53 protein-coding genes, 1 tRNA gene, 1 rRNA gene, 2 pseudogenes and 1 other annotated feature (1 of these 58 running past the window's edge) are annotated in these 57671 nt (G+C 73.1%); of the genes and pseudogenes, 41 read left to right on the plus strand and 16 right to left on the minus strand.

Annotated features, from left to right (window positions below; all coding sequences use genetic code 11):
• Positions 1-9: 9 nt before the first annotated feature.
• Together rrf and M3673_RS07505 are read left to right on the plus strand one after the other, a co-directional pair.
• Positions 10-126 (plus strand): 5S ribosomal RNA (rrf, locus tag M3673_RS07500).
• A 201-nt stretch (positions 127-327) separates the two neighbouring features.
• A complete protein-coding gene (locus M3673_RS07505) occupies positions 328-699 on the plus strand; it encodes a single-stranded DNA-binding protein (RefSeq protein ID WP_251532803.1) in 372 nt (123 codons plus the stop codon).
• Here M3673_RS07505 and M3673_RS07510 read toward each other — a convergent pair.
• Positions 674-1798, minus strand: coding sequence for a DUF1015 family protein (locus M3673_RS07510; RefSeq protein ID WP_251532804.1), 1125 nt, complete (start codon positions 1796-1798; stop codon positions 674-676). The genes M3673_RS07505 and M3673_RS07510 overlap by 26 nt on opposite strands.
• 120 nt (positions 1799-1918) lie before the next feature.
• Between M3673_RS07510 and M3673_RS07515 the strand changes: the two genes are divergently transcribed.
• From M3673_RS07515 to M3673_RS19605, 30 genes are all read left to right on the plus strand, one after another.
• Positions 1919-2929 carry an HAD-IIA family hydrolase gene (locus M3673_RS07515; protein WP_251532805.1) on the plus strand — a complete coding sequence of 337 codons (1011 nt, stop codon included), beginning with the start codon at positions 1919-1921 and terminating at the stop codon, positions 2927-2929.
• A gap of 9 nt (positions 2930-2938) precedes the next feature.
• Positions 2939-3301, plus strand: coding sequence for a hypothetical protein (locus M3673_RS07520; RefSeq protein ID WP_251532806.1), 363 nt, complete (start codon positions 2939-2941; stop codon positions 3299-3301).
• A 4-nt stretch (positions 3302-3305) separates the two neighbouring features.
• Positions 3306-4148: a TlyA family RNA methyltransferase gene (locus tag M3673_RS07525; RefSeq protein ID WP_251532807.1), complete on the plus strand. Its 843-nt coding sequence runs from the start codon at positions 3306-3308 to the stop codon at positions 4146-4148.
• Positions 4145-5116 (plus strand): NAD kinase, encoded by a 972-nt coding sequence (locus tag M3673_RS07530; RefSeq protein WP_056864525.1) that lies wholly within the window; start codon positions 4145-4147, stop codon positions 5114-5116. The genes M3673_RS07525 and M3673_RS07530 overlap by 4 nt, the downstream gene beginning before the upstream one ends.
• Positions 5109-6881 (plus strand): DNA repair protein RecN, encoded by a 1773-nt coding sequence (recN, locus tag M3673_RS07535; protein WP_251532808.1) that lies wholly within the window; start codon positions 5109-5111, stop codon positions 6879-6881. The genes M3673_RS07530 and recN overlap by 8 nt, the downstream gene beginning before the upstream one ends.
• 196 nt (positions 6882-7077) lie before the next feature.
• A complete protein-coding gene (steA, locus tag M3673_RS07540; RefSeq protein WP_251532809.1) occupies positions 7078-8280 on the plus strand; it encodes a putative cytokinetic ring protein SteA in 1203 nt (400 codons plus the stop codon).
• On the plus strand, positions 8277-9176 hold the full coding sequence (locus M3673_RS07545; RefSeq protein WP_251532810.1) for a copper transporter: 900 nt from the start codon (positions 8277-8279) through the stop codon (positions 9174-9176). The genes steA and M3673_RS07545 overlap by 4 nt, the downstream gene beginning before the upstream one ends.
• 427 nt (positions 9177-9603) lie before the next feature.
• Positions 9604-11292, plus strand: coding sequence for a CTP synthase (locus M3673_RS07550; protein ID WP_056864521.1), 1689 nt, complete (start codon positions 9604-9606; stop codon positions 11290-11292).
• 10 nt (positions 11293-11302) lie between these two features.
• Positions 11303-11926: an NUDIX domain-containing protein gene (locus M3673_RS07555; protein ID WP_193660756.1), complete on the plus strand. Its 624-nt coding sequence runs from the start codon at positions 11303-11305 to the stop codon at positions 11924-11926.
• 52 nt (positions 11927-11978) lie between these two features.
• On the plus strand, positions 11979-13094 hold the full coding sequence (ald, locus tag M3673_RS07560; protein WP_251532811.1) for an alanine dehydrogenase: 1116 nt from the start codon (positions 11979-11981) through the stop codon (positions 13092-13094).
• Positions 13095-13177: 83 nt separating this feature from the next.
• Entirely contained in the window at positions 13178-14119 is a 942-nt protein-coding gene (locus M3673_RS07565; protein ID WP_193661507.1) for a site-specific tyrosine recombinase XerD, read from the plus strand.
• Positions 14116-16758, plus strand: a complete 2643-nt coding sequence (locus tag M3673_RS07570) for an RNA helicase (protein ID WP_251532812.1) — start codon at positions 14116-14118, stop codon at positions 16756-16758. The genes M3673_RS07565 and M3673_RS07570 overlap by 4 nt, the downstream gene beginning before the upstream one ends.
• A 381-nt stretch (positions 16759-17139) precedes the next feature.
• Positions 17140-17757 carry a dihydrofolate reductase family protein gene (locus M3673_RS07575; protein WP_251532813.1) on the plus strand — a complete coding sequence of 206 codons (618 nt, stop codon included), beginning with the start codon at positions 17140-17142 and terminating at the stop codon, positions 17755-17757.
• Between the two features lie 26 nt (positions 17758-17783).
• Entirely contained in the window at positions 17784-18092 is a 309-nt protein-coding gene (locus M3673_RS07580) for a GNAT family N-acetyltransferase (RefSeq protein ID WP_251532814.1), read from the plus strand.
• A 314-nt stretch (positions 18093-18406) separates the two neighbouring features.
• The gene (locus M3673_RS07585) at positions 18407-19381 is read left to right on the plus strand and encodes a ParA family protein (protein ID WP_156697927.1); all 975 of its coding nucleotides are present in this window, start codon (positions 18407-18409) and stop codon (positions 19379-19381) included.
• Positions 19378-19818, plus strand: a complete 441-nt coding sequence (locus tag M3673_RS07590; protein WP_374108191.1) for a hypothetical protein — start codon at positions 19378-19380, stop codon at positions 19816-19818. The genes M3673_RS07585 and M3673_RS07590 overlap by 4 nt, the downstream gene beginning before the upstream one ends.
• A gap of 26 nt (positions 19819-19844) precedes the next feature.
• Positions 19845-20795, plus strand: a complete 951-nt coding sequence (locus M3673_RS07595; protein ID WP_374108192.1) for a ScpA family protein — start codon at positions 19845-19847, stop codon at positions 20793-20795.
• Complete coding sequence (gene scpB, locus M3673_RS07600) at positions 20792-21472, plus strand: SMC-Scp complex subunit ScpB (RefSeq protein WP_374108193.1); 681 nt, start codon at positions 20792-20794, stop codon at positions 21470-21472. The genes M3673_RS07595 and scpB overlap by 4 nt, the downstream gene beginning before the upstream one ends.
• 77 nt (positions 21473-21549) lie before the next feature.
• Complete coding sequence (locus M3673_RS07605; protein WP_056904326.1) at positions 21550-22305, plus strand: pseudouridine synthase; 756 nt, start codon at positions 21550-21552, stop codon at positions 22303-22305.
• A gap of 171 nt (positions 22306-22476) precedes the next feature.
• A complete protein-coding gene (aroH, locus tag M3673_RS07610) occupies positions 22477-22872 on the plus strand; it encodes a chorismate mutase (RefSeq protein ID WP_056904124.1) in 396 nt (131 codons plus the stop codon).
• Complete coding sequence (locus tag M3673_RS07615) at positions 22865-23965, plus strand: prephenate dehydrogenase (protein WP_251532816.1); 1101 nt, start codon at positions 22865-22867, stop codon at positions 23963-23965. The genes aroH and M3673_RS07615 overlap by 8 nt, the downstream gene beginning before the upstream one ends.
• Before the next feature lie 89 nt (positions 23966-24054).
• Positions 24055-24804: a (d)CMP kinase gene (gene cmk / locus M3673_RS07620; protein WP_308196113.1), complete on the plus strand. Its 750-nt coding sequence runs from the start codon at positions 24055-24057 to the stop codon at positions 24802-24804.
• A complete protein-coding gene (locus tag M3673_RS07625) occupies positions 24801-25664 on the plus strand; it encodes a lysophospholipid acyltransferase family protein (protein WP_251532817.1) in 864 nt (287 codons plus the stop codon). Before cmk ends, M3673_RS07625 begins: the two co-directional genes overlap by 4 nt.
• Entirely contained in the window at positions 25661-27040 is a 1380-nt protein-coding gene (gene der / locus M3673_RS07630) for a ribosome biogenesis GTPase Der (RefSeq protein WP_193660765.1), read from the plus strand. The genes M3673_RS07625 and der overlap by 4 nt, the downstream gene beginning before the upstream one ends.
• A 236-nt stretch (positions 27041-27276) precedes the next feature.
• On the plus strand, positions 27277-28647 hold the full coding sequence (gene larA, locus M3673_RS07635; protein ID WP_251532818.1) for a nickel-dependent lactate racemase: 1371 nt from the start codon (positions 27277-27279) through the stop codon (positions 28645-28647).
• A 102-nt stretch (positions 28648-28749) separates the two neighbouring features.
• The gene (locus M3673_RS07640; protein ID WP_374108201.1) at positions 28750-29514 is read left to right on the plus strand and encodes a hypothetical protein; all 765 of its coding nucleotides are present in this window, start codon (positions 28750-28752) and stop codon (positions 29512-29514) included.
• Positions 29514-31262: a DNA polymerase Y family protein gene (locus tag M3673_RS07645; RefSeq protein WP_251534304.1), complete on the plus strand. Its 1749-nt coding sequence runs from the start codon at positions 29514-29516 to the stop codon at positions 31260-31262. The genes M3673_RS07640 and M3673_RS07645 overlap by 1 nt, the downstream gene beginning before the upstream one ends.
• Positions 31262-34690, plus strand: a complete 3429-nt coding sequence (locus M3673_RS07650) for an error-prone DNA polymerase (protein ID WP_251534305.1) — start codon at positions 31262-31264, stop codon at positions 34688-34690. The genes M3673_RS07645 and M3673_RS07650 overlap by 1 nt, the downstream gene beginning before the upstream one ends.
• A gap of 120 nt (positions 34691-34810) precedes the next feature.
• Positions 34811-34884 (plus strand) — tRNA-Pro (locus tag M3673_RS07655).
• A gap of 238 nt (positions 34885-35122) precedes the next feature.
• Positions 35123-36154, plus strand: a complete 1032-nt coding sequence (locus M3673_RS19605; protein ID WP_251532820.1) for a site-specific integrase — start codon at positions 35123-35125, stop codon at positions 36152-36154.
• A gap of 54 nt (positions 36155-36208) precedes the next feature.
• Here M3673_RS19605 and M3673_RS07665 read toward each other — a convergent pair.
• From M3673_RS07665 to M3673_RS07680, 4 genes and pseudogenes are all read right to left on the minus strand, one after another.
• Positions 36209-37105, minus strand: a pseudogene (locus M3673_RS07665) (IS3 family transposase); the annotation flags it as partial.
• Positions 37019-37147 (minus strand) — a sequence feature (AL1L pseudoknot). (Overlaps the previous pseudogene by 87 nt.)
• The gene (locus tag M3673_RS07670) at positions 37108-37425 is read right to left on the minus strand and encodes a transposase (protein WP_251532821.1); all 318 of its coding nucleotides are present in this window, start codon (positions 37423-37425) and stop codon (positions 37108-37110) included. (Overlaps the previous feature by 40 nt.)
• Before the next feature lie 106 nt (positions 37426-37531).
• Positions 37532-38161: a hypothetical protein gene (locus M3673_RS07675; RefSeq protein WP_251532822.1), complete on the minus strand. Its 630-nt coding sequence runs from the start codon at positions 38159-38161 to the stop codon at positions 37532-37534.
• A complete protein-coding gene (locus M3673_RS07680; RefSeq protein WP_251532823.1) occupies positions 38137-38751 on the minus strand; it encodes a hypothetical protein in 615 nt (204 codons plus the stop codon). Before M3673_RS07680 ends, M3673_RS07675 begins: the two co-directional genes overlap by 25 nt.
• Positions 38752-38901: 150 nt before the next feature.
• On the opposite strand from M3673_RS07680, the gene M3673_RS07685 reads away from it, so the two are divergent.
• Positions 38902-39198 (plus strand): transposase, encoded by a 297-nt coding sequence (locus tag M3673_RS07685; protein ID WP_285839302.1) that lies wholly within the window; start codon positions 38902-38904, stop codon positions 39196-39198.
• Complete coding sequence (locus M3673_RS07690; protein ID WP_251532826.1) at positions 39195-40061, plus strand: IS3 family transposase; 867 nt, start codon at positions 39195-39197, stop codon at positions 40059-40061. The genes M3673_RS07685 and M3673_RS07690 overlap by 4 nt, the downstream gene beginning before the upstream one ends.
• A 61-nt stretch (positions 40062-40122) precedes the next feature.
• Here the strand turns inward: M3673_RS07690 and M3673_RS07695 are convergent, their stop codons facing one another.
• Positions 40123-40578, minus strand: coding sequence for a hypothetical protein (locus M3673_RS07695; protein WP_251532828.1), 456 nt, complete (start codon positions 40576-40578; stop codon positions 40123-40125).
• Positions 40579-40697: 119 nt separating this feature from the next.
• On the opposite strand from M3673_RS07695, the gene M3673_RS07700 reads away from it, so the two are divergent.
• From M3673_RS07700 to M3673_RS07720, 5 genes are all read left to right on the plus strand, one after another.
• Entirely contained in the window at positions 40698-41360 is a 663-nt protein-coding gene (locus tag M3673_RS07700) for a thioredoxin domain-containing protein (RefSeq protein WP_251532829.1), read from the plus strand.
• Positions 41357-42001 carry a vitamin K epoxide reductase family protein gene (locus M3673_RS07705; protein ID WP_251532830.1) on the plus strand — a complete coding sequence of 215 codons (645 nt, stop codon included), beginning with the start codon at positions 41357-41359 and terminating at the stop codon, positions 41999-42001. Before M3673_RS07700 ends, M3673_RS07705 begins: the two co-directional genes overlap by 4 nt.
• Complete coding sequence (locus tag M3673_RS07710; RefSeq protein ID WP_251532832.1) at positions 42001-42768, plus strand: cytochrome c biogenesis CcdA family protein; 768 nt, start codon at positions 42001-42003, stop codon at positions 42766-42768. The genes M3673_RS07705 and M3673_RS07710 overlap by 1 nt, the downstream gene beginning before the upstream one ends.
• A complete protein-coding gene (locus M3673_RS19610) occupies positions 42765-43409 on the plus strand; it encodes a TlpA disulfide reductase family protein (RefSeq protein WP_251532833.1) in 645 nt (214 codons plus the stop codon). Before M3673_RS07710 ends, M3673_RS19610 begins: the two co-directional genes overlap by 4 nt.
• Before the next feature lie 89 nt (positions 43410-43498).
• Positions 43499-44200, plus strand: a complete 702-nt coding sequence (locus M3673_RS07720) for a DUF3152 domain-containing protein (RefSeq protein ID WP_251534308.1) — start codon at positions 43499-43501, stop codon at positions 44198-44200.
• 28 nt (positions 44201-44228) lie between these two features.
• On the opposite strand, the gene M3673_RS07725 is transcribed toward M3673_RS07720, so the two are convergent.
• Positions 44229-45224, minus strand: coding sequence for a M56 family metallopeptidase (locus M3673_RS07725; protein WP_251532834.1), 996 nt, complete (start codon positions 45222-45224; stop codon positions 44229-44231).
• Entirely contained in the window at positions 45221-45589 is a 369-nt protein-coding gene (locus tag M3673_RS07730) for a BlaI/MecI/CopY family transcriptional regulator (protein ID WP_251532835.1), read from the minus strand. The genes M3673_RS07725 and M3673_RS07730 overlap by 4 nt, the downstream gene beginning before the upstream one ends.
• Positions 45590-45660: 71 nt before the next feature.
• Between M3673_RS07730 and lnt the strand changes: the two genes are divergently transcribed.
• A complete protein-coding gene (gene lnt, locus M3673_RS07735) occupies positions 45661-47220 on the plus strand; it encodes an apolipoprotein N-acyltransferase (protein ID WP_251532836.1) in 1560 nt (519 codons plus the stop codon).
• Positions 47221-47296: 76 nt separating this feature from the next.
• On the opposite strand, the pseudogene M3673_RS07740 reads toward lnt, so the two are convergent.
• Positions 47297-49228: pseudogene (locus tag M3673_RS07740) on the minus strand (cytochrome c oxidase assembly protein); the annotation flags it as partial.
• Positions 49225-49989 (minus strand): copper resistance CopC family protein, encoded by a 765-nt coding sequence (locus M3673_RS07745; RefSeq protein WP_251532837.1) that lies wholly within the window; start codon positions 49987-49989, stop codon positions 49225-49227. The gene M3673_RS07745 and the pseudogene M3673_RS07740, both read right to left, overlap by 4 nt.
• Here M3673_RS07745 and M3673_RS07750 point away from each other — a divergent pair.
• Positions 49963-50886: a cation diffusion facilitator family transporter gene (locus M3673_RS07750; RefSeq protein WP_251532838.1), complete on the plus strand. Its 924-nt coding sequence runs from the start codon at positions 49963-49965 to the stop codon at positions 50884-50886. The two genes, M3673_RS07745 and M3673_RS07750, sit on opposite strands and share 27 nt — an antisense overlap.
• A 777-nt stretch (positions 50887-51663) precedes the next feature.
• Here M3673_RS07750 and M3673_RS07755 read toward each other — a convergent pair.
• The 6 genes from M3673_RS07755 to M3673_RS07780 form a co-directional block, all read right to left on the minus strand.
• The gene (locus tag M3673_RS07755) at positions 51664-52254 is read right to left on the minus strand and encodes a cadmium resistance transporter (RefSeq protein ID WP_251532839.1); all 591 of its coding nucleotides are present in this window, start codon (positions 52252-52254) and stop codon (positions 51664-51666) included.
• Positions 52255-52415: 161 nt separating this feature from the next.
• Positions 52416-52877, minus strand: coding sequence for a signal peptidase II (gene lspA, locus M3673_RS07760; RefSeq protein ID WP_285839303.1), 462 nt, complete (start codon positions 52875-52877; stop codon positions 52416-52418).
• Positions 52878-52912: 35 nt separating this feature from the next.
• The gene (locus M3673_RS07765) at positions 52913-54883 is read right to left on the minus strand and encodes a cation-translocating P-type ATPase (RefSeq protein ID WP_251532844.1); all 1971 of its coding nucleotides are present in this window, start codon (positions 54881-54883) and stop codon (positions 52913-52915) included.
• Complete coding sequence (locus M3673_RS07770) at positions 54880-55284, minus strand: helix-turn-helix transcriptional regulator (protein WP_214058796.1); 405 nt, start codon at positions 55282-55284, stop codon at positions 54880-54882. Before M3673_RS07770 ends, M3673_RS07765 begins: the two co-directional genes overlap by 4 nt.
• Before the next feature lie 849 nt (positions 55285-56133).
• Entirely contained in the window at positions 56134-57102 is a 969-nt protein-coding gene (gene ccsB, locus M3673_RS07775; protein WP_251532845.1) for a c-type cytochrome biogenesis protein CcsB, read from the minus strand.
• Positions 57099-57671, minus strand: partial view of a cytochrome c biogenesis protein ResB gene (locus M3673_RS07780; RefSeq protein ID WP_251532846.1) — the 3' portion only. It continues 942 nt past the right edge of the window; 573 of the gene's 1515 nt are visible here — the last part of the coding sequence; its start codon lies beyond the right edge, outside the window; its stop codon occupies positions 57099-57101. The genes ccsB and M3673_RS07780 overlap by 4 nt, the downstream gene beginning before the upstream one ends.

The raw sequence follows: 57671 nt of genomic DNA on the forward strand, positions 1-57671 counted from the left end.
CGCAAGAGTTACGGCGGCCATAGCGAAAGGGAAACACCCGGTCCCATCCCGAACCCGGAAGTTAAGCCTTTCAGCGCCGATGGTACTGCAACCGAGAGGTTGTGGGAGAGTAGGACGCCGCCGGACAATTCTTAGTGCTTGTGGGGTCACCTGTTACCGGGTGGCCCCACAAGCCATTTCAGGACCTCACAGTCGTTGCGCCGCACCGCCGGCACGGCCCACTGATCGTCCCCAGGCGCGACAGGACGCTCGTCCATCCACACCTGCGTGGCACGGCGCGGTGCGCGTGCCTCGAACGCGCCACAGTGGTGCTGGAGGTGATGCGTGATGGCACGCACGAAGGAAGCGGTTCTTGCGGGGGACGACGTGGCGCCGGTCAACGAGGTCCGTCTCGTGGGCCGTGTGTCGGGCGAGGCGGTGGTGCGCGAGCTCCCGAGTGGCGATCCCGTCTGCTCGGTGCGCCTGGTGGTGGACCGTGCGGGCAGCGTGCCGGGCTCGAGGCAGAAGGTCGACACGTTCGACTGCAGCGCCTGGTCGGCGCGGATGCGCCGGACGGTGTCGCGCTGGTCGCCGGGCGACGTCGTGGAGGTCCGCGGCGCTGTGCGCCGCCGGTTCTTCCGTCAGGGGGCGGCCGCCTCGTCGCGGGTGGAGATCGAGGTCGCCGAGGCCCGACTCATCCGTCGAGCAGCGAGTGCATGAGCACCCCGGGGCTCGGCTTGGGCTGGAAGGACGTGGCCTTCTCGGGGAGCAGCCGGTCGTCGGCGGCGACAGCGACCACGTGGTCCACGTCGGGCGCGGGCAGGAGCACGGCCACGGCCTTGCCGGGCCGAGCGGCCGCGGCCGCCTTCTCGGCCGTGTGGTGGTAGTCCACGGAGCGCGGACTGCGAGGCAGCGACGGCAGGATGGCCTCGTGCAGGAGCTCGACCGCCGAGCGGCCGGAGCCGGTCGGGAGGGTCAGCGCGCTCCAGTGCTCCCCGTCGGTGGCCACGAGGTGGTCGGGACCGAGGTGGTCGAGGGCGGCGGAGCGGCGTACGCGCTCGCCGGAGCCACCGATGCTGGTGACCGCGCGGGTCAGCTCCGGCAGGGAGACGCCCTGGACGACACGGTGGATGGCACCGAGATGGAGCGGGGTGTCGGTCTGGTCGACGAGCATGACGAGACCGTGGTCGGCGGCGCCGCCGGGGTCGCGCGCCTGGAGGCGGAGGTAGGCGGCATAGCGGTGGTGCCCGTCGGCGATGAGGACGCGACTGGGAGCGACCTCGCCCTGGACCGCCGCGATCTCGTCGGGGTCGGTCACGGCCCACAGCCGGTGCTCCTGCCCGATGCGGTCCCGGAAGGCGTGGGTGGGGCGCCGGGCCACCTGGCCCCGCGTCAAGGATCGCAGGGTCTCGGAGGCGCGGTGGACCAGGAGGATGGGGGCCGGGTGGAGGCGGATCTCGGCCAGCTTGTCGGCGAGGTCGTCGGCCTGGGCGGGGCGCACGCCCTCGTGGGGCAGCACGGCGCGCTCGGCGGGGAGGACGGCGCGACGCGAGAGGTCGAGCACGCCCACGACGCCGCGGACGGTGAGGCCTGCGGCGGTGTACTCGTGGACGTAGAGCGCAGGCACCCGGTCGCGCGCGACCTGTCCGTGCTCCTCCCAGCGCGCCAGCCGGTCCAGCACCTTGCGCTGGGACCGGCCGAAGGTGCGCGCGGTCGCGGGATCGCCCACCCGCAGGGGCGCCATTCGCAGGGCCCGAAAGGGCCCCAGGTGGAGGGGTCCGGCGACGTACGGCGGGGTGACCGTGCCGGAGCGCTCCATCTGCGCATCGTAGGGGGCGGGCCCGCCGACCCAGGGACCACCGGGCAGGCTGGGCCCACCGGCCCGCGTGGGGCCGGTGACGACCGCCGGCCGGCGCCGGCCACGACCGAGGGGTGCACCATGCTGCGTGGGACCGACCGAGCTCTCTGCGACCAGCACGACCTGGCCATGCTCGATCTCGACGGCGTGGTCTACATCGGTGGGGAGGCGGTGCCCGGGGCGGCCGAGGCGATCGCGGCCGCCCGCGAGCGGGACCAGCGCATCGCCTTCATCACCAACAACGCCTCACGGACACCCGAGACCGTGGCCGCGCACCTGACCGAGCTCGGTGTGGACGCCGCGCGCGAGGACGTGGTCACGTCGGCCCAGGCCGCCGCGCGGGTGCTCGTGGACCGGCTGGGCGCGGGAGCGCGGGTCGCGGCCCTGGGAGCCGACGGGCTGCTGGAGGCGCTGCGCGAGGAGGGCCTGGAGCCCGTCGGCATCGAGGACGAGGCCGACGCGCTCGCCACGGGCTACGGCCCCGACGTGCTCTGGCGCGACATCATGCGGGCCGCGGTGCGGGTGCGCGACGGTTTGTGGTGGGTGGCCAGCAACACCGACATGAGCATCCCGACGGCCTACGGCACGGCGCCCGGGCACGGGGTGCTGGTCGAGACGCTCAGCCGGTTCGCCGGGGTCGACCCGGTGGTCGCGGGCAAGCCCGCCCGCCCGCTGCTCGACGAGACCGTCCGCCGGGTGGGGGGCGCCACGCCGCTGATGGTGGGGGACCGGCTCGACACCGACATCGAGGGCGCGGTCGGCGTCGACATGCCCGCACTGCTCGTGATGACCGGTGTGACCGGCCTCCCCGAGCTCGTGGCGGCACGGCCCCGGGAGCGACCGACGTACCTTGCGGCGGACCTCTCCGGGTTGCTGCAGGCCCATCCGGAGCCCACCCGGAACGACGCGACGGTGGAGTGCGGCGGGTGGACGGCGGAGGTCGACGGCGCCGCCGAGCTGGTGGTGGAGGGCGACGGCTCGCCGGACGACTGGTGGCGCGTGGTCGCCACCGCTGCGTGGGAACACCTCGACGCGGGCGGACGGCCCGTGGGCGTCGACCGGCTGCGGGCCCCGGGCACGCAGCGACGGTAGCCTCGCGCCATGAGCCACACCCCCGGGGCCGGCGCCCCCTTGAGCGAGGAGCACGCCCCGACCGGGGTGGCCGAGGTCGACGAGGTCGTCGAGGTCGTCACCCGGCTCGACGGGCGACCCGTCGCCGAGCACGTCGCGGTGTTCGAGGACGCCCACGACCGCCTGCGCCGAGCACTGGACGACGTGGACGGGCTGCTCGGCCCGGCCGCGGACGCGGACGGCGCCCCGCGCGACGTGCCGGTCACGGTGGAGCGACCGGGGCCCGGGGTGCCGTCGCCGGGTCGGGCAGGTGCGCCCGGTCCGCGGCCCGGCGCGACCGGCGTACCCCGTCCGGGGCCGGGATCCTCGTCCCGCTCCGACGGCGGGGCGTGACGCCGTGCCCCCTCGTCGACTGCGCCTCGACGCGGAGCTCGTGCGTCGCGGCCACGCCCGCTCGCGCGAGCACGCCAGCGAGCTCATCGCCGCCGGTCGTGTGAAGGTCTCGGGCGCGCTCGCCCGCAAACCGGCCACCGGCGTCACCACCGACGTGGCCATCGTGGTCGCGGAGGCCTCCGACGACCGACCGGACTACGTCTCGCGCGGCGGCCACAAGCTGGCGGGCGCCCTGGACGACCTCGCGCCGCTCGGCCTCGACGTGGCGGGCCGGCGCTGCCTGGACGCGGGGGCCTCCACCGGGGGCTTCACCGACGTGCTGCTGCGCCGCGGCGCGGCCCAGGTGCTCGCCGTCGACGTCGGCTACGGCCAGCTCGCCTGGCCCCTGCGCCAGGACGAGAGGGTCGTCGTGCACGACCGCACCAACATCCGCGAGCTCGACCTGCCGCTGGTCGGGGACCCGGTGGACGTCGTGGTGGGCGACCTGTCGTTCATCTCCCTCGAGCTGGTGCTCGGCGCGCTGCTGCGGGTGACCCGGCCCGACGGCGACCTGGCCCTGATGGTCAAGCCGCAGTTCGAGGTGGGCAAGGAGCGGGTGGGCAAGGGCGGGGTCGTGCGCGACCCGGAGCTCCGTGCCGAGGCTGTGCAGTCGGTCGCCGCCGCGGCGGCCTCGCGCGGCTGGGGGGCCCGGGCCGTGACGACCAGCCAGCTGCCGGGACCCTCGGGCAACGTGGAGTTCTTCCTCTGGCTGCGCCACGGCCCGGCCACGGTCGACGAGGACGCGATCCACACCGTCGTCACCACCGCGGCGCCGCTGGGGGTGGCGGGTGAGAGGGTGGAGCCATGAGTGACTCCCCGAGCGCCGACCCGGCGGTGCGCCGTGTGCTCATGCTGACCCACACCGGGCGCGAGGAGGCCCGCGAGGTCGCCCTGGAGTTCTGCAAGGCCCTCACCAGCAACGGGATCGTCGTGCGCCTGCTCGCCGGCGAGGCCGACGACCTGGGCCTCACCGCCGACGAGCACCCGGGCCACCCGGGCCACCTCGAGATCACCGACCTGCACCGCGACCCCAGCGCCGGGTGCGAGCTGGCCCTCGTGATCGGGGGCGACGGCACGATCCTGCGGGCCGCCGAGATCACCCACGCCAGCCAGACCCCCGTGCTGGGGGTCAACCTGGGCCACGTGGGCTTCCTCGCCGAGGCCGAGCACGACGACGTCGAGTCGACGATCGCGGCCATCGTCGACCGGCGCTACTCCTCCGAGGACCGGATGACCCTCGACGTCGTGGTCTACGTCGACGGCGAGGTCGTCACCCGCACCTACGCCGTCAACGAGGCCAGCGTCGAGAAGGCCTCGCGCGAGCGGATGCTCGAGGTGGTCGCGGAGGTCGACGGTCGCCCGCTGTCGCGGTGGGGGTGCGACGGCGTCGTCTGCGCGACCCCGACCGGGTCCACGGCCTACAACTTCAGCGCCGGCGGACCGATCGTCTGGCCGGGCGTCGAGGCCCTGCTCATGGTGCCCATCAGCGCTCACGCCCTCTTCGCCCGCCCGATGGTCGTGGCCCCCACGTCGGTGCTGGCCGTCGAGGTGCTGGCGCGCACCGGCGTCTCGGGCGTGCTGTGGTGCGACGGGCGACGAGCCGTCGAGCTGCCGCCCGGCGCGCGGGTCGAGGTGCGGCGCGGCGAGCGGCCGATGCGCCTCGTGCGCCTGCACGAGGCGCCCTTCACCGACCGTCTCGTGGCCAAGTTCGGGCTGCCCGTCGAGGGCTGGCGCGGCGCCGCGGAGAGGCGACGCAAGGGAGACGACCGTGCTTGAGGAGATCCGGATCAGCTCCCTGGGCGTCATCGACTCCTCCACGCTCGAGCTCGGACCCGGCCTGACCGTCATCACCGGTGAGACCGGAGCGGGCAAGACCATGATCGTCACCGCCCTGGGCCTGCTGCTGGGCGGGCGCAGCGACAGCGGCGCCGTGCGCACGGGTGCCCGCTCGGCCCGGGTCGAGGGGCTGGTGAGGGTCGACGGCCTGGGCGGCTTCGCGACGTCGGTGGAGGACGCCGGTGGCGAGGTCGAGGACGGCCACGTCGTGCTGGCCCGCAACGTCTCGGCCGAGGGCCGCTCGCGGGCCTTCGTGGGCGGCGCCTCGGTGCCCGTCTCGACGCTGGCGTCGGTCAGCGAGCCCCTCGTCGCCGTGCACGGCCAGTCCGACCAGCACCGCCTGCTGCAGCCGAGGGCCCAGCGCGACGCGCTCGACCGCTTCGGCGGAGATGCCGTGGCCGGGGCCGCGGCGGCGTACACGGCGTGCTTCGAACGGCTGCGGGCCGTGGAGACGGAGCTCGTCGAGGTCGTCACCAGCGCTCGGGAGCGGGCGCGCGAGGCCGACCTGCTCCGCTTCGGGCTCGGGGAGGTCGAGGCCGTCTCGCCCGAGGTGGGCGAGGACGTCGCGCTGGCCGCCGAGGAGACCCGGCTGGGCTTCTCCGACACCCTGCGGACCGCCGCCGAGCAGGCCCGTGAGGCGCTCTCGAGCGAGGACGGTGCACCCGACGCGCTCGCGACGACCACGGCCGCCCGCTCGGCGCTGGAGTCGGTGCGCGCCCACGACCCGGAGGCCGCCGGACTGGCCGACCGGCTCGGTGAGATCTCCTACCTGCTCTCCGACCTGGCCGCCGACGTGGCCTCCTACGCCACCCGGGTCGAGGTCGACCCCGCGCGTCTGGCCGCGGTCTCCGAGAGACGTGCCGCGCTGACCGCGTTGACCCGCAAGTACGGCGAGACCATCGACGAGGTCCTCGCCTGGGCCGAGACGTCGGCGCGCCGGCTGCTGGACCTCGACGGCACCGACGAGCGCGTCGAGCAGCTGCGCCAGGAGCGCGAGGAGCTGCGCGAGGAGCTGGCCGACCTCGGACTGCGGCTCTCGCAGCTGCGCGGCGAGGCCGCCACGCGGCTGGCCGAGGCGGTCACCGGTGAGCTGGGCATGCTGGCCATGCCGCACGCCCGGGTCGTCGTGGAGGTCAGGCAGCACGCCGTGGAGGCCCCGGCCGAGACCGGTGACCCTGCCCGGGTCGGCACGCCGTTGCGGGTCGGGAAGCGCTGGCTGCGCTACGCCCCGTCGGGCCTCGACGAGGTCGACCTGCTGCTCGCGGCCAACACCGGCTCGGAGCCGCGCCCGCTGCACAAGGGTGCCTCGGGCGGCGAGCTCTCGCGGGTGATGCTCGCCCTCGAGGTCGCGCTGGCCGGCACAAGCCCCGTGCCGACGTTCGTCTTCGACGAGGTCGACGCAGGCGTCGGCGGCACGGCCGCCGTGGAGGTCGGGCGGCGCCTGGCCCGCCTGGCCCGTGACGCCCAGGTCCTCGTGGTGACCCACCTGCCGCAGGTCGCGGCGTACGCCGACCGCCACGTGGTCGTCAGCAAGTCCAACGACGGCACCGTCACCAGCTCGGGGCTCGCGGTGCTCGACGACACCCAGCGCGAGCGCGAGCTGTCGCGCATGATGGCCGGACTCACCGGCTCGGACACCGCGCTGGCGCACGCCCGCGAGCTCCTCGAGGTGGCCGGCCCGGCGCGCGCGCTGCCCGTCGGCTGAGACCCGACCCGGTCCCCAGGCCGTCGTCAGGCCGTCGTCAGGCCGTCGCCGCGTCGCCGCCGCGTCCTGCCCGGGACCGGTGGCCGGGTCCTGGCCGGGGACGCGGCACGGGTCGGGACGGGCACGGGCGGGCCGACGCGCCCGGCGCGTCGAGGTGCCCGGGACGGTGCCGGGCGGATGTCAGCATGGGGCGGTCATGAGGCTCCCCGAAAGACTGCGTCCCGCCCCCGAGACCACCGGCCTCGTCGGCCCCCTGCGGCTCGAGGCCCGCACCAGTGACCTCCTGCCGCGGCTGCGGTCGGGAGACGTGGCCGTGCTCGACCACAGCGACCTCGACCGCGCCACGGCGCGACGCCTCGTGGGAGCGGGGGTGTCGGCGGTCGTGAACGTCTCGCCCTTCGTCTCGGGGCGCTTCCCCGCCCAGGGGCCGCTGGTGCTGGCCGAGGCCGGCATCGTGCTCGTCGACGGTCTCGGTGCCGCGGGTCGCTCGCGACTGCGCGACGGTGCGCGCGTGGTGGTCGAGGAGGGCGTGCTCCACCTCGACAGCGGGGAGCAGGTGCCCGGTCGCAGCGTCGACCTCGGCGTGCTGCGCGAGGACCTCGACGCCGCCCGCAGCGGACTGGCGACCCAGCTCGAGAGCATCAGCCACCACGGCACCGAGCTGCTGCGGCGCGAGGAGCCCCTCCTGCTGCACCGCGAGGGCCTCCCACGCCTGGCCACCGCGGTGCGGGGGCGCACCGCGGTCCTCGTGGCCGCCGGCGCCCGGCACCGCGAGCAGCTGGCGCAGCTGCGGCCGTTCCTGCGCGAGCAGGAGCCGGTGGTCGTGGCCGCCGCCGACCTCGCCGACGAGGTGGTCGCCGCCGGTCTGCACGTCGACGTCGTGGTGGTCGACCTGCGCCACGACCGGCCGACGCTGCCCTCGGCGTGCACGCTGCGCGCCGCCGGCGACGTGGTGCTCGTGGGAGACCTCGGCCGCAGCGACGTCGCCGACTCCCTCGACCGCCTCGGCATCCGGCCCTCGCGGCTGGCCACCTCCCTCGACGCCGCCGACGCCGCGCTGCTGACCGTCGACGCCCACGACCCGGCCCTCGTCGTCGGTGTCGGGCTGGCCGGTGGTCTCACCGACCTGCTCGACCGGACCCGCTCGAGCGCGGCCGGGAGCCACCTGGTGCGCCTCGCCCTGGGGGCGCGGCTCGTCGACGCCGACGCGGTGCCCCGGCTCTACTCCGGGCGCGTGCGTCCGGTCCACCTGCTGCTGGTGATGCTGGCCGGTCTGCTCGCCCTCGCCGCCGCCGTGGCCGTCACCCCCGTGGGCCAGACCTGGGCCAACCAGGGTGCCGACGCCCTCGCCGACCTCGGCCGCACCCTCTCCGACCTGTTGCAAGGACTCCTCCCGTGATCTCGTACCGCCACCACGTCGTCTCGCTCGTCGCCGTCTTCCTCGCCCTGGCCGTCGGGGTCGTGCTCGGCGGGGGTCCGCTCAGCGAGCTCGGCCGAGACCGGGACACCGCCACCGCCCGTCAGGTCTCGGCCGAGACCGGGCCGATCGCGCAGGCCGGCTACGGCGAGGCCTTCGCCACCGCGACGGCGGCGCGGCTCTACGACGACGCGCTCGCCGAGCGTCCCGTGGCGCTGCTGGCGCTGCCGGGCGCCGACGAGGACACGCTCACCGCGCTCTCCGACCAGGTGCAGGTCGCCGGCGGCGAGGTCGCCGCGCGCTACGAGCTCCAGGCCCGGCTGACCGACCCGACGTCGAGCACCCTGGTGGACAGCCTCGGCACGCAGGTGCTCGAGCAGCTCGGCGACGCGCCGGCGGCCCGTGGCATCGACCCCGACGCGCCGGCGTACGTGAGGCTGGGACAGCTCACGGGGCTGGCCGTGGGCAGCTCGTCGGAGGCCGGTGGCGAGGTGACCGACGCTGGCCGCACCGTGCGCGACAGCCTCAGCGAGGCCGGCCTGGTGACCTCGCCGGAGCCCGACGCCGCCCTGGCGCCGCTGCTCGTCGTGGTGCTCGGCGACGACCAGCAGGTCGACCCCGACGTGCTCCAGGACCTGCTGAGCGGGCTCTCCGCGACGACGCAGGGCGTCGTGCTCGCCGGACCGACATCGTCGGGGGCCGACGGGGTGCTGGCGACGCTGCGCGAGGACGGCGGCGTCGAGGGCGTCCCGAGCGTGGACGGGGTCGAGACCGCGCCGGGACAGGTCACCACCCTGCTCGCCCTGCTCCGCTCGCCGTCGGGGGCCGGGGGCGACTTCGGGGTCGCCGGAGCCGACGGGGCCGTGCCGGTCGACTGATGCCCGGGCGGCGATCGTCCCCGTGACGTCGTCGTGCTGGACGCTGGACGGCTGGGTCGGGTGGTTTCGAGACGGTCGCTGGCGCTCCCTCCTCAACCACCGCGCTGGGCGTGTCCGTCCGCTGTCGTGGTTGGGGTCGGGTGGTGTCGAGACGGTCGCTGGCGCTCCCTCCTCAACCGCCGTGCTGGGGCGTGTCCGTCCGCTGTCGTGGTTGGGGTCGGGTGGTTTCGAGACGGTCGCTGGCGCTCCCTCCTCAACCGCCGTGCTGGGGCGTGTCCGTCCGCTGTCGTGGGTGGGGTGGGGTGGTGTCGAGACGGTCGCTGGCGCCGCCTCCCCGGCCGGCGTCGGTGTCTCGTCGGTCACCGCGCGGCGGCGTGTCGCGGCGGGTGGTCACGGGGCGGGCCGACCTGACGTAGGGTGGAGTTCCGTGAGGAACCCAGGGCCGACCAAGCACGTATTCGTCACCGGAGGCGTCGCCTCCTCGCTCGGCAAGGGGCTCACGGCGTCCAGCCTGGGCCGGTTGCTGCGCTCGCGGGGGCTGCGGGTGACGATGCAGAAGCTCGACCCGTACCTCAACGTGGACCCGGGGACGATGAACCCCTTCCAGCACGGCGAGGTCTTCGTGACCAACGACGGCGCCGAGACCGACCTCGACATCGGCCACTACGAGCGCTTCCTCGACACCGACCTCGGTCAGATCGCCAACGTCACCACCGGCCAGGTCTACTCCAGCGTCATCGCCAAGGAGCGCCGCGGCGACTACCTCGGCGACACGGTGCAGGTGATCCCGCACATCACCAACGAGATCAAGGAGCGCGTGCTCGCGATGGGCGGCGAGGACGTCGACGTCGTCATCACCGAGGTCGGTGGCACGGTCGGCGACATCGAGTCGCTGCCCTTCCTCGAGGCCGCGCGCCAGGTGCGCCACGACATCGGGCGTGGCAACTGCTTCTTCCTGCACGTCTCGCTGGTGCCCTACATCGGCCCGTCGGGGGAGCTGAAGACCAAGCCCACCCAGCACTCCGTGGCCGCGCTGCGCCAGGTCGGCATCCAGCCCGACGCCGTCGTGTGCCGCGCCGACCGCGAGCTGCCGGCCTCGATCAAGAAGAAGATCTCGCTGATGTGCGACGTCGACGAGGAGGCCGTGGTCACCGCGGCCGACGCCCCGTCGATCTACGACATCCCCAAGGTGCTGCACCGCGAGGGCCTCGACGCCTACGTCGTGCGGCGCCTCGACCTGCCCTTCCGCGACGTCGACTGGACGCTGTGGGACGACCTGCTGCGCCGCGTGCACCACCCCAAGGAGGAGGTGACCATCGGCCTGGTCGGCAAGTACATCGACCTTCCCGACGCCTACCTCTCGGTGGCCGAGGCGCTGCGCGCCGGTGGCTTCGCCCACGAGGCCAAGGTCAACCTGCGCTGGATCCCCTCCGACGACTGCGCCACCCCGGCGGGCGCCGCGCGGAACCTGCAGGACCTCGACGCCGTCTGCGTGCCCGGCGGCTTCGGCATCCGCGGCCTCGAGGGCAAGCTCGGCGCCCTCACCTACGCCCGCACCCACGGCCTGCCCACCCTCGGGCTGTGCCTGGGCCTGCAGTGCATGGTGATCGAGTACTCCCGCACCGTCCTGGGCCTGGAGCAGGCCGGCTCCACGGAGTTCGACCCCGAGACCCCCGAGCCGGTCATCGCGACGATGGCCGAGCAGAAGGAGTACGTGGAGGGGGCCGGCGACCTCGGCGGCACGATGCGCCTGGGGCTCTACCCCGCGGCGCTCAAGGACGGCACCGTCGTGCGCGCCGCCTACGGCGAGGCGCTGGTGCACGAGCGGCACCGCCACCGCTACGAGGTCAACAACGCCTACCGCGCCCGGCTCGAGGAGGCCGGCCTGGTCTTCTCCGGCACGGCCCCCGACGACAGCCTCGTGGAGTTCGTCGAGCTGCCCCGCGAGGTGCACCCCTACTACGTCTCCACCCAGGCCCACCCCGAGCTGCGCTCGCGCCCGACCCGACCGCACCCGCTCTTCGCGGGCCTGGTCGGCGCGGCCATCGAGCGGCAGAAGGAGCTGCGGTTCCCGATCGACGCCGAGCTCGTGCGCCGCGACGCCGCGGAGGCCTGAGGTGGGTGCGGTGGCCGACGGCGCCGGCGAGCAGCCCGCGCTGCGCGACGAGCCGGCCTCCTGGCCGGTCCGCTCCAGCGGTGACCTGCACCGCGACGGCTGGGTCGTGGCCCTGCGCGAGGACCGCATCCAGCGCCCCGGCCACCCCGAGGAGGAGCCCTTCCGCCGCGTGGTGCTCGAGCACCCCGGCGCCGCGGTCATCCTGGCCGTCGACGACGAGGAGCGGGTGCTGTGCCTGTGGCAGTACCGCCACGCGGCGCAGACCCGATTCGTGGAGCTGCCCGCCGGGCTGCTCGACGTCGACGGGGAGGAGCCGGTCGACGTCGCGCGCCGCGAGCTGGTCGAGGAGGCCGGATACGAGGCGCAGGAGTGGACCCACCTGGTGTCGACGTACTCCTCGCCCGGGATCTCTGAGGAGCTGGCCCACATCTACCTCGCGCGGGGACTGCGCGAGGTGGGGCGCGGCGACTTCGTGCCGGCCCACGAGGAGGCCGAGATGGAGACGGGCTGGGTGGCCTTCGACGACATGGTCGAGGCGGTGCTCGACGGCCGCCTGCGCGACGCGCCCGTCGTGATCGCGGTGCTCGCCGCGCACGCCAGGGGCCTGGCGGGATCGGCGCGCGCGTCCCGATAGTGTCGCTCGCACCCCACAGCGTCGTGGGGCCCCGTGATGACAGGAGTGTCAGGTGAAGGTCGGCGTCCCGAAGGAAGTCAAGAACCACGAGTACCGGGTGGCCCTGACGCCGCTGGGTGTCCACGAGCTGGTGGCCCACGGCCACGAGGTCGTCGTGGAGACCGGCGCCGGCGTCGGCTCCCAGATCAGCGACGACGACTACGCCGCCGCCGGAGCCACGCTGCTGCCCGACGCCGACGCCGTGTGGGGCGAGGCCGAGATGGTGCTCAAGGTCAAGGAGCCCGTGGCCGAGGAGTACCACCGCATGCGGGAGGGCCAGCTCCTCTTCACCTACCTCCACCTGGCCGCCGACCCGACGCTGACCGCCGAGCTGATGAAGCGCAAGGTCACCGCGATCGCCTACGAGACCGTGCAGCTGCCCTCCGGCGCGCTCCCGCTGCTCTACCCGATGTCGGAGGTCGCCGGCTGCCTGGCCCCGCAGGTCGGCGCCCACGCGCTGCTCAAGGCCCAGGGCGGCCGCGGGGTGCTGCTCGGCGGCGTCGGCGGCGTCGCCAACGCCAAGGTCGTCGTCATCGGCGCGGGTGTCTCGGGGCAGAACGCCGCCAACATCGCCCTCGGCATGGGCGCCGACGTCACCCTGCTCGACACCGACCTCGACAAGCTGCGCATGTCCTTCTGGCGCTACGACAACCGCGTGCACGGCCTGGCCTCCTCCAAGCTGGCCATCGAGCAGCACGTCACCCAGGCCGACATGGTCATCGGGGCCGTGCTCATCCCCGGCGCCAAGGCCCCGAAGCTGGTCTCCAACGAGCTGGTCGCGGCCATGAAGCCCGGCTCGGTGCTCGTCGACATCGCCGTCGACCAGGGCGGCTGCTTCGAGGACACCCGCCCCACGACCCACGCGGACCCGACGTACGCCGTGCACGACTCGGTCTTCTACTGCGTGGCCAACATGCCCGGCGCCGTGCCGACCACCTCGACCTACGCGCTCACCAACGCCACCATGCCCTACGCCGTGGCGCTGGCCGGCAAGGGCTGGCTGCAGGCCTGCCGCGACGACCGCAGCCTGGCGCTGGGGCTCAACACCCACGACGGGCAGCTCACCAACGCCCCCGTGGGCCAGGCCGTCGGCGTCGACGCGGTCTCCCTCGACCGCGTGCTGGCCTGACCCGGGTGCCGACGCTCGCGCAGGAGCCCGCGACGGTGGGTGACGGGGGAGGCACCGGGGACCTGACGGGCCCCCGTGTCGCCGTGCGCACCTACCTCGACCACCTCTCGGTCGAGCGCGGCCTGGCGACCAACACGCTGTCGTCCTACCGCCGCGACCTGCGCCGCTACCTCGCCCACCTCGCGGCCCGCGGGGTCTCGAGCCTCGACGAGGTGACCGAGGCGGTGGTCTCGGACTTCCTCGTCGCGCTGCGCGAGGGCGACGCCGAGCACCCGCCGCTGAGCGCGACGTCGGCGGCCCGCACGGTGGTGGCCGTGCGCGGCTTCCACCGCTTCGCCGTGGCCGACGGCCTCGCCCAGGCCGACCCGGCGGCCGGGGTGAAGCCGCCGGCCCCGGCCAAGCGGCTGCCCAAGGCGCTGCCCCTGTCGGACGTGGAGGCGATCCTGGAGGCCGCGGGCGCCCCCGGCACCGCGCTCGCGCTGCGCGACCGGGCGCTGCTGGAGGTGCTCTACGGCACCGGTGCGCGGATCTCGGAGGCCGTCGGGCTCGACGTCGACGACCTCGACCGCAGCGGCGCCGCCGAGCCCGGGCTGGCCGCCGTGCCGGGCACGGTGCTGCTGCGCGGCAAGGGCGGCAAGGAGCGGATCGTGCCGGTCGGCTCCTACGCCCTGGAGGCGGTGGAGGCCTACCTCGTGCGTGGTCGCCCGGAGCTGGTCGCAGCCGCGACGGGCACGGGCCCGGCCGGAGCGCTCTTCGTCAACGCCCGCGGGGGCCGGCTCTCGCGGCAGTCGGCCTGGGCCGTGCTGGCCAAGGCCGCCGACCGGGCCGGCGTGACCCGCGACGTCTCCCCGCACACGCTGCGCCACTCCTTCGCCACCCACCTGCTCGACGGGGGCGCCGACGTCCGCGTCGTGCAGGAACTCCTGGGCCACGCCTCTGTGACCACCACCCAGGTCTACACGCTGGTGACGGTGGACAACCTGCGCGAGGTCTTCGCCACCTCCCACCCGCGAGCGCGCGGATGAGCGCCGCCGAGGGCGCGGCCGCCGCCTGGCCGCCGCGCGTGGGCGCCGGCGACGACGAGGTCTACGACGCCGTCGTGGCCTGGGCCGCGGGCACCGGGGTCTCGCTCTACCCCCACCAGGACGAGGCCGTCATCGAGCTGCTGGGGGGCAGCAACGTCGTGCTGGCCACCCCCACCGGGTCGGGCAAGTCGCTCGTGGCGGTGGCCGCCCACGCCGCGGCGCTGGCCCGCGACGAGGTGTCCTTCTACACCGCGCCCATCAAGGCGCTGGTGAGCGAGAAGTTCTTCGCGCTCTGCCAGGTCTTCGGGGCCGACAACGTCGGCATGCTCACCGGCGACGCGTCGGTCAACGCCGACGCCCCGATCATCTGCTGCACCGCCGAGGTCCTGGCCAACCTGGCGCTGCGGGAGGGGGCGGGCGCCGACGTCGGCCTGGTCGTGATGGACGAGTTCCACTTCTACGCCGAGCCCGACCGCGGCTGGGCCTGGCAGGTGCCGCTGATCGAGCTGACCGACGTGCAGTTCCTGCTGATGTCGGCGACCCTCGGCGACGTCACGGACCTCGCCGCCGACCTCACCCGGCGCACCGGGCGCGAGACCGCCGTGGTCGACGACGCCGAGCGGCCCGTGCCGCTGGACTTCACCTGGTCGCTCACCCCGCTGCTCGAGCAGCTCGAGGAGCTGGTCACCACCGGCCAGGCCCCCGTCTACGTCGTGCACTTCACCCAGGCCGCCGCGGTCGAGCAGGCCACCGCGCTGCTCAACGCGAAGTGGGTGCCCAAGCCGGCCGACGAGCTGGCCGAGCTGCTCGCGGGCTTCCGCTTCGGCGCCGGCTTCGGCAAGACCCTCTCCAAGCTGCTGCGCCGCGGCATCGGCGTGCACCACGCCGGCATGCTGCCCCGCTACCGACGCGTGGTCGAGCAGCTGGCCCAGGCCGGTCTGCTCTCGGTCATCTGCGGCACCGACACCCTCGGCGTCGGCATCAACGTGCCGATCCGCACGGTGCTCTTCACCGGGCTCGCGAAGTTCGACGGCAACCGGCAGCGGGTGCTGCGCAGCCGCGAGTTCCTCCAGATCGCAGGGAGGGCCGGCCGGGCCGGCTACGACACCCGCGGGTACGTGGTCGTGCAGGCCCCCGAGCACACCATCGAGAACGAGAAGGCCAAGCGCAAGGCCGAGGCCAAGAACGCCGCGATGAGCGCGGAGAAGCAGGCCAAGCGCAAGAGCAAGGCCCAGCTGCGCAAGCCCCCCGAGGGCTCGGTGGTGTGGACCGAGCAGACCTTCGACAAGCTCGTCGAGGGCACCCCCGAGCAGCTGGTCTCGCGCATGCGGGTCGACAACTCGATGATCATCAACGTCCTGGCCCGCGACGAGGACGCCTTCGCGGTGCTGCGGCGGCTGCTCACCGACAACCACGAGGACCGCCGCAACCGCGTGCGCCTGGCGCGCCGTGCCCTGCGGCTGACCCGCAGCCTGGTGCAGTCGGGCACCGTGACCCGGCTCGAGGAGCCCGACGAGCTGGGCCGGCGCTACGTGCTCACCGTCGACCTGCCTGACGACTTCGCCCTCAACCAGCCGCTGGCGCACTTCGCGCTGGCCGCCTTCGAGGTGCTCGACCCCGAGGCCGACGACCACACCCTCGACCTCGTCTCGGTCGTCGAGGCCGTGCTCGAGGCGCCCCGGCAGATCCTGCTCGCCCAGCAGTGGGCCGCGCGCGGCGAGGCCGTCGCCGAGCTGAAGGCCGACGGCGTGGAGTACGACGAGCGGATGGCGCTGCTCGACGAGATCACGTGGCCCCAGCCCCTCGCGGAGCTGTTGGGCACGACGTACGAGATCTACCGGCAGAGCCACCCGTGGCTCTCCGAGGACGCGCTGGCGCCGAAGTCGATCGTGCGCGAGATGTACGAGCAGGGGATGGGCTTCACCGACTTCGTGAGCCGCTACCAGCTCGCCCGCTCCGAGGGCCTGGTGCTGCGCTACCTCACCGACGCCTACCGCACGCTGCGCGTGACCGTGCCCGAGCGCCACCGCACCCCCGAGCTCGACGACCTCGCCGAGTGGCTGGGCGAGACGATCCGCCAGACCGACTCCTCGCTGCTCGACGAGTGGGAGGCGATGACCGACCCCGAGGCCGTCGCCCGGCGCGCGGCGGAGCTCGCCGGCTCCGGCCCGCCCGCCTCGCCGCGCCCGATCTCCAAGCAGGGCCGGGCCTTCGCCGTCATGGTGCGCAACGCGATGTGGCGCCGGGTGGAGCTCGTGGCGCGCGACGACCTCGACGGCCTGATGGCCCTCGAGCGGGCCTCGGCCGACCGCACCGACCCGCCCCGCGCGGTCGTCGTCACCCGCTCGGTGTGGGACGCCGCGATCGAGGACTACTACGCCGAGCACGACCGGGTCGACCTGGGGCCCGACGCGCGCGGGCCCGCGCTGCTGCAGGTGGAGGAGACGGTCGGCGTGCCCGCCGGGGTCGACGACGACGGGGACGAGGGCACGGCGCGGCTGCTGCTGGTGCGCCAGACCGTGCACGACCCCGAGGGGCACCACGACTGGATCGTGGAGGCCACCGCCGACCTCGACGCCTCCGACGAGATCGGCGAGCTGGTGCTGGCCACCACCGCGTTCCGGCGGCTGGGGGGCTGAGGCCGGGCCGCCGGGCGAGTGGTGGTCTCGAGACGCTCGCCGGCGTCCGCTGCTCGACCGCCGCGCGTGGGCTCGCTGGTCGAGCACCGGGGTGGTGGGTGGTTTCGAGACGCTCGCTGGCGCTCGCTCCTCAACCACCGGGGGTGGGCTCGCTGGTCGAGCACCGGGGTGGTGGGTGGTTTCGAGACGCTCGCCGGCGCCCGCTGCTCGACCACCGCGCGTGGGGTCGCTGGTCGAGCACCGGGGTGGTGGGTGGTTTCGAGACGCTCGCTGGCGCTCGCTCCTCAACCACCGGGGGTGGGCTCGCTGCTCGAGCACCGGGGGTGGGCTGGCTGCTCGACCACCGGGGGTGAATGCGGTTGCGGTGGGGTGGCGGGGGCTGTGAGCCTGGGCGCCCGCGCCCCCCACACCGAGGAGCTGCCCGTGCGCTCGCTGGTCTACCTGGTCGCCACCTCCCTCGACGGCTTCATCGCCGGACCCGACGGCGACACCTCCGTGCTCGAGGAGGACCTGGAGTCGGCCGCCGCCGCGCTCGCGGCCTACCCCGACACCTGCCCCGCCCACCTGCGCGAGGCCTTCGGCATCAGCGGCCCGCCGGTGCGCTTCGACACCGTCGTCATGGGCGCGGCCACCCACCGTCCGGCGCTCGCGGCCGGGCTGACCAGCGCCTACCCGCACCTCACGCAGTACGTCGCGACCCACGCCGACCTGCCCGAGGACCCGACCCAGCACCGGTGGGAGGGCGACCTCGCGGCCCGCGTCAGGGAGCTCAAGGCCGCGCCGGGGGGCGACATCTGGCTGTGCGGGGGCGGCGACCTCGCCGGGCAGCTCGTCGAGGAGATCGACGAGATCCACCTCAAGGTGCACCCGGTGCTCCTCGGCGAGGGCGTGCCCGTGGTCCGCGGCGCGGGTCTGCGCCGGTTCACGCACGTCTCCAGCAGCACCCTCGCGGGCGGGGTCGTGCTGTCGGTCTACACCGCTCGCGCCTCGGGGGCGTGAGCCCGGTCGCGGCCTAGGCTGGGGCCATGAGCGAGCAGGCGCGGACGTCGGGGGTCACGGTCAGGCACGAGCCGGGCGAGTCGCGCTGGGCGGCGTACGACGGGCCCGAGCTGGCCGGTGTCGCGGTCTACGAGCTCGCCGACGACCCGGCCCGGGTGGTCTTCACCCACACGGTCGTGCGCGACGGCTTCGAGGGCCGCGGCGTCGGCTCGGCGCTGGCCCGCGCGGCGCTGGACGAGGTGCGGGCGGCGGGGGAGCGCCGCGTGGAGCCGCAGTGCCCCTTCATCGCCGGCTGGATCGGCAAGCACCCCGACTACGCCGACCTGGTGGTCTGAGGCCGCTCGGACCGCACCGGCTCCTCCACAGCTTCGTCCCCAGGTGGGGAGGTGCCTGTGCAGAACCCCGGGACCTCCTCCACACTCCGTGCACAGATCAGGGCACCGGCCTGGGGAGGACGGCCACCGGGTTGTCGCCGGGGGTGGGCGGACCTAGGCTCGCGCGGACGTCGACCGACATGTCGTCGTGTCGACACGGAGGCAGGATCCCGGTGCGGCGCCCCGGTGGCGCCGACGTGGGGATCCCGAGCGAGGAGCGCCCGATGAGCGATGGTGGAATGGTCCCCGGACCCGGGGGCAGCAGCGCCCACGAGATGCCGCCCCGGTTCCGCACGCCGACCCCCACCCTCGGAGAAGAGCAGCAGTTGACCGAGCCCCTCCCGTTCGAGCGCCCGCCCTCGGCGCGGCCGGCCACCCCGGCGGTCTCCGCGAAGGCGACCGCCGTCGGCGACCTCGGCCCCACCGGCCGCCCCATGCCGCTGATCCCCGAGCCCGGCCCCGTGGCCGAGCACGGGCGCGCGCGCGTGGTGTCGATGTGCAACCAGAAGGGCGGCGTGGGCAAGACCACCACGACGATCAACCTCGGTGCGTCGCTCGCGGAGTTCGGTCGCAAGGTGCTCCTCGTCGACTTCGACCCGCAGGGCTCGCTGTCGGTCGGGCTGGGGCTCAACCCCCACGAGATGGACATGACGGTCTACAACCTGCTGATGGAGCGCGACGTCACCCTCGAGGACGTCGTCGTGCCCTCCGGGGTGCCCGGCATGGACCTGCTGCCCTCCAACATCGACCTCTCCGCCGCCGAGGTGCAGCTGGTGCAGGAGGTCGCGCGCGAGCAGACCCTGCAGCGGGTGCTCGCGCCCGCGCTGGAGCGCTACGACGTCATCATCATCGACTGCCAGCCCTCGCTGGGGCTGCTCACCGTCAACGCGCTGACCGCCTCCGACGGGGTCATCGTGCCGCTGGAGTGCGAGTACTTCGCGCTGCGCGGCGTGGCGCTGCTCAAGACCACCATCGACAAGGTGCGCGAGCGGCTCAACCCGCGCCTGGAGATCGACGGCGTGCTCGGCACCATGTTCGACGGGCGCACCCTGCACAGCCGCGAGGTCATGGAGCGACTGGTGCAGGCCTGGGGCGACACCGTCTTCCACACCGTGATCCGGCGCACCGTGAAGTTCTCCGACGCCACCGTCGCCGGCGAGCCCATCACGTCCTACGCCTCGGCCTCCGCCGGCGCCGACTCCTACCGCACGCTGGCCAAGGAGGTGCTGGCCCGGTGGCTCGCCGGGTGAGCCTCCCCTCGGCCGACGACCTCTTCCGCCCGACGGCCGACCCGACCCCGCCGCAGACCGGCGACCACGCGTCGCCCGACTCCCCGGACGCCCCCGGAGCCGCCCCCGACCGTGCGCCCGACGGGGCGCCCGGCGCCCCAGCCGACGACCGGGGCGCCGGATCCGCCGGCGAGCCCGCCGATCCCGCCGCGACGCCACGCGCGCGGCGCGGGCCGGCCAGGCCGAGCGGCCGGGTGCGCCACGACGAGAAGATGACGGTCTACATCACCTCCGAGGAGCTGCTGGCCATCGAGCACGCGCGCCTCGCGCTGCGCAGCGGCCACGGGCTGGCCGTGGACCGCGGCCGGCTCGTGCGGGAGGCCGTCGCGATGGTGCTGGCCGACTTCGAGGCCGACGGCGAGGACAGCGCGCTCGTGCGGCGGCTGACCCGGGAGTGACCACGGTCGGGACCGTGGCTGGTGACGTGGCTGGTGACGTGGCCGGTGACGTGGCCGGTGACGTGGCCGGCGAGGGGGCCGGCCCTGCCGGCTCGGACGCCTTCGAGGTCAGGCTGGTCAACTTCGAGGGACCCTTCGACCTGCTGCTGAGCCTGATCTCCAAGCACAAGCTCGACGTGACCGAGGTCAGCCTCTCGCAGGTGACCGACGAGTTCATCGCCCACGTCAGGGCCCTGCGCGACCGCCCCGTGCCCGGCGGGGGCCCTCGCGACGCGGTGGGCGACCTCGAGCGGACCACCTCGTTCCTCCTGGTGGCCTCCACCCTGCTCGACCTCAAGGCGGCCCGGCTGCTGCCCCAGGGAGACGTCGAGGACGAGGAGGACCTGGCGCTGCTCGAGGCCCGCGACCTGCTCTTCGCCCGGCTGCTGCAGTACAAGGCGTTCAAGCAGGTCGCCGGGGTGCTCGAGCGTCGCCTGGCCGGGGAGTCGCTGCGCCACCCCCGCGCGGTCGGGCTGGAGGAGCGCTTCGCCACGCTGCTCCCCGAGGTGCTGATCGGCATCGGTCTCGAGCAGTTCGCGGCGCTGGCGGCGCGCGCCCTGGAGCCCAAGCCGCTGCCCGAGGTCTCCCTCCAGCACATCCACGCCACCACCGTGTCGGTGCGCGAGCAGGCCGCCGTGGTCGCCGAGCGGCTGCGCCGCGCCGGCACGCTCACCTTCCGCGCCCTGTGCGGCGACGCCCCCGACACCCTCACCACCGTGGCACGCTTCCTGTCGCTGCTCGAGCTCTTCCGCGAGGGCGTGGTGTCCTTCGACCAGGTCGACCCGCTCGGGGAGCTGAGCGTGCGCTGGACCGGCGACGAGGACACCGACGTCGAGGACCTGGTCACCGACGAGTTCGACGGCGCTCCGCCCGAGCCCGGTGCCGATCCTGACCCCGACCCCCAGCCCGACCCCGCGACGACGCAGGAGCACCCGTGAGCGAGCAGGACACCGGCCCCGCAGGCGCGGAGGCGACCTCGAGGGGACCGCAGGGTGACGGCGTACCGGTCGTGGCGCTGCGGCCCTCCCTCGAGGCCGTGCTGATGGTGGCCGACCAGCCCCTCGACGCCGTCTCGCTGGCCACAGCGGTGCGCCACCCCGTGGCCGACGTCGTGGCGGCGCTGCAGCTGCTGGCCGAGGAGTACGCCGAGCAGGGCCGCGGCTTCGAGCTGCGCCACGTGGCCGGTGGCTGGCGCTACTACACCCGCGAGGAGCACGCCGCGGTGGTGGAGGCCTTCGTGCTCGAGGGGCAGTCGGCGCGGCTGACCCAGGCCGCGCTCGAGACGCTCGCGGTCGTGGCCTACAAGCAGCCCGTCTCGCGGGCCCGCGTCTCGGCGGTGCGCGGCGTCAACGTCGACGGGGTGATGCGCACCCTGCTCGCGCGCGGTCTGGTCGAGGAGGCCGGCAACGACGCCGAGACCGGCGCCCACCTCTACCGCACCACCATGTACTTCCTGGAGCGCATCGGGGTGACCTCGCTCGACGAGCTGCCCGAGCTCGCGCCCTACCTCCCTGACATGGACGACCTCGAGGACGACCTCGAGAGCGTGGCCGCCGCGGCCGCGCCACGGACCGGACCGGGCACCGAGCCCGACGGTGGAACGGAGCCCACGTGACCAGCGACCAGACCGGCGACCAGACCGGCGACCAGACCGGCGAGCAGACCGGCGACCGGCAGGGCAGCGGCCCGCAGGTGCAGACCGACGACGACGGCCAGATCCGGCTGCAGAAGCTGCTGGCCCAGTCGGGCGTCGCCTCGCGACGCAAGTGCGAGGAGCTGATGCTCGAGGGCCACGTGGTCGTCGACGGCGAGGTGGTGACCCGGCTCGGCACGAAGGTCGACCCGCGCACCGCGGTGATCCGCGTCGACGGCAAGCGGCTGCCACCGATCAGCCCCCACGTCTACCTGGTGCTGAACAAGCCGCGCGGCGTCGTCTCGACGATGTCGGACCCCGAGGGGCGGCGCACGCTCTCCGACGTCGTGGCCGACCGTCCCGAGCGGCTCTTCCACGTCGGGCGCCTCGACACCGACACCTCGGGCCTGCTGATGCTCACCAACGACGGCGACTTCGCCCAGCGGATGGCCCACCCGTCCTACGAGGTCGACAAGACCTACGTCGCCGAGGTCGAGGGCGAGGTCTACCAGCGCACCCTCAAGCAGCTGCTCGCGGGCGTCGAGCTCGACGACGGTCCGGTGACCGTCTCGCGGGCCCGCGTGGTCAGCGGCGGGCACGGTCGCAACTCCCCGGGGCGCAGCATCGTCGAGCTGGTCATCCACGAGGGCCGCAACCGCATCGTGCGGCGCCTGCTCGACCACGTCGGCCACCCCGTGACCCGGCTGACCCGCACCGCCATCGGGCCGGTCGAGCTGGGCCGACTGGCCCCGGGGGAGCTGCGCGACCTCACCACCGACGAGCTCGGGGTGCTGCTCGACGCGTCCCAGCTCTGAGGCCGGGCGCCGGCCCTGCGCCCGGCGCTCGCTAGCCTGAGGCCGGCCGAGCTGCAGGGGCGAGGCGCGGCGACCGGGACCGGCGACGAGGACCGGCGCACCTGCGAGACACGGCGCGACCCAGCGAGAGCCAGCGAGAACCGACCAGAACCGACGAGACGAGGAGCAGACGTGGCAGTGCGAGCCATCCGGGGGGCCACCCAGCTCGACGAGGACACCCGCGACCACATGCTCGACCGCGTCGCTGAGATGGTCACCGACGCGATGACCTCCAACGGCCTGGAGGTCGACGACTTCATCTCGGTCATCTTCACTGCCACCAGTGACCTGGTCTCGGAGTTCCCGGCCTACGCCGCGCGCCAGCTCGGCTTCGGCGACGTGCCGCTGATCTGCGCCCGCGAGCTCGAGATCGAGCGGTCGATGCCCCGCGTCGTGCGGATGATGGCCCACGTCGAGACCGACCTCCCGCGCGCCGACATCACCCACGTCTACCTCCACGGGGCCGCCGCGCTGCGCAGCGACCTGACCCGGGTGCGCTCGGTGCCCGACGCCGACCCCGATGCCTGAGGCCCCGGAGGCCCCGGTCGTCGCCGACCGGGTCCCGCGCCTGGTCGGACCGGTCGAGGTCGTCGGCGCCGGTCTGGTGGGGGCCTCGATCGGCCTGGCCTGCGCGCGTGCCGGGATCGAGGTGCTCCTCACCGACGTCTCGTCGGAGAACGTCCGCACCGCCTCCGGGCTCGGCGCCGGCCGACCGAGACGCCCCGACGACCGCCCGCAGCTGGTGGTCGTCGCGGTGCCGCCCGACCACCTCGGACGGGTCATCGCCGCCGCCCTGGCCGACGGCGACGCCGTCGTCACCGACGTGGGCAGCATCAAGTCGGGCCCGCTCGCCGACGTCGCCGACAGCACCGGGGCCCACCGCTACGTCGGCAGCCACCCGATGGCCGGCAGCGAGCGCTCCGGCCCCCTCGCCGCCACGGCCGCCCTCTTCGACGGCCGACCCTGGGCGATCACCCCGCACGCCGCCGCCGACGTCGAGGCCGTCGAGCTCGTGGAGGACCTCGTGCGACTGTGCGGGGGAGTGCCGGTCTGGCTCACCCCGGCCGAGCACGACCGGGCCGTGGCCCGCACCTCGCACGTGCCCCACCTGCTATCCGCCCTGGTGGCCGCCCGCCTGGCCGAGGCCCCGGAGAACCACCTGACCCTGTCGGGCCAGGGCGTCCGCGACGTCACCCGCGTGGCCGCCGGCGACCCACGGCTCTACGGCCAGATCGTCTCGGGCAACGCCGAGGCCGTCGCCGCGCTCCTCACCGAGGTCCGCGACGACCTCGAGGCGATGATCGCCGCGGTCAGTGCCGGCGACCGGGCCGGCCTCGAGCTGCTGCTCGACCGCGGCGTCGCCGGCACCCGCAGCATCCCCGGCAAGCACGGTGGCCCGGCCACCCCGACCCGCTCGGTCTTCGTAGCCGTGCCCGACCACCCCGGCGAGCTGGCCCGCCTCTTCGCCGACGCCGTGGCCAGCGAGGTCAACATCGAGGACATCCGCATCGACCACGACCCCGGTCGCCCCGTCGGCCTCGTCGAGCTGGTGGTCGACCGCACCCGGGCCGAGCACCTGCTCGGGTCGCTGGAGGAGCGGGGCTGGACGACGCACCGCTGAGGCGGTGACGGGGGGCGGGCTGCGGAGCGCCGGAGGGCCGCGACGACGGATTCAGCCGGGGGTGACGCCCACCGGTAGGCTGCGGCGCCGTGACCACCCCCGCCACCAGCTCCGCGTCCGACCCCGCCCCGGCTCCCGGTCAGGCCGACGGCCCGGCCTCCCGACAGGGCACGGTGGTGGCGGTGGACGGCACCTCGGGGTCGGGCAAGTCCAGCACCTGCCGGGCCGTGGCCGCCCGGCTCGGGCTGGCCTACCTCGACACGGGGGCGATGTTCCGCGCGATGACCTGGTGGATGCTCGAGCAGGGTGTCGACGTCCACGACGCCGCGGCCGTCGCGGAGCGCTGCGAGGAGCCCCGGATCGTCTCCGGCACCGACCCGGAGGCCCCCACCATCCACGTCGACGGCACCGACGTCGCCGCCGCTATCCGCACCGACGCGGTCACCGGCTCGGTCTCGCCGGTCAGCACCGTGCCCGCGGTGCGCGCGCGGCTGCTGACCATGCAGCGCGAGGTCATCGCCGAGGCCGTCCGCGGCACCGGCATCGTCGTCGAGGGCCGTGACATCGGCTCCGTGGTCGCCCCCGACGCGCCGGTGAAGCTCTACCTCACCGCCGACCCCGCCGCGCGTGCGGCCCGTCGCGCCGCCGAGGAGGGCGGCAGCGACCTGGCCGCCACGCAGGCCGTGCTGCTCGACCGGGACCGGATCGACTCCAGCCGCGCCACCGCCCCGCTGACCATGGCCGAGGGCGCGGTGCACATCGACACCACCCCCTTCACCCTCGACGAGGTCGTCGCCCAGGTCGTCGGGCTGGTCCGGGCGGTGGGGACGCGCGCGTGACGCCGCCCCACCGCGACACCCAGGACGAGCGGGACACCCCCGCCGCGACCGGCTCGCGGGGAGCGCGCACCCCGCGGTCCCTCGCCCGACGCGACCGCGGCGACCGGCGTACGGCGCACCGCGAGCTCCCGCGCACCGACGCGACACCCTTCCCGCACCGGGCCATGCTCCACGGGCTGCGGCCGATCTCGTCGTGGCTGGTGCGCCGCCGCTACCGCGTGCGGGTGCAGGGTGCGGAGCACACGCCCTCGACCGGCCCGGTGCTCTTCGCCGCCAACCACGTCGGGGTCATGGACGGCCCGCTGCTGGCCATCTTCGCGCCCCGCCCGGTGCACGCCCTGACCAAGGCGGAGATGTTCGGCGGGCGGCTGGGCACCTTCCTGCTGTGGTCGGGTCAGGTGCCCCTCGACCGCTTCCACGCCGACCCCGCGGCGTTGAAGACCTGTCTGCGGGTGCTGCGCGACGACGGGGCCGTCGGCATCTTCCCCGAGGGGCGCCGCGGTGCCGGTGACCTGGAGCGCTTCCACCGCGGAGCGGCCTACCTCGCCCTGGCGACCGGCGCCGCCGTGGTGCCCGTCACCCTCCTCGGCACCCGCGAGCCCGGTGGGTGGAGCGGGGACCTCCCGCCACGTGGGACCATGGTCGACATCGTGTTCGGCGCGCCGTTCACGGTGCCGCCGCAGCCGTGGCCGCGCACCAAGGAACACGTGGCCGCCACGTCGGTGTTGTTGCGAGAGCACATGCTGGCGCACCTCGCCGCATCACGCGCGTCGACCGGGCGGGACCTCCCCGGTCCGCTGCCACCCGGAGACCTGGAACCCGACCCCGCCACCGGGGTCACCGATCAAGGAGCACCATGAGCGACAGCCCGAGCGAGCACGCCGGCGACCCCTTCGAGGACGCCGGCCTGACGGGTGACGGACCGGTGCCCGTGCTCGCCGTCGTCGGCCGCCCCAACGTCGGCAAGTCGACCCTCGTCAACCGCATCATCGGCCGGCGCGAGGCCGTCGTCGAGGACGTGCCCGGCGTGACCCGCGACCGTGTCTCCTACGACGCGCACTGGAACGGTCGCGCCTTCACCGTCGTCGACACCGGCGGCTGGGACCCCGACGCCCGCGGCCTGGCCGAGCGGATCGCCGGACAGGCCGAGATCGCGGTGTCGCTGGCCGACGCCGTGCTCTTCGTCGTCGACGCCACGGTCGGCATCACCGACGCCGACGAGGCGGTGGTGAAGATCCTGCGCCGCTCGGAGAAGCCCGTCGTGCTGGCCGCCAACAAGGTGGACGACCAGCGCACCGAGGCGGAGGCCTTCGGTCTCTGGAACCTCGGTCTCGGCGAGCCGTGGCCGGTCTCCGCGCTGCACGGCCGTGGCTCGGGCGACATGCTCGACGCGGTGCTGGCCGCCCTGCCCGAGCCCCCGCCCGAGCGCGACGCCGCCCCGGGCGGCCCGCGTCGCATCGCGATCGTCGGCAAGCCCAACGTCGGCAAGTCCTCCCTGCTCAACCGGCTGGCCGGCTCCGAGCGCGTCGTCGTCGACAACGTCGCCGGCACGACCGTCGACCCCGTCGACGAGCTCATCGAGCTGGGCGGCAAGACCTGGCGCTTCATCGACACCGCGGGCATCCGCAAGCGGGTCAAGGAGGCCTCGGGCCACGAGTACTACGCCTCGCTGCGCACGACCACCGCGATCGACCGCGCCGAGGTGGCGGTGCTGGTCGTCGACGGCGGGCAGTCGATCAGCGAGCAGGACGTGCGGATCATCCAGACCGTGCGCGAGGCCGGGCGTGCCCTCGTCATCGCCTTCAACAAGTGGGACCTCGTCGACGAGGAGCGCCGCTACTACCTCGAGCGCGAGATCGAGCGCGAGCTCGTGCAGGTGCAGTGGGCGCCGCGGATCAACATCACCGCCCGCACCGGCTGGCACGTGGACCGCCTCGTGCCGGCGCTGGAGAAGGCCGTCGAGGGCTGGGAGACCCGCATCGGCACGGGTGCGCTCAACTCGTTCCTCGGGCGCCTGGTCGCCGAGCACCCGCACCCGGTGCGCTCGGGCAAGCAGCCCAAGGTCCTCTTCGGGACCCAGGCCACCACCGCGCCGCCGACCTTCGTGCTCTTCACCTCGGGCAAGCTCGACGCGGGCTACGAGCGCTTCATCGAGCGCCGTCTGCGCGAGGAGTTCGGCTTCGTCGGCACCCCGATCGTGCTCGAGCAGCGACCGCGCGAGAAGCGCAAGCGCTGAGCCGCGCGGGCTCGGGCCCGGGTGCTCCCGGGCCTCGGCCTCGGGGCGAGGTGCCTCGGTGCCAGGGGGAGGGGCACGACCGTGCCCCTCCCCCTAGCACGCCATCAGCCTGGTCCGCGACCTGTGGGCCGACGCGACGCTCGACCTGACGCCCGACGTTTGACTCGACGCGGTCGGCCGCCAAGGATCGGACCTCGGCCGCACGGGCGCGGCCGTCACCCCCCGGAGGAGATCCCGTGCCGCACCCTGCCGATCCGACGAGCGACTCGACGTACGACGCGACGTACGACTCGACGAGCGACCCGGCGGGCCGCACCGGGACGACCACGGTCCGGGTCGCCTACGGCACCACCGGACTCGACGTGGAGCTCCCCGCCGACCGCACGACGGTGGTCGCGCCGACCCACAGCGAGCCCGCGCCCGACGTGCCGGCCGCCCTGCGCGAGGCCCTGGCGCACCCCGTGGCCGGGCCGCCGCTGCGCGAGCTGGTGCGGCCCGGACAGACCGTGGCGATCTCGCTGTGCGACGCCACCCGTCCGCAGCCGCGCGAGCTCATGGTGCGCGCGATCCTCGCCGAGCTCGAGGGGATCGTGACCCGTGCGGATCTCGTGCTGCTCGTGGCCACCGGCACCCACCGCGCCAACACCGACGCCGAGCTGCGGGCCATGCTCGGTGACGACCTGGTCGACACCGTGCGCATCGTCAACCACGACAGCCGCGACCCCGACGTGCTGCGCTGGATGGGGGTGCACGGCGACGGGGTGCCGGTCTGGCTCAACCGCCACTGGGTCGACGCCGACGTCAAGGTCACCACGGGCTTCGTCGAGCCGCACTTCTTCGCCGGCTTCAGCGGTGGACCCAAGCTGGTCGCCCCGGGTCTGGCCGGCCTGGAGACCGTGCTGACCCTCCACGACGCCGCCCGGATCGGCAGCGAGCGGGCGACGTGGGCGGTCTGCGAGGGCAACCCCGTGCACGACGACGTGCGCGCCATCGCCGCGGCCACCGGGGTCGACTTCGCCCTCGACGTGGTGCTCAACCGCGAGCAGCAGGTCGTCCGCGCCTTCGGGGGCGAGCTGCTGGCCATGCACGCCGAGGCGCGCGAGGTCGTGCGCGAGCTGTCGATGCAGGCGGTGCCCGACCTCTTCGACGTCGTGGTGACCAGCAACTCCGGCTTCCCGCTGGACCAGAACCTCTACCAGGCGGTGAAGGGCATGACGGCCGCCGCCACGGTGGTGCGGCCCGGCGGGCTCATCGTCTGCGTCGCGGAGTGCCGCGACGGCTTCCCCGACCACGGCACCTTCCGCGAGGTCCTCGCCTCCGAGGACAGCCCGGAGGCGCTGCTGGAGGCCATCTCGCGGCGCAGCGAGACCGTGCCCGACCAGTGGCAGGTGCAGGTGCTCGCGCGGGTGCTGGCCCGGGCCCGGGTCGGGGTGCACACCACCCACCTCAGCGACGAGGAGCTGCGCACGGCCCACCTCTTCCTGGTCGAGGACGTCGCCGCGGCGGTGCGCGAGGAGCTGGAGCGGGTCGGGCCGGGGGCGCGGGTCTGCGTGCTGCCCGAGGGGCCGCAGACGATCGCCTACGTCGACGCCGGCCGACCCGGCTGACCGGCCGGGGACGCGCCGGGGGACCGCCGCTGGACCGCCCGACCAGGGGGCGACCGGCTTGACCTGATCGAACACGTGTTCGATCATGGGGGTGTGACCGCGATGCCCGCCCTCGACCCCAGCCGCCCGGTGCTCGACCAGCTCCGGGAGCGGGTCGCGGCCATGGAGGGCGGGCCGGCGCGGGAGGCCGTGGCGACGCACGCCGGGCTCTCCGACCTGCTCCAGCTGCGTGCCGGGGCGACCTACTCCGTCGACGCCGCCTCGGTGGGCCTGGCGCTGGCCGCGGAGGCCTCGCGAGCGGGGGAGTGGGTCGGCTTCGCCGGCTGGGCCGACTTCGGCGCGGAGGCCGCCGCCGAGCTGGGGGTCGACCTGACGCGCACCGTGCTGGTGCCCGAGCCCGGCGAGCACTGGCTCGAGGTGACCGCGGCGCTGGTCGACGTGCTGCGCGTCGTGGTGCTGCGTCCGCCGGCGAGCGTCGACGCCCGCTCCGCGGGCGTGCTCGACGCCCGGCTGCGCACCCGCTCCTCGGTGCTGGTCGTCCACGGCGACTGGCCCCGCTGCGACGCCCGGCTGAGCCTGGAGGAGTCGCGCTGGTCGGGCCCTGACCACGGCTCCGGCCGGCTGCGCGCGCGCCGGGCCCGCCTCGCCGTGCGCCGCGGCACGGCCCCGCCGGCGCGTGCGGAGGTGTGGTTCCCCGGGATCGACGCGCCGCTGGTCGGCGTCGACGAGCGGTCCGACCGTGCGGCCCGGGCCTCCCGCCCCCGGGGCCCGGTGCTCGAGCCGGTCGGTCCGCGCGGCCCGGGCGGCCCCGTCGGCGTGCGTGGGCCGGGCGGCCTGGTCGTCGAGGAGGCCGGCGCGTGCGGGTGATGGTGGTGTGGTGCCCCGACTGGTCGGTGGTGGCCGGCCTGGCCGAGGCGCGACGCTCGCGCCAGCTGCCCGCGGCGGTGCTGGCCGCCGGCGCGGTGGAGGTGTGCAACGGCCCGGCCCGCGACAGCGGCGTACGACGCGGGCAGCGCAAGCGCGACGCGCAGGCCCGCTGCCCCGAGCTGCTGCTGCTGGAGGCCGGTCCGGAGCGCGACGCGCGCCACTTCGAGCCGGTGCTCGCGGCCGTGGAGGAGCTGCGCCCGGGGGTCTCCCCGATGCGGCCCGGGCTGCTCGCGGTGCGCGCGCCCGGGCGCTACTTCGGCGGGGAGGAGCACGCCGCCGCGCTGGTCGCCCAGACCCTGGTCGACGCCGGGGTCTGGGACTGCCGCATCGGGGTGGCCGACGACGTGTTCACCGCCGAGCAGGCCGCCCGCACCGCCGCGGTGCAGGAGGCCGTGGTCGTGCCCTCGGGCGGCTCGGCCGACTTCCTGCGCGGACTGCCGGTGCGGGTGCTGGAGAGCGACGGGCAGGCGGGGCGCGAGGTCGCCTCGCTGGTGGGTCGTCTCGGGCTGGGCACGCTGGGCGACCTGGCCGGGCTGCCGCTGGCCTCGGTGCAGGACCGCTTCGGCCGCTACGGCGCCGACCTGTGGCACCGGGTGCGCGGCGCGGGCCGCAGCGTCCTGGGCGAGCGCACCCCGCCGCCCGACCTCGACGTCGAGGTCGTCTTCGAGCCGCCCCTGGAGTCGGTGGAGGCCGTCTGCTTCAGCGTGCGGACCACCGCCGAGCGCCTCGTCTCCGGGCTCGCCTCGCGCCAGCTGGTGGCCACCGAGGTGCGGGTCGAGGCCGAGAGCGAGGGCGTCGTCGTCTCCAGCCGGGCCTGGCTGCACCCGCGCTGCTTCACCGCGCGCGACCTCGTCGACCGGGTGCACTGGCAGCTGCAGGGCGAGGGCGGGTCGCTGCGCTCGCGCCACGACGCGGGCGTCGTGCGCGCGCCGGTGGAGCGGGTGCGCTTCGTGCCCGAGACCGTCGAGCCCGCCGCGGCCCACGCCGAGGCGCTGTGGGGCGGCGGCAGCGACGAGCTCGTCGAGCGGGGGGTGGCGCGGGTGCAGGCGATGATCGGCTTCGAGTCCGTGCTGCGTCCCGTGCTCCAGGGCGGGCGCTCACCGGCCGAGCGGCAGGCCAGCGTGCCCTGGGGCGAGCGGCCCACCGGGCTGCGCCCCCTCGACCGGCCGTGGCCGACCCGGGTGCCCGGCCCGCCCCCGGTGCGGGTCTTCAGCCCGCCGCGGGTGGCCGAGGTCGTCGACGGGACCGGCCACCCGGTGGCGGTCAGCGAGCGGGGCGCGGTGAGTGCCGACCCGCGGCGCTTCCGCTTCGGCGCCGCGCTGCTGGTCGCGGCGCCCGGGTCCGCCGGTGTGCCCCAGGCGGGCGGCCGGGAGGGAGCACAGGAGGGCCTGTGGGCCCTCGAGGACACCCCGCAGGTCGTCGTCCGCACCACCGGCCGTCCGCAGGTCGGCGCCGGCGCACACCCGCCCAGCGGGGCACCGGGGGCACCGGGCCGCCCGGGTGAGCGGCCCTGGCAGCCGGTGGCCTCCTGGGCCGGCCCGTGGCCGGTCGACGAGGAGTGGTGGGTGGAGACCGCGCCGGCCGACGGCTCCCGCGCCGCGCGCTTCCAGGTCGTCGGCGTCGACGGTCGCGCCTGGCTGCTGCGGTGGAGCACCGCCGGGTGGACCCTCGAGGCGGGCTACGACTGATGGGCTGGTCAAACCCCGCGGTGCCCTGGCGCGAGCTGGAGAGACGGCTCTCCGGTCGTCCCGGCGCGCCCGGTGCCGAGGACGCGCCGATCTCGCGGCGCAAGCACGCCCGCCCCTCGCAGCGGCCCATCGAGCGTCCGGCGGCGGTCACGCCGTACGCCGAGCTGCACTGCCACTCCCACTTCAGCTTCCTCGACGGGGCGAGCTCGCCGGGGGAGCTGGTGGAGGAGGCGGTGCGCCTGGGGCTGAGCGGGCTGGCACTGACCGACCACGACGGCTTCCACGGGGCGCCGCTGCTGGCCGAGGCCGCCGCGGTCCACGACCTGCGCACGGTCTTCGGCGCCGAGCTGTCGCTGGGGCTGACCCGACCGCAGAACGGCGTGGCCGATCCCGAGGGCTCCCACCTGCTGGTGCTGGCGCGGGGGGTGGAGGGCTACCACCGGCTCGCGGGCGCGATGACCGAGGCCAACCTGCGCGGTGACGAGAAGGGCCGCCCCGACCACGACCTCGACGAGCTGGCCGAGCGCGGCCGGGGGCACTGGGTGGTGCTCACGGGCTGCCGCAAGGGCACGGTGCACCGGGCGCTCGCGGCGGGCGGGCCGACGGCCGCGGCCCTCGAGCTCGACCGGCTCACCGCCCGCTTCGGCCTCGACGGGGTGGTCGTCGAGCTCTCGGCGCGACCGACCCCGCAGGACGCCGAGGCCAACGAGCTGCTGGCCGGCCTGGCCCGCGACCACGGGCTGCCGGTGGTCGCCACGGGCAACGTCCACTTCGCGCAGCCCTCCGGGCGCCGGCTGGCCGCGGCCATGGCGGCGGTGCGTGCCCGGCGCAGCCTGGCCGACATGGACGGCTGGCTCGACCTCTCCGGCGCGGCCCACCTGCGCAGCGGCGCGGAGGTGTCCGCGGCGATGGCGACCCGCCCCGAGGCGGTGCGGCGCTCGGTCGCGCTGGCCGAGGAGCTGGCCTTCGACCTGCGCAAGGCCTCCCCGCGCCTGCCCAAGCACCGCATCCCCGAGGGCCACACGCCCAGCTCGTGGCTGCGGGTGCTGGCCTGGCGGGGCTTCGAGGAGCGCTACGCCGGCACGCCGATGGAGGCCGAGGCCCGCGAGCGCGTCCACCACGAGCTGCGGGTGATCGAGGAGAAGGACTTCGCGGGCTACTTCGTCATCGTGCACGACATCGTCGCCTTCGCCCGCGAGCGCGGCATCCTGTGCCAGGGCCGCGGCTCGGCGGCCAGCTCCGCGGTCTGCTTCGCGCTCGGCATCACCGCCGTCGACGCCGTCTTCTACCGCCTGCCCTTCGAGCGCTTCATCTCCGCCCACCGCGACGAGGAGCCCGACATCGACGTCGACTTCGACTCCGACCGGCGCGAGGAGGTGATCCAGTGGGTCTACCGCACCTACGGGCGGCGCAACGCCGCCCAGGTCGCCAACGTCGTCGCCTACCGCCCCCGCATGGCGGTGCGCGACGCCGCCAAGGCGCTGGGCCACTCCCAGGGCCAGCAGGACGCGTGGTCGAAGCAGGTCGACGGCTGGAGCTCGGTGGTGGCCGCCGACGCCCGCGACCCCGAGGGCGGCCCCGCGCTCGACATCCCGCGCCCGGTGGTGGCGCTGGCCGAGCAGCTGCTGGGGGCGCCGCGCCACCTCGGCATCCACTCCGGTGGCATGGTGCTGACCGAGCGCCCGGTGGGGGAGGTGTGCCCGATCGAGCGGGCCCGCATGGAGGACCGCACGGTGCTGCAGTGGGACAAGGACGGCTGCGAGTCGATGGGGCTGGTGAAGTTCGACCTGCTGGGCCTGGGCATGCTCGGCGCGCTCGACCACATGATGCGCCTGACCGAGGAGCACCTGGGGGAGCGCTGGACCCTGGCCACGATCCCGCGTGAGGAGCCGGCGGTCTACGACATGCTCTGCCGCGCCGACTCCATCGGCGTCTTCCAGGTCGAGAGCCGCGCCCAGATCGGCACGCTGCCGCGCCTGCAGCCGCGGGAGTTCTACGACCTGGCCATCGAGATCGCCCTCATCCGCCCCGGGCCGATCCAGGGCGGTGCGGTCCACCCCTACGTGCGCCGGGCCACCGGCAAGGAGCCGGTCGTCTACGACCACCCCGAGCTGGTGCCGGTGCTCGAGCGCACCCGCGGGGTGCCGCTCTTCCAGGAGCAGCTGATGGCGATGGCGGTGACCCTGGGCGACTGCTCGCGCGACGACGCCGACCTGCTGCGCCGGGCCATGGGCTCCAAGCGCGGCGTCGAGAGGATCGAGAGCGTCAAGGCGAAGCTCTACGCCGGCATGGAGCGTCGCGGGCTGGTCGGCGACGCCGCCGACGCGATCTACGTCAAGATCCTCTCCTTCGCCAACTTCGGCTTCGCGGAGTCCCACGCGCTGAGCTTCGCGCTGCTGGTCTACGCCTCGTCGTGGTTCAAGCTGCACTACCCCGCGGCCTTCCTGGTCGGTCTGCTGCGCACCCAGCCGATGGGCTTCTACTCCCCGCAGTCGCTGGTGGGCGACGCCCGCCGCCACGGCGTCGAGGTACGCCGCCCCGACCTGGCGCGCTCCGGGGTGCAGGCCGGGCTCGAGCCGGTGGACCCCGGCGGGACGGGTACGACGGGTGCCACCGGTCTCGACCAGTGCCTCGCGGCGTCCTTCGAGCGCGCGGAGTGGGACCCGGCCCGCCCCGACCCCACCCGCACCCACCGGCGCGACGGCCACCTGGTCGTGCGCCTGGGGCTGGACTCGGTGCGCGGGATCGGCGCCGACGTCGCGGCGCGGATCGTGGCCGCGCGCGCGGAGGCGGCGTACACCTCGGTGACCGACCTGTCACGGCGCGCGGGGCTGTCGACCCAGCAGCTGGAGGCGCTCGCCACCGCCGGGGCGCTGGAGTGCCTGGGGCTCGACCGGCGCCAGGCGCTGTGGGCCGCGGGCGCCTCGGAGAGCGCCGACCACCTGCCCGGCTCCACGCCCTCGCCGGCCCCGCCGACGCTGCCCGGCATGAGCGCGGAGGAGGTGACCCTGGCCGACCTCTGGGCCACCCGGGTCTCGCCCGAGACCCACCCGGTCGAGCACCTGCGCGAGCTGCTCACCGGCAGCGGCATCTCCTCGGTGGCCGACCTCGCGCGCACCGAGCCCGGCCGTCGCGTGCACGTCGCGGGCCTGGTCACCCACCGGCAGCGCCCGGGCACCGCGCAGGGCATCACCTTCCTCAACGTCGAGGACGAGACCGGGATGCTCAACGTCGTCTGCTCGGTCGGCGTGATGCGCGCGCACCGCTCCCCGGCGCGGGGCGCGGTCGCGGTGGTGGTGCGCGGGATCCTCGAGCGGGAGGAGGGCGTGACCAACCTGGTCGCCGACCGCGTGGTCACCCTCGACTCGGTCATCGCCGGTGCGGGCTCGGCCCTCCAGCTGCGCCAGACCTCCCGCGACTTCCGCTGACCGCCCGCCCGGAGCCCGGTCGGGTGCGTGCGGCGGGGTCGATTCCGGACCGGGAGCCGGGGTGTTGTAGTGTTCACGCGCTGTCCCGGTCACGCTCGCGTGGCCGCACGGGACGGGGTTCGGGCTGTAGCGCAGCTTGGTAGCGCACTTGACTGGGGGTCAAGGGGTCGCAGGTTCAAATCCTGTCAGCCCGACACAGTTTCACCAGGTCAGAGGCACTTTCCTCCTCGGGAGGGAGGTGCCTCTGACCGTCGGGGAAGGGTTTGACTACCGACCTGACTACCGGATCACGACGAACGTGATCCGGGAAGTGGACTCCCAGGCCTTCGGTGTACGAACCGGAGGAATTATGGCAAGCAGACGAACAAGCGCGCCGACGGGCGTTACCTCGTCACCGCGCGGATCGAGAACCCTGACGGCTCGACTCGGCGGGTGTACTTCTACGGCCGCACCCAGGCCGAGGCACGGGCGAAGGCGCGCGAGGCGCAGGAACGGATCGCGCTGGGTGCGCCGGTGCGCGACGCCAGTCGCAGCTTCGGAGACTGGCTGAGCGAGTGGCGGGCCACGTTCCTAGCAGCCAGCGACCGAGCGCCCTCGACCAAGGCGCTGTACGGCGGGCTGGTGGAACGCCACGCTCGACCCCAGCTCGATCAGGTCCCGCTGGCTCGGATCACCCCGGCCGACCTGACCCGGGTGCTCCTGGCCATGGAGAAGGTCGGCCGGGCGGCCAGCACGCGACGCAACATGTACGCCGCTCTACGGGCGATCTTCGACGACGCGGTCACCAACGGGCTGCTCGGCGCCAGTCCGGCCGTTCGCGTCAAGCGCCCGCGCGCGGTGGCGGTCGAGGCGCCCAGCATGACCCCCGAGCAGGCCGCGCAGCTGCTGGCCGCGATCGCCGGCAAGCGCTACGCCGACGTGGTGCGCCTCCTGCTCGGCACCGGGCTGCGACGAGGCGAGGTCCTCGCCCTGCGGTGGAGCGACCTCGACCTGGAACGCGGCGAGCTGACCGTCCGCGGCTCATTGGTCCGCCAGGGCGGGGGACTGGTGGTCTCGACGCCGAAGACCGCGCACTCTCGTCGCACGGTGTCCTTGAGCGAGCCGATGGTCGGGCTGCTGCGAACTAGTCGGCACCGCCAGTTGGAGGAGCGCCTGCGTGCGGCCAACTACTGGCAGGACTCAGGGCACGTGTTCACCACCGAGCTGGGCCACCCCGTGGACCCGCGCAACCTCTTACGCCTGGTGCGAGACGGTGCCGCGGCGATCGGGCTGAGCGGGATCGGGGTGCACACGCTGCGACACACCTACGCCACCACCGCCCTACTGCACGGCGTCCCGCTGCACGTGGTCAGTCGCAACCTCGGCCATTCCTCCATCGCCATCACCGCCGACACCTACGGCCACCTCACCGACGACGCCTCGCGGTCGGCTGCCGCGACCGTTGCGGCGGCACTGAACTTGTGAGGCGACGAACCCCTCGATCGACGCGCGGGTCACCAGCGAGCGGCGCCCGATCCGCACCCGCTCGAGATCGCCTCGACAGCACATGCGCCAGATCGTGGTGCGCTCGACGCACAACAGGTGCGCGGCCTCCTCTTGCGAGACCAGGATGGTCAACGTGGAGCTCGGGTCCATGTACCCCGACGCCGTGATCTTCGCCCTGGTGATCACTGAATGGTGAACATCCGGGGCCGGCAAGTGGTCGTCGCGCTTCTGACTAGGTCCCGGTCCTGCCCGCACGAGAGGTGGCAGTCGCGGCGAAGTGACGCGCCTCAGTGCCGTGCGGCCCGAACCAGCGGGGTGTACAGCAGGCCGCTTTCCCGACCCTGTGACGTCTTGGCCGGCGCGTTGCCGGGTCCACAGGCCCATGTCGAGGGCGTCGAGCGCCAGATCGGTGCGCAGGCTGGTGGACACCTGCCAGCCCACGATCATCCTGCTGAACACGTCCAGGACGAACGCGACGTAGGTCCAACCGGCGTGCGTGCGGACATAGGTCAGGTCGGCCACCCAGAGCTGGTTCGGTGCTGTGGCGATGAACTGCCGCTTCACCAGGTCCTCGGGTCGCTCGGTCTCAGCACCGTCGCCGATGGTGGTCTTGCGGGTCTTCTCTCGCGGGATCCCGCGCAACCCCTCGGCCCGCATGAGCCGCTCGACGGTGCAGCGCGCCACCTTCACGCCCTCGCGGTTGAGCTCGGCGTGAATCTTGCGAGCCCCGTAGACCCCGAGGTTCGCCTGGTGGGCGACCTTGATGTCCTCGACCAGCGCAGAATCTCTGAGCGTGCGCGCCGAGGGCTGCCGGGTGGGGCTGGTGCGAGCGTAGAACGTGGACGGAGCGATCTTCGCGGTGGTCTCTTCGAGGACCGCGCAGATCGGCTCGACTCCGTGCTCGTCGCGGTGGGCCGCGACGAACTCCACGATCAGCGAGACGGGCGGTCGAGCTCCGCCGCAAAGAAAGCCGAGGCCTGCTTCAAGATCGTGTTCGCCCGACGCAGCTCACGGTTCTCGCGCTCGAGCTCAGCCAAACGCTGTGCGTCGCTGGTCGTGGTCCCGGGCCGGACACCGCCGTCGATCTCAGCCTGACGGACCCAGTTGCGAAGGGTCTCGGGGTGCATGCCGAGCTGCTCGGCCACCCGCGCGATCGCGCCCTGCTTCGTGTCCGGGTCACGACGTAACTCCACGGCCATCCGGGTGGCCCGCTCACGCAGCTCGTCGGGGTACTTCCTGGGTGCTGCCATGACTCTCATCCTCCATCGGTTGAGAGCCTCCGAGGAACCCGGGGCGATTCAGACATTGCCGGCCACCGGGCCGGGGGCGTCTGAGTCCGAGCGAAGCCACGCCGACCTAAAGGCCGAACAGCAAGTACAACCCGGTGAACGTGTATAGCGTCATGGCGCCGAGCAGCGGCAGCTGGCCGACGAGGTGACGCCGAGACGGGAGGAGCTGCAGTGACCGGTCGTGGGCGACGATCACGCCGAGGACGTGCCCGACCACGATGGCCAGCACCTTGATGGTGGCCAGCAGGGTTGGGTTCGTCGACAAGAAGTAGCTGACGCCCCACCCGCTGGTGCCGAACAGGTCCGAGCCGTTGCTGAGGGGGTCACTGACCTGGACCAGGGTCTGCTGACCGACCTCGACGAACAGGGTCAGGTAGTGGGCGACCATGTACCCGACGATGACCGGCACGATGCTGGCGGCCAGCTGCCGAGGCATGTGGCGTCGTGGGGTGCCGTCGCTTCCTGGCCCCGCCGCGGCGACGGAGACGAAGAAGGTCGCTCCCACCAGGATGCAGGCCGCCAGCAGCACCCCGGTGTCGAGGGCGGTGTTGTCGAGCATGGTCCGCTGGCTGAAGCGGACCCACCGGACCGACTCGCGGAAGCTGTCGAAGGCGGTGGACCCGAGCAGCACCGCCACCACGGCGACGAGCCCTGCGTCTCCACGTAGGCCGGTCATGTTGCGCAGCGGGCTGACCATGATGAGGGTGCCGTCTGCTCGGCGCCCCCAGACCGACAATCGGGACACCAGGTTCGCGTAGACCTCGAAGGATCGGCCCGGGACAACCAGCCCGCCCCGGACACCGCCGCGCCGATCACGGTGGCGGCCAGGTACAGCGCGAACCAGAGCCGCAGCGGTCCAAGGTAGGTGGCTTCGGGGTACACCAGTTCGAGCCACACGAAGGCGAAGAGTCCGATCGCCGCCGGCCAGTACCCGAGCCAGGACGGCATGGTGGCGATGCCTTGGTCCGGGTCGCCGCCAGTCGCGCGGGCCAGGATGAGGTGGATGGTCCGGGCCGGGCTGGCCAGGCTGACCACCGGACCGAGGAGAAGCGAGACCGGGACGATGCCGACCCACAGCCACACGTAGACCAGGCCGAAGACCGGGTTGGTCAGGAGGTCCTCGCCCGCGACGGCGGCCCAGGCGGCGAATGCCGCGACCGCCACGCCGATGGTTCTGACGGCCACGCGGAGGGCGGGGTGGTCGATCACGACGGCGAGGGTGCGTGGCACGACCAGTCCCACCTCGGCGTCGGCGTAGCGCGCCCGGCGCCAGGCCAGCAGCAGCACCAGGAATGACACCGTCAAGGCGGCGGTGCCTCCGGCGACCGCGAACGAGGCCGGGATGGGGAGGTCGGCTCCGCCGCCCAGGCCGTGTGGACTTGACCCGCTCTGATGGACACCAGATTGTGAGCCGCAGGCTCACGAAGGGAGTCCGTTATGGGCCGTCCGTCGAAGTACCCAGCTGAGTTCCAGACCGAGGCTGTTCGTCTGGTCTTGACCACCGATAAGCCGATGGCCGAGGTCGCTCGCGACCTCGGGATCAACTACAAGACCCTCGGCGCCTGGGTCCGCAAGGAACGCGAGCAGAAGACGCTCGACGCCCTGCCGGGCGCGCTCAGCGAACATGAGCGTCTGGAGTTGAAGCGGCTGCGCAAGGAGGTCGCCGACCTCAAGGTCGAACGCGAGATCCTGCGCAAGGCAGCCGCCTATTTCGCCAAGGAGACGACCAGGTGAGCCGCTTCCGGTTCGTCTCCGAACACCATGAGTCCTACGGGATCAAGCGGCTCTGCCAGGTGCTCGGCGTGAGCCGATCGGGGTTCTACGCCTGGACCGCTCGCGGGCCGTCCACGCACGCTCAGCGCGACGCTGAGTTGGCAGCGGTGGTTGTTGAGGTTCACAGCCGTTCGCGGCGCACCTACGGCTCACCGCGGGTGCATGCCGAGCTCGGTCGGCTTGGGCACCGCACCGGCCGCAAGCGGGTCGCGCGTCTGATGCGTGAGCACGGCTTGGTCGGCGCGCACTCCCGCCGAAGGTGGCGCACCGGGAAGCCGAACACCGCCTGGGCACCCGACCTCGTCGAACGCGACTTCAACCCCGCCCGCCGCGACCAGCTCTGGGCTGCCGATGTCACGCAGTTCCGCACCGACGAAGGCTGGCTCCACTTCGCCGGCGTCATCGACCTCCACTCACGTCGCGTCGTGGGCTGGGCCATGGGCACCACGCCGGACGCCGACCTCGTCATCGACGCGCTCGTGATGGCGTTCGAACGACGGCGACCCGACCAGCGGATCATCCACCACGCCGACCGCGGCGCGGCCTACACAAGCCTCGCCTTCGGCCAGCAGCTCGAGCGGCTCGGGATCGCCGCCTCGTTCGGCTCCACCGGCGACGCCTTCGATAACGCCGCGGTCGAGTCGACTCGGTCTGCATTGAAGCGGGAACTGGCCTGGATCCACGGCCAGCACACCTGGCGAAGTCGGGACCTGCTGCGCTCGGCGATCTTCGACTACATCGAGGGCTTCTACAACACCACCCGCATCAAGCAGCGGCTCGGATACCGTTCACCCGCACAGTTCGAAGAGCAGGCCTCGGCCTGAAAATCCGTGTCCACCGGAGCGGGTCAAGTCCAGTGGGCCGAGACGTCCACGGCCGCTCCCATCAGCTCACTTCCAGCAGCGCGACCACGTCGCCGGTGTCGTCGTCCTCGACCTCGACGGATCCGGGGGTCTGAACCGTCAGCTCGAAGGAGGTCTCGCCGGGCTGGAAGGGGAAGTACTGCTCGGGCTTGGAGTGGACGTGCAGCTCACCGGCCCGGTCGGCCTCGACGCTCACCGAGAGTGGGTCGCCGACATCGACGCTGATCTCCTGCGCGTTCGGCGTGATCTCCGCACCGTCCACGACGACGGCGAGGTCGGCCGGGGCGGGCTCGGCGGCGGCCTGCGACCGGGACGGCTCGTCACCCGACGGACCGGAAGAGGTGGCTGAGGGGGTCGCTGCCGCCACCCCGTCATCTGTCGGTGCTGCTGCGTCCTCGGTGCCACACGCGGTGAGGAGTGTGAGGAGGATCGCGGCAAGCGCGGGAGCCACGGCCTTGGGCGTGATGACGATGCGCATGGAGGTCCTTCCGAGGGAGTGTCGGCGGTACCGCGGCCCGCGGCGCGGGTGGGGCCGAGGGGTCGCGGGACGTGATCTACGATGTTGGATAGTACTTGACGGCGAGCAGGAGGCAGGACATGCGGACACAGACCAAGGGTGGGATCGGCGTCATCTTGATCGCGCTGATCGCGATCGGCGCCGTGCTGTTCTTGAACCGGGGCGAGGCGGCACCGGCGGCGGTGGAGAAGACCTCCGATGGCGAGGACTCCCTGTTGGTGCGGGAGGACAGCCAGGTCGTGGGGGAGCCGGCGAGGTCGGGGAACGTCACCATGGTCGAGTTCCTCGACTTCGAGTGCGAGGCCTGCGGTGCGGTGTACCCAGCGGTCGAGCAGCTGCGGGCCGAGTACGACGGCCGCGTCACCTTCGTGGCCCGCTACTTCCCGCTCCCCGGCCACGTCAACGCCGAACCGGCTGCACGCGCGGTGGAGTCGGCGGCCCGGCAGGGCGAGTTCGAGGCGATGTATCAGATGATGTATGAGACGCAGGCTGAGTGGGGGGAGAGCCAGGATCCCAAGGACGACCTGTTCCGGTCCTACGCTGAGGATCTCGGCTTGGACATGGAGCAGTACGACGCCGACTTCGCGAGCCCGGAGGTGGCCGCCCGGGTGCAGCGCGACGTGGAAGACGGCATGGAGCTCGGCGTCCAGGGCACCCCGACCTTCTACCTCGATGGCGAGCTGCTCCAGCCCCGGACCTACGAGGACTTCACTCAGGCGCTGGACGAGGCCCTCGAGTCGTGACCTCGGCGCTCGCACCCACCGGCCCCGCGTCGGCTGACGTCGACGCCGGTGTCGGGCCGGGTGTGCGGCCGCTGGCCTGGCTCCTGCTCCTCGGCGGGGTGACGGGTCTGCTCGCAGCAGCAACGCTCCTGGTCGAGAAGATCGCGCTCATCGCCGATCCCGCGTACGTGCCCAGCTGCAGCATCAACCCCGTGCTCAGCTGTGGGTCGATCATGTCGACCCCGCAGGCAGAGCTCTTCGGGTTCCCCAATCCGATCATCGGAGTGGCGGCGTTCCCCGTGCTCGCTGCCACGGGCGCGGCGCTCCTGGCAGGCGCGCGGCTTGCGCGGTGGTACTGGCTCGGTCTCCAGGTGGGGGTCGTCCTGGGCCTGGCCCTCGTGGGCTGGCTGGTGTTCCAGAGTCTGTACCGCATCGGTGCCCTGTGCCCGTACTGCATGGTGGTCTGGGCGGTGGTGGTGCCAGTGGCCTTCTACGTCACGTCGTTCAACCTTCGCGCAGGACTGCTCGGAGGGGCCGCGGCGCGCTCGCGCGCGGTCCGGGTGGTCGCGGAGTCGCACGTACTGGTGCTCGCGGTGGTGCTGGTGCTCGTCCTGGCGCTGGTCCTGCACCGCTTCTGGTCCTACTGGGTGACGGTGCTCTGATGGGTGCTCAGGACGTGGTGCTGTCGGGGTCGATGCTGCTGGCGGTCCCGGTCGCGGTGCTCGCCGGCGTCGTGTCGTTCTTCTCGCCCTGCACGCTGCCGCTTCTGCCCGGTTACCTGTCCTACGTCGCCGGTGTCTCCGACGACGACGCAGCTGGCGGCGCGGCCGCCGGTGCTCCTGCTCGGTCCCGGGTCGTGGTAGGCACCGTGCTCTTCGTGGCAGGCTTCGCGGTCGTCTTCACCGCCTACGGGGTGCTGTTCGGCTCGCTGGGCTCCTCGCTGGTCCGCTACCAGGAGACGCTCGTCCGGGTCTCGGGAGCGGTGCTGGTCGTGCTGGGGCTGCTGTTCGCGGGGCTCTCGGACCGGGTCCCGTTCCTGCAACGCACCCTGCGTCCCCGCTACCAGCCGCGGGTCGGGCTCGCGGGGGCACCGCTGCTCGGCATGGTCTTCGGGATCGGGTGGACCCCGTGCGTCGGACCCGCCCTGGCGGCGGTCCTCGCACTGGCGACGACAAGCGCCACGGCCGGTCGCGGCGCAGCCCTGTCCTTCGCCTACAGCCTGGGCATCGGCGTCCCGTTCCTGCTGGCCGCGATCTGGTACACCCGGGCACGTCGCCTGCTGGTGTGGGTACGCCGCCACTCCACGGCCATCGCCCGCGTGGGCGGCGGTGTGCTGGTCCTGATTGGGCTGCTCCAGCTCAGCGGGGCCTGGTCGGAGATGGTCGCCCAGGTGCAGGTCTGGGTCGCCGGCTGGCAGGTGCCGCTGTGAGCGCACCGGTACCCGAGCCGGACCGCGCAGGACCGGAGCGCAACCTGAAGGGCTCCGCCGTCCTGCTCCTCGTCCTGGTGCTGGTCGCTGTCGCAGCCTGGTACCTGACCAGCCCCGCCCGCGACTCCACGAACACCGCCGCCTCGAGCAGTGTCGGCAGCGGGGACGTCATCCAGCAGTACGCCGAGGGCGACCGGAAGGCGGTCGAGCCGTTCGTCGGGGCGCTGCTCGACGGCGGCGAGTTCGACAGCACCGCCCTCCAGGGTGGCGTCTCGGTGGTGAACGTTTGGGGCTCCTGGTGCGGCCCCTGCCGCGAAGAGGCTCCTGTCCTGGCGCAGGTGGCAGGCGAGACCGAGGATGAGGGGGTGCAGTTCCTCGGCATCAACGTGCGTGACAACCCTGACGCCGCCAGGGCCTTCGAGCGCACCTTCGACGTGCCGTATCCCAGCATCGTGCCGGATGACAGTCCAGAGGCGCTTCTTGCCTTCGGGGGGTTGTTGGCCTCAGCCGCGGTTCCGTCCACCGTGGTGGTGGACCCAGACGGGAGGGTCGCGGCCCGGGTGGTGGGCACCGTGACGGCGCCGACGCTCCGCGCCCTGATCGAGGACGCGTCGACGGGGTCTGCGGTGACAGGTCGGTGACTGCCCGGCCCGGTGTGCACCGGTCCCGCCCCCGTCCGCGGTGGCACCGCACTGCTGGGGGGTGGAGTGCCGTGGTGGCAGTGGCGCTGATGGCCGCGACCGTGGCGACCTCGACCGGTGCGGCTCGAAGCACGGTCGAGAGCTCGACCCCCGGGGTGACGCCATCGATCAACCTCGGACCCGCGCCCGCCCGGGCACCCGGCCTGGAGGCGGTCCCGGCCGCTGAGCCCGTACGCCGACCCGTCGAGGGCACCCGGCTCCTTCCCGTGGTGCCACAGCAGGCGGAAGGGACGTTCGCCGTCGCGCCGGCGCAGGGTGGGTCATCCGGTCCAGCCGACCTGACCTACGTGGTGGAGGTCGAGCGCGGACTGCCGTACTCCGCCGCCGACGTCGCGACCCAGGTCGACGCGGTGCTGGGCGACGAACGCGGATGGACCGGGGTCGTGGGCACGACCTTCGACCGTGTCGAGGCAACAGCAGATCTCCGGGTGCGCCTGGCCTCACCCGACACCACCGACCGGCTGTGCGCGCCGCTGCTCACCCGCGGTCAGGTCTCCTGCCGCAACGGCGACCTGGTGGTGCTCAACGCCGTGCGCTGGGCGGTCGGGGTGCCCCACTACGGCGGCCGGGTGGCTGACTACCGGCGCTACGTGGTGAACCACGAGGTGGGCCACGCCCTGGGACAAGGACACGTGTCGTGCCCCTCGCCCGGGGCGCCGGCCCCCGTCATGGTGCAGCAGACCTACGGCTTGCAGGGTTGCCGACCCAACCCGTGGCCGGCGGTCGGCTGAGGAGGCACCGGGCCCGGGTGCGTGGGCCTCAGGGAGCGTCGAGGATGGCGGGCAGCAACTGATCGTCTCGGGACTCGGCGTAGACACAGCACCCGGTGGTGGCGGCGTCGAATGCGGGAGCCAGGGCCAGGGCGACCGGCGTAGCCAGCAGGGCCAGCCCTGCTACGGCGGCCCCACCGGCGCGCGCGCGGGCGTGACCGACCGGTGTGCCTGCGAGACGGGTGACGCGGGTCGTGACCTGTGCCCCGGCGACCGCGGGAGCAGCGGCGCGGGGCGCGGGGGCACCGGCCATCCTCATCGTTGCCAGGGCCTGGGCGAGCTGCCGGCGCTCGGCGGGAGCGCGGACGACATCGTCGGCCTGCATCTCCGCCAGCGCACCGATCTCCTGTGGGGCGGCCGCGAGGAGTGGCCACCAGGCGAAGGTGCGTGCCAGGGCTGTGGCGAAGGCCAGCGCGAGGTCGTGCCGCACCCGCAGGTGCACCCGCTCGTGGGCCAGGACAAGGGCCAGCTGCTCGGGGGTGAGCAGCGAGGCAGCCCCGGAGGTGACCACGATCTGCGGTCGGCGACCGGGCAGGCAGTAGACCAGCGGAACCGGGTGGGAGAGCAGGAGGTAGCCGTCGGGATGGGGCGCGCCGACCATGTCCAGCGACGTGCGCTGGGAGCCCCGCTCGAGGCCGGCTCGGCGGAGCTCGACCACCGTGAGCAGGAGGACGCGCAGCAGGAGCGCGCCGACGGTGCCTGCTGCGATGGCCGCGAGGAGCGCTCCTCCCGGATTGGGGTAGTGGTGGGCGAGCTCGATCGGGCTCAGCTGCATGATCGCCGCCACCTGGTCCCCGGGTGCCAGGGGGATCGCCAGGGTGAGACCGCCGAGAGCGAGGCAGAGCACGACCGAGACCGTGACCGTCTGCCACGCCCAGATCCCAGCCGCGGGGAACCTGCGTACCCACCGCGCCCGGGTGAGGACACGGTGCCCCACGGTCGAGGTGATCGCCGCGAAGGTGACCAGGATGAGGGTCGAGATCATGGCTGGGAGTTGCCCGACTCATCCAGCGCGGCGCGGAGCTCCGCCAGCTCCGCCGGGTCGAGCTGGCCGACGAAGTGCAGCAGCGTGGAGCCGCGGTCGCCGCTGCTGCTGAGGACCTTGCCCAACAGTGCCGCAGTGTGCTCCTCGCGGCTGGTGCTTGGCATGTAGAGGAAGGCCCGACCCGACTTCTCCCGGCGGACCAGGCCCTTGCCGTGCAGGTTGTCGAGGACCGTCATCACGGTCGTGTAGGCGAGGGGACGCTCGCGCTGCAGGTCCTCGAGGACCTCGCGGACCGCAGTGGGCCGGTCCCAGTCCCACAGCCGCTGCATCACGGCCGCCTCGAGCTGGCCCAGGTCCTTCACCACAGCCGCGCTCCACCACGGTCAGTACTATCGGTCATAGTAATATTGTCCCACACGAGAACGAGGTCGCCCGGGTGTCGTCACCGCCCCGCCCGCCCCGCCCGGTCCAGCCGTTCCTGGTCCTGGGGGCCTCCCTGGGTGCTGGCCTGCTGGCCTCCGCCGGGTTCGAGCCGCTGGCCGTGGGATGGCTCGTCCCGCTCGGCACGGCATGCTGGCTTGCTGTCACGGCGGGAGCGTGCCGCACGGTCGCTGCCGCTTCCGGACTGCTCTTCGGGCTCGGGTTCTTCCTGCCCCTCCTGGCGTGGCTCGGCCCCTCCATCGGGGTCGGGGCCTGGGTGGGACTCGGCATCGTGCAGGCCTTGTGGTTCGGCCTCGCCGGGACCGCGGTCCGTGCCGTGCGCAGCGTGCCCGGCGCCGCCCTGGCGAGCGCAGCCGTGCTCACGGCCGTCGAGCTGGCACGGCAGTCCTGGCCGTTCGGCGGCCTTCCCTGGGGCCGCGCGGGCTTCTCGGTCGTGGACACGGCGTGGTCAGGGCTGCTGCCCTGGATCGGCGTGACCGGCACCACCTTCGTCTTGATGCTGCTTGCCACAACCGCCGCGGAGGCGGTGCGCGAGGCCGGCGTGTGGACGCTGTCCACCGTGGTCGTCGTCGCCGCCTGTTCGGTGATCCCGCAGATGGCGCCATCCGAGACCACCTCCAGCCAGGAGACGTTCACCGTCGCTGCGGTACAGGGAGGGGTCCCTGGCGACGGAAGATCGGTCGCGGCCTTTCACCGCAGCATCACCCGCGCCCACCGGGACGCGACGGTGCGGCTGGCCCAACAGGTGGCTGACGGCGACGTCGCGAAACCGGATCTGGTGGTCTGGCCGGAGAGCTCGACGGCCGTCGACCCCGTGAAGGATCCCCGCGCCCGGCGTGCCGTGGACGAGGCGAGCCGCGCGATCGGCGTGCCCCTGCTGGTGAACGGCATCGTGAGCGCCGACGACCCGGATGAGGCACTGAACCAGGCCCTGCTGTGGAACCCCGGCGGCGGAGCAGGTGCTCGGTACACCAAGCGCCATCCGGTCCCGTTCGGCGAGTACGTCCCTTTCCGCGACCTGCTCGGGGGCGCCTCGGACCGCTTCCGCGAGATCCCCCGCGACATGCTGCCGGGCCGCGAGACCCCGCCGATGGAGGTCGTCGGCGACGATGTCGTCGAGGTGGCCATGGCCATCTGCTTCGACGTGGCCTACGACGACGTCATCACGCCCCAGGTCGCCGCGGGCGCGGAGGTTGTGGTCGTGCAGACCAGCAACGCGACCTTCACCGGCACCAGCCAGCTGGACCAGCAGCTGGCCCTGACCCGTGCCCGGGCGCTCGAGGTCGGCCGCGCGGTCGTGGTCTCCTCGGTCAACGGGGTGAGCGCCGTGATCGATCCCGAGGGCGTCGTGGTCGCCCGGTCACCCACCCGGGTCACCGACGTCCTCGTGGAGCGTGTCCCGCTGGTCTCCGACCTCACCCCGGCGACACGTCTGGCTCCCGTGCTGGGACCGGCGGTGTGGCTGCTGGCTGTGTTGTCGTTGGGTCTGGCGTTGGTCCGGCGCCGCCGCCGGGCCGTCCCGACAGTCGTGCGAGGTAGTCGTTGTACGCGGTGAGCTCGGCGTCACCGGACCGGTCCTCGTGCCGGTCGAAGCGCCTGCGTTCCCGTCGGTCCGAGCCGACCCAGAGCGCGATCAGTGCCACGGCCATCACCGCCAGGGGGTAGTCGCCCAGGGCCCAGCCGATGGAGGCGCCGAGGTTCTGGTCCTCCAGCAGGGAGGCGCCCCAGTCGCGCTGGAGGCTGGAGAACCAGGGCTCGGCCAACACCCGGTTGCTCGACATCAGCGACACCGAGAAGAAGGCGTGGAAGCCGAAGGTGACCATCAGTAGCAGCGCACGGAACGGGAAGGCCGGACGCTCCGGGCCCGGGTCGATGCCGATGAGTGCGTTGCAGAAGAGGTAACCCGAGGCGAGGAAGTGCACCACCATCAGCTGGTGGGCGGTGTGGGCCTGCAGCGACAGCTCGAACAAGGAGGAGTAGTAGAAGGCCACCAGGCTGACCACGAAGAGGCCCGCTGCGACGACGGGGTGCCCGAGCAGCTGGGCCGGCAGGGAGTGCACGAGCCGGAGCAACCACTCGCGGCCACCGTCGGAGCCGTCCCGGCGGCGGGGGATCGCCCGCATCGCCAGGGTCACCGGCGCTGACAGCACCAGGAACATCGGCACCGCCATCGCGATGGTCATGTGCTGGACCATGTGCATGCTGAACAGCACCTCGCCGTAGGCGCCGGGTGCTCCGCTGGTGGCCCAGGTGAGCAGGGACCACCCGAGGACCCAGGTGAACGTACGCAGGGGCGACCAGTGGTCACCGCGCTGGGCCAACCGGCGCACCGCGACCAGGTAGGTCGCCACCATCACCACGGCGACCGGCAGCCACAGGGAGTCGATGTCCCACCGGGTGAACCAGCCGGCGGCGTCGAGCGCGGGTGGCAGGTCCTTGCCGAGCAGCGACTCGGCCGCGCTGAGGGGGCGTTCTGCCCCCGGGGCTGCCGGCGGCTCGGTCCGGCTCAGGGCGACGCCGGCCCCGGCCGCCACGGCCAGCACGGCGACGTCGAGTGCGACGACACGCAGGAATCGCCCCGGCCGCCCGGCCTCCATCTGGTCGATCAGCCTGGCCCGGTGCCACCAACCCAGGGTGCCGACCATGCCGAGCGCCGTGACCTTGACGAGCAGCACGGCACCGTAGCCCGACCAGAGGCCCGCGACCTGTTGTAGCCGCAGGGCTGCGCCGAGGGTGCCGGAGACCCCGACGACCAGGAACGACCACCCGGCCAGGGCCGAGTAGCGGCGCACGACCGTCACCAGCTGCGAGCCGAGCCAGGGACGAGCGAGCGCGATCGCAGCCAGACCTCCTAGCCACACCGAGGTGCCGAGCAGGTGGAAGGCCTGCAGGTTGACGGCGTCGTCGTGGTTCAGGGTCCCGGCCGCGTGGCCGGTCAGGGCCATCGGCCACAACCCGGCCAGGGCAAGGAGGACCAGCAGACCCACGGCACCTTGCCGGCCGGCGACGGTGCACCCGAGTGCCACCAGTGCCGCGATGGCGCTGCTGGCGAACAGATAGCGGCCCAGCTCGAAGTTCTGTGCGAAGAAGAGGGCCTGGCCCACCAGGCCCGGTTCGGTGAGCGAGACGCCGGCCGCGTCGGCGTAGGTCAGCACGATCAGCGCGGCACCGGCAGCGCTCCACGTCGCTGCGGCGAGCAGGGCCAGGTCCACCAGCCGCTGGCGAGGGCCTTCGAGGGCGTCCCGCCTCCCGCTGTCCTGGGATCTCGTCCTGGTGGCGCCGGCAGTGGGACCCACGCACCACGCTGCCACCACGAGGAGGCCGACGGTGACCATGGCTGCGATGTCACGCACGGACTGGACCAGAGGGATCCCGACCCGGACCGCGGCGCCGGGGTCGGGCAGGCCCGGCTCGGTCGAGGCAGACAGGGCCCCCACCGCGAGGAGCAGTCCCACAGCAGCGACCGGGGCGGTCAGGACCAGGACGTACCGGACGGCGCGGGTGCTCGGCGCCGGCCGGTCAGTCGGCACGGTGCTCGGCACTGTGCTCGGACCCGCGCTCATGAGGTCGACTCGCCGGATGGTGCGCGACGCGCAGGCAGCCGCCGCGCGCCCACGACCAGCAGCAGGGGGAGCGCGAGCACCACGACGACGAGCGCGGCCGCGATGGGGAGCCCGGCGGCCGACTGCTGCGCTGCCGGGATGGCGTCGGGGGCGCTGCTCACCGCGCCGGCGCCCGCCTCGTCCTGGGGTGCCGCGGTGTTCGCCGACACCTCGGGCGACGGCGACGATGGTGATGACGTGCTCGGGGCGCCGGCGACGCTGAACTCCAGTGCCCCCTCGATCGGGTGGCCGTCCACCGACGTCACGCGGAACCGCACCTGCCAGGGTGTCGTTCTCGAGACGTCGGGCACGGCGAGCGCCGAGGAGTCGGCGAGCAGGGTGTCGGTCGATCGGCCCTGGGAGACCGGCAGGCGGCCGAGCTGGCGACTCCCCACGCTCAGCACCACCGCGGCGAGGTCCGGTGAGACGTCCTCGCTGAAGACCAGTTCGACGGTGCCCGGGGCTCGGGCGACCCGATCACCTGCTGCCGGGACGGAGCCGACGAGGTCGGTGTGCGCCGAGGCCGGACTCGGCGTGACGAGGATTGCGACGAGCAGGGCGAGCAGCGTCAGCAGCGCCGGGGCGATGATGATCGGGACACGGTGGGTACGGGCGATGAGCGGGGACATCCGGTTCCTGCCTCTCGGGTCTACTATCGAGCATCGTAGTTGGCGTGTGTAGACGAAGGAGGGCGCATGGGTTTCGGACACGGGCACGGGCACGACGGGGGAGGCCCTGCTGGCCACGCCGGCGGCCGCCACCGGTGGCGGCTGGCGGTCTCCTTCGCCCTCGTCGCCGGGTTCTTCGTCGTGGAGCTGATTGCCGGGCTGCTGTCCGGCTCGCTGGCGCTGCTCTCGGACGCCGGCCACATGGCGGCCGACGTGGTCGCACTGGGCGCGGCGCTGCTCGCCACGAAGATCGCGACGAGGAAGGACACGACGGGTCGTCGCACCTACGGGTCGTACCGGGCCGAGATCTTCGCCTCCGGGCTCGCGGTCCTACTGATGCTGGGTGTCTCGGTCTACGTGGTTACCGAGGCCTTCTCCCGCATCGGTGAGGAGGTCGAGATCGCCACGGGCCCCGTGCTGGTGGTGGGCGTCCTGGGACTCCTGGTCAACGTGGCGGCCCTGATGCTGCTGCGTGCCGGCTCGGCCGAGTCCCTGAACGTGCGCGGCGCCTACCTCGAGGTCGTCGCCGACACCGTGGGCAGCCTCGGCGTCATCGCCTCCGCCATCCTGGTCGCGACCACGGGAGCGACCTACTGGGACACCCTCGTCGCCCTCGCCATCGGCCTCTTCGTGGCCGTGCGAGCAGTGTTCCTCGGCCGGCAGGTCCTCGCAGTGCTCGGCCAGCACGTCCCCGAGGGCATGGACATGTCCGACGTCACCACCGAGCTGGAAGCAGTGGGCGGTGTGGCGGGGGTCCACGACCTCCACGTCTGGGCGCTCACGTCAGGGATGCACGTCGCCACCGCCCACCTCGTCGTCGACCCCGGAGCGGACTCCCAGGACGTCCTGGTCCGGGCCCAGCAGGTGCTCCGCGAGCAGCACCGCATCGAGCATGCGACGCTCCAGGTCGAGGACGAGCCGTCCCAGGCCTGCCACGAGGTCACCTGGTAGGCACCGTGAGACCGACCCCACTGGGCCGGTGAATCGGAGAGCGGGGAGATCGCCGGTTCCCGCAAGCGGATGAACTGCACTTTTCGGGTGCGAAGATCGACCATGGTGTCGACAGGGCTGCGGCGTGCGTGCTGATGCCGTCCCAAGGCCCCGCAAGGCGATGCGGGCTGTAGATGCCCTCCGGCCCAGGGGCGAGAAGCCGCAGACCGCTGTTCGCAGGTCACAGAACACGGCCAAGACCGGCGAAGTTGACCTCGGGAAGAACAGGCCGCTCGTCGGGGCGGTTGGGGTCAAATCCTGCTGCCCTTAGTGGTGGCATGGCCCAGCGAGCCGTCTCTCGGCCGGCCAGGGACTGATCTGGTTGCCATTCACGGCGCGAATGCCGCAATGGTGGTGGCGGCTTCGGCTTCTCCTCGACGCCAGCGGCTACGTGCCCGAGGTCAGCGGTCAATTCGACGTTGTCACGACGGCTGCGCCCAGCTCGGAATGACGCAGCGCCCGCTGGTCGAACTCCTCTCGGGTTCGGTGCCACTGTGGCCGAACGCCGAAATCGGCGGTCGTGGTCGCCCAGATCCAGTTCGAACTGGTGTCAATGCTGCTCCCACTGGGTTCGTCACTGCACTGGTTTCAACCCAGACGTGGCCAGGACGGACCTGCAGTCCGCGACGGGATCGCCCGACATGGGTGCGACGGTTCCGGAGGGCTGCGAAGCCGGTGGCTGGCCTGACACAGCCGCCGTCAGTACTGATCTGGCGACGACGCAGAGGGGCGGCCTGCTCACAGCCCGAAGGCGCCGCCCTCGACCAGGATGACCACGCCGAGGCCGATGAGCACGAGGGGGAACAGGACCTGCTCCCAGCGCTCGAGCACTTCGGCGATCGGCTTCCGGGTGGCGACGAACTTTGCCGCCACCACCAGGACAACGACCAGGGCCAAGAACACGACGCAGTAGGCCAGGAGGGCACCCGTGCCGACGGAGAGGAACACCGGGACATAGACCCCGATGTTGTCTCCGCCGTTGGCAAACGTCACTGCTGCCACGACCCAGGCGCTGATCACCCGCCCCTCCATCGCTTCGTCCTCGTCGTCTCCGTTGCGCCAGACCTGCCAGGCGGCGTGCAGGCCCAGTAACAGCGGAATCAGACCGAAGTACGGAATGGCGTCGACGGGAAGGAACAACCCGGCCCCGAGTGTCACCGCGAGGGAGGCGAGGAGGATGCCGCTGAACCCCAGGTACTGGCCGAGGACGATCTTGGCCGTCGTGCCCCGCTGGCCGGCTCCGCGAGCAAAGAACAGAGACAGAACGATGATGTCGTCGATATTGGTGACCAGGAAGAGGCCGATTGCTTGAAGCGCGGAGGAGACCATGGCGGTTGCGTTCCTTCTGAGTACGGTCGTGGCGATGGGATCGCGGGCAGCCCCAACCTGTCGCGGCCCCGCGACGACGGGCACTGTGCGCGGTGTCTCTGCGCGTCCTAAGAGCACCGGGCAGGAGCCCTCGCATCCGTGTTGGCTGGATGGGCGGCCGGTTAAATCTCTTCTCTGGCCACCGTGCGTTCGGGGCGGAATTGCAGCATGGCGATCACGAGGAAACCGGTGACCAAGAAGGTGTCGGCGAGGTTGAAAGTAGGCCACCAACCGGTGTGCAGGTAGTCGGTGACGACGCCGTCGCGGGCACGGTCGATGACGTTGGCGACGGCGCCGCCGAGGACGGCCCCCCCGGCGATCCGCTCGATCCACCCGGCACGTGGGGCTCGATGCCACACATACGCCGCCAGGGCGATGGAGATCACGGTGGTGATCGCCACGATGACGCCCACCGGGAGCTCGTTGCCCATGCTGAACGCTACGCCCGAGTTGTACCCCAGCCGCAGCTGGAGCAGCCCGAGGTCGACGTTGGAGTCGGCGAGCCGCGCCTCGGAGACGGCTTTGGCGACGAGGTCGATCGACGCCGCTGTGAGGGCCACCAGCACCACCACCGTTCGACCCATCCGAGGTCGCCGGACGGCTGACCTGGTACCGCCGGTCACCTGACAGAGACTTCCATCGTCGGCGCAAGCAGGGCCGGCTGCGGAGCCGGCGCGGGCGGCAGCGGACGTGCGCGCCCGGCGCGGACCGCGTTGCCGATCACGAGGATCTCGGCGACCTCGTGGACGAGGACCACCGCGGCCAGACCAAGCAGACCGAAAGTGGCGAGCGGGATGAGGACGGCGATCAGGCCCAGGGAGAGGCCGACGTTCTGCAGCATGATCGATCGGGCGCGGCGGGCGTGGTTCAGGCTGTGGGGCAGGTGGCGCAGGTCCTCACCCATGAGCGCAACGTCGGCGGTCTCGATGGCCACGTCGCTGCCCATCGCACCCATGGCGATCCCGACGTCAGCGGTGGCTAGGGCGGGGGCGTCGTTGACGCCATCGCCGACCATGGCGGTGGGTCGTTGCTCGCGAAGCCGGCGGATGATGGCCGACTTGTCCTCGGGACGGAGGTCGGCATGCACCTCTGTGATGCCGGCTTGGGCGGCCAGGGCGGTCGCGGTGCGCACGTTGTCGCCGGTGAGCATCGCGACCTGGTAGCCGTCGGCGCGCAGGCGGGCCACGACCTCGGCTGCTTCGGGCCGCAGATCGTCGCGGACGGCGAGGGCGCCGATCACAACTCCGCCGTACTCCACGAGTACGGCGGTGGCGCCCGCCTCCTGCATGCGCCGCACCGGGTCGGCGAGCTCACCGGCCGGGATCCAACCTGGGCGCCCTAGGCGCGCGGGTCGACCGCCGACGGTTCCGGTGAGCCCGGCGCCCGTGACGGACTCGACGCCCTCGGCGTCACGGTGCTGCGAAACGGCGGCGAGGATGGCGCGGGCCAGGGGATGCTCGCTCCGGGACTCGAGGGCGGCGGCCACGTCGAGGATCTGCTCGCGGGTGTGGCCGGGTGCGGCGGTGACGTTGACGACGGTCGGCTCGTTGCGGGTCAACGTGCCTGTCTTGTCCAAAGCGACGCTCCGGATCCGCCCAAGTGCCTCAAGGGCGGCGCCGCCCTTGACCAGGGCGCCGATGCGGCTCGCGGCGCCGACTGCGGCGACCACGGTGACCGGCACGGAGATCGCTAGTGCACAGGGGGAGGCAGCGACCAGGACGACCAGGGCACGCTCGATCCAGGTGGCGGGGTCGCCGAGCAGGCTGCCGACGACGGCGATAACGGCGGCAAGGACCATGATCCCGGGGACCAGGGGTTTGGCGATCCGGTCGGCCAAGCGCTGTGCGTCGCCCTTGCGAGACTGTTCTGCCTCGACGATGTTGACGATGCGGGCCAGGGAGTTGTCGTCGGCGGTGGTGGTGACCTCGACCTCAAGGACACCGGTGCCGTTGATGCAGCCGGCGTAGACGGCGTCGCCCGGACTGGCTTCGACCGGGACGGATTCGCCGGTGAGGGCCGAAACATCAAGGGCGGTGCGGCCGACCCGGATGATGCCGTCGGTCGCGAGCCGTTCACCGGGCCGGACCAGGAGCAGGTCACCGATAACGAGATCGGCGGGCGCGATGGTGACCTGGTTGCCGTCGCGAAGAATCGTGGCCTCCACCGGGACGAGATTCAGAAGGGCGCGCAGGCCGCGACGGGTGCGGGCCACGGCGTACTCCTCCAGCCCCTCGCTGATGGAGTAGAGGAAGGCCAGCATCGCCGCCTCGGTGACCTGACCGAGGACGACAGCGCCTACGGCGGCGATCGTCATCAGGGTGCCGACGCCGATCCTGCCCTTACCCAGCCGTCTCAACGTGCTGGGTACGAAGGTCCAGGCGCCGAGTGCCAGGGCGACAGCGTTGAGCGAGGTCACCATGCTTGGGGAGGCGTCACTCAGATCAGCCGCGTAACCGGCGACCAGGAGGAGCCCGGCCAGAGCGGCGAATTGCAGTTCGCTGACCTCCCATAGCCGTTCCGGCTCGAGCTTCCCCGCTCCGTTGTCGTCGCTGCGTGGTTCGTCGGGGCCGCAGCCGCAGGCGTCGGTCACAGTCCGGGGCCCTTCGTGGTGGTGGTCGGAGTGCCTGGCTCAGATTCGGCAGTGGTGCCGGAGGGGCCGAAACGGGGGCAGAGTTCGACCCTCTCGCCAGTCAACGCGAGCAGTTGCTCGGCAGCGCCGAGCAGGTCCACCAGCTGAGGGTGGGCAATGGAGTAGAAGACCTGGCGTCCCTCCGGTCGGCCGACGATCAGCCCGCAGTCACGCAAGCAAGCGAGGTGACCGGACACAGTGCCCTGTGCCAGTCCGAGGGCCTCGGTGAGATCCACCACGCGACGCTCGCCGCCGCCTGCGAGCTGGCGGATGATGGAGAGTCGATTGCGGTCCCCGAGGCCGTGGAACAGTGCCGCTCCCCGCAGGAGAGCTGGGTCGGATATCGCCGTTGTCATTGGCATAGCCCGATGATAGCGATGAGAAGTTGGGTCGTCTACCCCGGGTGATAGCGGCCGGAAGGTTAGACATCTGGGGTGACGGCGGTGCACGTCGTGAGAGGCAGGACGGAGACTTGAGGCAAGGCCTCGTCCGAGGTGGACCTCGACGGTGCCGAGGAGTACGCCGCCGGCGCCGCCGCGCTGCGTACCCAGGCCACGCCCTTATGCTCTGTGCATCCAAAGCGTGGTGGTGGTCGCTGCGCTGTTGCTGGGGATTCCGGCCTGCCTGTTCAAGACGGGACACCGGGACGGGTTGACCTCGCGTGTCTGCCTGTACCCCTCGGCGGCACCGCCGAGCCCGGTCGGGTTGAGAGGGGGAGTTCCCCGCGCATCGAGTGGTCGTCGGAATTAGCGTGCAGCCCGACCTCCTGGTGGCCTCGGCGAGCGACCGACGCGCTGGACTCCGCTGTTGGGGCCGATTAGCTGCATTGTCTTCGGTGTGTGTGGATGGACTGCGATGTCTTGCGGCGTTACGGCCTCGCCGGGCGCACGCTGCAACGACATGAAGATCCCCACGCTGGAGGGCCGCCTGGCGTCTTCACCATCGAACCTGCCGTTCGGGAGTCGTCGGCGTGCACTGAAGGCAAGTTACCTCGTTGTGAGTCCCCGGCCGTGTGTGGGCCGGCTTTCGGCGCCACCGCGTGCGATCCTGCGCACCGACCCTGCCAGGCCTAGTCGTCGTCGCGTTGGTGGCGCGCCTCACGGGCATCGCGCCTGCGCCCCCGCGCCACGAGGTAGACCAGGGCGAGGGTGGCCACGACCGTGATCAACGCGATCACCAGGGTCGCGGCCTCCGACCCGCCACCGCCGCCCTCAGACACCGGCGTAGGAGTGCAGGCCCGGGATCCACATGTTGACCCCGAAGAAGTTGAACACGAAGGCCGCGTAGCCCGCGAGGGCGAACCAGGAGGCTCGCGAGCCCCGCCATCCGGTGGTGGCGTCGGCGTGCAGGTAGGCGGCGTAACAGACCCAGGTGATGAACGCCCAGGTCTCCTTGGGGTCCCAGCCCCAGTACCGACCCCAGGAGTTCTCGGCCCAGATGGCGCCGGCGATGACGGCGAAGGTCCAGATCGGGAAGGCGAAGACGTGGGCACCCCGCGCGACGCGCGACAGGGTGTCCGCTGTGGGTAGCTGGGCGGCGTACCGACCCCGGGTGCGGCCCGCCTGGGCCGCTCGGGCGTCGTGGCGCTGTCGGACCATGAACAGGATGGTCGTCAGGGCCCCGACGGTGAAGACGCCGCCGGAGATGATCGCGGCTGCGACGTGCACCACGAGCCAGTAGGAGTCCAGCACCGGCACGAGGTCGCCGGCGGGGGTGTAGAGGACCGTGACGGCCAGGCCGAGCGTGAGGACGATCGCGCCGACGATCCAGGCGCCGAGGTCGCGCACCGGCTGGCGGCGGAGCAGGGCCAGGTAGGTCGCCCCGGCTGTCATCGTGATGACGATCGCGAACTCGTACATGTTGCCCCAGGGAGCCCGCTCGGCCGCGAGACCGCGCGTGACGACGCCGGCCAGGTTCAGCAGCAGGCCCAGGACCGCGAGGGACGACCCGACCGCACCGACGCGGGCTCCTGGTGTGCCCGCGGTCGACGACGACGGCGCCACTCGACTCGGCGGTGCCGCTGCGGGTGCCCCGACACCCACCGCGACCGGGACCTCGGCAGTGACCTCCACCCCCCGGTTGACCCGCGCGGCGGTCTCGGCGGCGTACGCCAGCATCGCCAGCACGTAGACGGCGATGGCGGAGTAGATGAGGTTGTCGGAGAACAGGTCCCACGTCATCGGTTCGGCTCCTGGGTGTGAGTCTGGGTGCTGGGGCTCGGGGGAGGCGTGTCATGGCCGCGGAGGGCCGCGACCACCGCCTCGAGGTCACCCGCGGGCAACTGGCGTCGGGTCAGGGACCGCATGGCCACCTCGACGGCGACCAGCCCCTCGGCGGGGGCCGTGTCGGTGACACGGACCCAGAGCCGCCGGCGCCGGATGACCAGCGAGGTGGTGAGGCCGCCCAGCAGCAGCAACGCGGCGACCAGGCTGATCTCCTTGCCGGGGTCGTAGGCGACCTGGAAGTTAGCGAACCGCGAGACGCCGTCGAAGGTCAGGCTGCCCTGATCGTCGGGCAGGCGCATGGTCTCGCCCACCCTGAGCGGTTCCCTTAACGGGCTGCCGTCCTCGCCGAGCACGGGTTCCAGGTTCGTCGTGTCCAGGGTGTAGACCGACTGCGTGGTGCCGTCGGACATGCCGAGGTCGCCGGTGAACGCGGTCATCACCAGCTGGGGGTCGACCGGGCCGGGAAAGGCCGAGACCGGGCCGCGCCCGTCGGTTGCCGCGGTGGGCAGGAACAGGCCCTGGAA

Source organism: Nocardioides sp. P86 (assembly GCF_023712465.1).
Classification (GTDB): Bacteria; Actinomycetota; Actinomycetes; order Propionibacteriales; family Nocardioidaceae; genus Nocardioides; species Nocardioides kribbensis.

Bases quoted from the DNA above. Each gene is read 5' to 3' on its own strand.
- M3673_RS07505 (WP_251532803.1), top strand. From the start codon at position 328: ATGGCACGCACGAAGGAAGCGGTTCTTGCGGGGGACGACGTGGCGCCG.
- M3673_RS07510 (WP_251532804.1), bottom strand. From the start codon at position 1,798: ATGGAGCGCTCCGGCACGGTCACCCCGCCGTACGTCGCCGGACCCCTC.
- M3673_RS07515 (WP_251532805.1), top strand. From the start codon at position 1,919: ATGCTGCGTGGGACCGACCGAGCTCTCTGCGACCAGCACGACCTGGCC.
- M3673_RS07520 (WP_251532806.1), top strand. From the start codon at position 2,939: ATGAGCCACACCCCCGGGGCCGGCGCCCCCTTGAGCGAGGAGCACGCC.
- M3673_RS07530 (WP_056864525.1), top strand. From the start codon at position 4,145: ATGAGTGACTCCCCGAGCGCCGACCCGGCGGTGCGCCGTGTGCTCATG.
- steA (WP_251532809.1), top strand. From the start codon at position 7,078: ATGAGGCTCCCCGAAAGACTGCGTCCCGCCCCCGAGACCACCGGCCTC.
- M3673_RS07570 (WP_251532812.1), top strand. From the start codon at position 14,116: ATGAGCGCCGCCGAGGGCGCGGCCGCCGCCTGGCCGCCGCGCGTGGGC.
- M3673_RS07580 (WP_251532814.1), top strand. From the start codon at position 17,784: ATGAGCGAGCAGGCGCGGACGTCGGGGGTCACGGTCAGGCACGAGCCG.
- M3673_RS07585 (WP_156697927.1), top strand. From the start codon at position 18,407: ATGCCGCCCCGGTTCCGCACGCCGACCCCCACCCTCGGAGAAGAGCAG.
- M3673_RS07615 (WP_251532816.1), top strand. From the start codon at position 22,865: ATGCCTGAGGCCCCGGAGGCCCCGGTCGTCGCCGACCGGGTCCCGCGC.
- der (WP_193660765.1), top strand. From the start codon at position 25,661: ATGAGCGACAGCCCGAGCGAGCACGCCGGCGACCCCTTCGAGGACGCC.
- M3673_RS07640 (WP_374108201.1), top strand. From the start codon at position 28,750: ATGCCCGCCCTCGACCCCAGCCGCCCGGTGCTCGACCAGCTCCGGGAG.
- M3673_RS07645 (WP_251534304.1), top strand. From the start codon at position 29,514: ATGGTGGTGTGGTGCCCCGACTGGTCGGTGGTGGCCGGCCTGGCCGAG.
- M3673_RS07650 (WP_251534305.1), top strand. From the start codon at position 31,262: ATGGGCTGGTCAAACCCCGCGGTGCCCTGGCGCGAGCTGGAGAGACGG.
- M3673_RS07670 (WP_251532821.1), bottom strand. From the start codon at position 37,425: ATGGCAGCACCCAGGAAGTACCCCGACGAGCTGCGTGAGCGGGCCACC.
- M3673_RS07675 (WP_251532822.1), bottom strand. From the start codon at position 38,161: ATGGTCAGCCCGCTGCGCAACATGACCGGCCTACGTGGAGACGCAGGG.
- M3673_RS07685 (WP_285839302.1), top strand. From the start codon at position 38,902: ATGGGCCGTCCGTCGAAGTACCCAGCTGAGTTCCAGACCGAGGCTGTT.
- M3673_RS07695 (WP_251532828.1), bottom strand. From the start codon at position 40,578: ATGCGCATCGTCATCACGCCCAAGGCCGTGGCTCCCGCGCTTGCCGCG.
- M3673_RS07700 (WP_251532829.1), top strand. From the start codon at position 40,698: ATGCGGACACAGACCAAGGGTGGGATCGGCGTCATCTTGATCGCGCTG.
- M3673_RS07710 (WP_251532832.1), top strand. From the start codon at position 42,001: ATGGGTGCTCAGGACGTGGTGCTGTCGGGGTCGATGCTGCTGGCGGTC.
- M3673_RS07720 (WP_251534308.1), top strand. From the start codon at position 43,499: ATGGCCGCGACCGTGGCGACCTCGACCGGTGCGGCTCGAAGCACGGTC.
- M3673_RS07725 (WP_251532834.1), bottom strand. From the start codon at position 45,224: ATGATCTCGACCCTCATCCTGGTCACCTTCGCGGCGATCACCTCGACC.
- M3673_RS07750 (WP_251532838.1), top strand. From the start codon at position 49,963: ATGGGTTTCGGACACGGGCACGGGCACGACGGGGGAGGCCCTGCTGGC.
- M3673_RS07755 (WP_251532839.1), bottom strand. From the start codon at position 52,254: ATGGTCTCCTCCGCGCTTCAAGCAATCGGCCTCTTCCTGGTCACCAAT.
- lspA (WP_285839303.1), bottom strand. From the start codon at position 52,877: ATGGGTCGAACGGTGGTGGTGCTGGTGGCCCTCACAGCGGCGTCGATC.
- M3673_RS07770 (WP_214058796.1), bottom strand. From the start codon at position 55,284: ATGCCAATGACAACGGCGATATCCGACCCAGCTCTCCTGCGGGGAGCG.
- ccsB (WP_251532845.1), bottom strand. From the start codon at position 57,102: ATGACGTGGGACCTGTTCTCCGACAACCTCATCTACTCCGCCATCGCC.